Origin of the sequence: Methylobacter sp. BBA5.1, from assembly GCF_000746145.1 — a bacterium.
Taxonomy (GTDB): Bacteria; Pseudomonadota; Gammaproteobacteria; order Methylococcales; family Methylomonadaceae; genus Methylobacter; species Methylobacter marinus.
Genome location: NZ_JQKS01000019.1, coordinates 1 through 57,671, shown reverse-complemented (window position 1 = coordinate 57,671; position 57,671 = coordinate 1). Strand labels below are relative to the sequence as shown.

At 54.0% G+C, this 57,671-nt stretch carries 50 protein-coding genes and 1 pseudogene (1 of these 51 running past the window's edge); 17 read left to right on the top strand and 34 right to left on the bottom strand.

The window, feature by feature from the left end:
• Together EK22_RS12830 and EK22_RS12825 are read right to left on the bottom strand one after the other, a co-directional pair.
• Nucleotides 1-227: the 5' end (the start) of a response regulator gene (locus tag EK22_RS12830; RefSeq protein WP_020158352.1), read on the bottom strand. It extends 460 nt beyond the left edge of the window; 227 of the gene's 687 nt are visible here — the first part of the coding sequence; the start codon lies at nucleotides 225-227; the stop codon falls past the left edge of the window.
• Nucleotides 224-1,666, bottom strand: a complete 1,443-nt coding sequence (locus tag EK22_RS12825) for an ATP-binding protein (RefSeq protein ID WP_020158353.1) — start codon at nucleotides 1,664-1,666, stop codon at nucleotides 224-226. The genes EK22_RS12830 and EK22_RS12825 overlap by 4 nt, the downstream gene beginning before the upstream one ends.
• A gap of 80 nt (nucleotides 1,667-1,746) precedes the next feature.
• On the opposite strand from EK22_RS12825, the gene EK22_RS12820 reads away from it, so the two are divergent.
• Both EK22_RS12820 and EK22_RS12815 read left to right on the top strand, forming a co-directional pair.
• The gene (locus EK22_RS12820; RefSeq protein WP_152565098.1) at nucleotides 1,747-2,331 is read left to right on the top strand and encodes a DUF4405 domain-containing protein; all 585 of its coding nucleotides are present in this window, start codon (nucleotides 1,747-1,749) and stop codon (nucleotides 2,329-2,331) included.
• Between the two features lie 41 nt (nucleotides 2,332-2,372).
• A complete protein-coding gene (locus tag EK22_RS12815; protein WP_036251641.1) occupies nucleotides 2,373-3,548 on the top strand; it encodes a M20 aminoacylase family protein in 1,176 nt (391 codons plus the stop codon).
• 34 nt (nucleotides 3,549-3,582) lie between these two features.
• On the opposite strand, the gene EK22_RS12810 is transcribed toward EK22_RS12815, so the two are convergent.
• The 8 genes from EK22_RS12810 to ribA all read right to left on the bottom strand — a co-directional run bounded on the left by EK22_RS12810 (nucleotide 3,583) and on the right by ribA (nucleotide 9,751).
• Nucleotides 3,583-3,807 (bottom strand): hypothetical protein, encoded by a 225-nt coding sequence (locus EK22_RS12810; RefSeq protein WP_036251515.1) that lies wholly within the window; start codon nucleotides 3,805-3,807, stop codon nucleotides 3,583-3,585.
• Nucleotides 3,808-3,846: 39 nt separating this feature from the next.
• A complete protein-coding gene (locus EK22_RS12805; protein ID WP_051961888.1) occupies nucleotides 3,847-4,800 on the bottom strand; it encodes a CsgG/HfaB family protein in 954 nt (317 codons plus the stop codon).
• Entirely contained in the window at nucleotides 4,797-5,252 is a 456-nt protein-coding gene (locus EK22_RS12800) for a curli assembly protein CsgF (protein ID WP_051961887.1), read from the bottom strand. The genes EK22_RS12805 and EK22_RS12800 overlap by 4 nt, the downstream gene beginning before the upstream one ends.
• A gap of 2 nt (nucleotides 5,253-5,254) precedes the next feature.
• Nucleotides 5,255-5,620, bottom strand: coding sequence for a CsgE family curli-type amyloid fiber assembly protein (locus EK22_RS23215; protein ID WP_020158359.1), 366 nt, complete (start codon nucleotides 5,618-5,620; stop codon nucleotides 5,255-5,257).
• Nucleotides 5,617-5,904: a hypothetical protein gene (locus EK22_RS23210; protein ID WP_161786435.1), complete on the bottom strand. Its 288-nt coding sequence runs from the start codon at nucleotides 5,902-5,904 to the stop codon at nucleotides 5,617-5,619. Before EK22_RS23210 ends, EK22_RS23215 begins: the two co-directional genes overlap by 4 nt.
• Nucleotides 5,905-6,300: 396 nt before the next feature.
• On the bottom strand, nucleotides 6,301-7,521 hold the full coding sequence (locus tag EK22_RS12785) for a beta strand repeat-containing protein (protein WP_020665888.1): 1,221 nt from the start codon (nucleotides 7,519-7,521) through the stop codon (nucleotides 6,301-6,303).
• A 64-nt stretch (nucleotides 7,522-7,585) separates the two neighbouring features.
• Nucleotides 7,586-8,239: a hypothetical protein gene (locus EK22_RS12780; RefSeq protein ID WP_036251509.1), complete on the bottom strand. Its 654-nt coding sequence runs from the start codon at nucleotides 8,237-8,239 to the stop codon at nucleotides 7,586-7,588.
• 894 nt (nucleotides 8,240-9,133) lie between these two features.
• Nucleotides 9,134-9,751 carry a GTP cyclohydrolase II gene (gene ribA / locus EK22_RS12775; RefSeq protein WP_020158362.1) on the bottom strand — a complete coding sequence of 206 codons (618 nt, stop codon included), beginning with the start codon at nucleotides 9,749-9,751 and terminating at the stop codon, nucleotides 9,134-9,136.
• Nucleotides 9,752-10,027: 276 nt separating this feature from the next.
• Here ribA and EK22_RS12770 point away from each other — a divergent pair, with 276 nt between their 5' ends.
• Together EK22_RS12770 and hspQ are read left to right on the top strand one after the other, a co-directional pair.
• On the top strand, nucleotides 10,028-10,558 hold the full coding sequence (locus tag EK22_RS12770) for a gamma-glutamylcyclotransferase family protein (protein ID WP_020158363.1): 531 nt from the start codon (nucleotides 10,028-10,030) through the stop codon (nucleotides 10,556-10,558).
• A complete protein-coding gene (hspQ, locus tag EK22_RS12765) occupies nucleotides 10,558-10,869 on the top strand; it encodes a heat shock protein HspQ (RefSeq protein WP_020158364.1) in 312 nt (103 codons plus the stop codon). Before EK22_RS12770 ends, hspQ begins: the two co-directional genes overlap by 1 nt.
• Before the next feature lie 22 nt (nucleotides 10,870-10,891).
• Here the strand turns inward: hspQ and EK22_RS12760 are convergent, their stop codons facing one another.
• The 10 genes from EK22_RS12760 to EK22_RS12710 form a co-directional block, all read right to left on the bottom strand.
• The gene (locus EK22_RS12760) at nucleotides 10,892-11,509 is read right to left on the bottom strand and encodes a class I SAM-dependent methyltransferase (RefSeq protein ID WP_036251627.1); all 618 of its coding nucleotides are present in this window, start codon (nucleotides 11,507-11,509) and stop codon (nucleotides 10,892-10,894) included.
• Between the two features lie 43 nt (nucleotides 11,510-11,552).
• Nucleotides 11,553-13,130 (bottom strand): complex I subunit 4 family protein, encoded by a 1,578-nt coding sequence (locus EK22_RS12755; RefSeq protein ID WP_036251507.1) that lies wholly within the window; start codon nucleotides 13,128-13,130, stop codon nucleotides 11,553-11,555.
• Nucleotides 13,123-14,712, bottom strand: coding sequence for a complex I subunit 4 family protein (locus EK22_RS12750; RefSeq protein ID WP_020158367.1), 1,590 nt, complete (start codon nucleotides 14,710-14,712; stop codon nucleotides 13,123-13,125). Before EK22_RS12750 ends, EK22_RS12755 begins: the two co-directional genes overlap by 8 nt.
• Nucleotides 14,713-14,719: 7 nt before the next feature.
• The gene (locus EK22_RS12745) at nucleotides 14,720-16,282 is read right to left on the bottom strand and encodes an NADH-quinone oxidoreductase subunit 5 family protein (protein WP_036251505.1); all 1,563 of its coding nucleotides are present in this window, start codon (nucleotides 16,280-16,282) and stop codon (nucleotides 14,720-14,722) included.
• 4 nt (nucleotides 16,283-16,286) lie between these two features.
• Complete coding sequence (locus tag EK22_RS12740) at nucleotides 16,287-19,556, bottom strand: DUF2309 domain-containing protein (protein ID WP_036251503.1); 3,270 nt, start codon at nucleotides 19,554-19,556, stop codon at nucleotides 16,287-16,289.
• 23 nt (nucleotides 19,557-19,579) lie between these two features.
• A complete protein-coding gene (locus EK22_RS12735) occupies nucleotides 19,580-21,046 on the bottom strand; it encodes a complex I subunit 4 family protein (protein ID WP_036251500.1) in 1,467 nt (488 codons plus the stop codon).
• Nucleotides 21,047-21,269: 223 nt separating this feature from the next.
• The gene (locus EK22_RS23205; RefSeq protein WP_051961885.1) at nucleotides 21,270-21,671 is read right to left on the bottom strand and encodes a hypothetical protein; all 402 of its coding nucleotides are present in this window, start codon (nucleotides 21,669-21,671) and stop codon (nucleotides 21,270-21,272) included.
• Nucleotides 21,672-22,054: 383 nt separating this feature from the next.
• A complete protein-coding gene (locus tag EK22_RS12725) occupies nucleotides 22,055-23,743 on the bottom strand; it encodes a SulP family inorganic anion transporter (RefSeq protein ID WP_036251498.1) in 1,689 nt (562 codons plus the stop codon).
• Nucleotides 23,744-23,845: 102 nt separating this feature from the next.
• Nucleotides 23,846-24,724, bottom strand: coding sequence for a universal stress protein (locus tag EK22_RS12720; RefSeq protein WP_020158373.1), 879 nt, complete (start codon nucleotides 24,722-24,724; stop codon nucleotides 23,846-23,848).
• 390 nt (nucleotides 24,725-25,114) lie between these two features.
• Complete coding sequence (locus EK22_RS12710) at nucleotides 25,115-25,795, bottom strand: carbonic anhydrase (RefSeq protein ID WP_036251493.1); 681 nt, start codon at nucleotides 25,793-25,795, stop codon at nucleotides 25,115-25,117.
• 162 nt (nucleotides 25,796-25,957) lie between these two features.
• Between EK22_RS12710 and EK22_RS12705 the strand changes: the two genes are divergently transcribed.
• From EK22_RS12705 to EK22_RS12695, 3 genes are read left to right on the top strand one after another with little or no spacing between them, the layout of a single operon-like run.
• Complete coding sequence (locus EK22_RS12705; RefSeq protein WP_036251491.1) at nucleotides 25,958-26,629, top strand: response regulator; 672 nt, start codon at nucleotides 25,958-25,960, stop codon at nucleotides 26,627-26,629.
• Nucleotides 26,622-28,010, top strand: a complete 1,389-nt coding sequence (locus EK22_RS12700) for a sensor histidine kinase N-terminal domain-containing protein (protein ID WP_036251488.1) — start codon at nucleotides 26,622-26,624, stop codon at nucleotides 28,008-28,010. The genes EK22_RS12705 and EK22_RS12700 overlap by 8 nt, the downstream gene beginning before the upstream one ends.
• 45 nt (nucleotides 28,011-28,055) lie before the next feature.
• On the top strand, nucleotides 28,056-28,457 hold the full coding sequence (locus EK22_RS12695; RefSeq protein WP_036251485.1) for a hypothetical protein: 402 nt from the start codon (nucleotides 28,056-28,058) through the stop codon (nucleotides 28,455-28,457).
• A gap of 12 nt (nucleotides 28,458-28,469) precedes the next feature.
• Here the strand turns inward: EK22_RS12695 and EK22_RS12690 are convergent, their stop codons facing one another.
• The 3 genes from EK22_RS12690 to EK22_RS12680 all read right to left on the bottom strand — a co-directional run bounded on the left by EK22_RS12690 (nucleotide 28,470) and on the right by EK22_RS12680 (nucleotide 32,969).
• Nucleotides 28,470-29,756: a lipopolysaccharide biosynthesis protein gene (locus EK22_RS12690; RefSeq protein ID WP_036251483.1), complete on the bottom strand. Its 1,287-nt coding sequence runs from the start codon at nucleotides 29,754-29,756 to the stop codon at nucleotides 28,470-28,472.
• A 101-nt stretch (nucleotides 29,757-29,857) separates the two neighbouring features.
• Nucleotides 29,858-31,363, bottom strand: a complete 1,506-nt coding sequence (locus tag EK22_RS12685) for a hypothetical protein (RefSeq protein WP_051961884.1) — start codon at nucleotides 31,361-31,363, stop codon at nucleotides 29,858-29,860.
• A gap of 145 nt (nucleotides 31,364-31,508) precedes the next feature.
• Nucleotides 31,509-32,969 (bottom strand): OprO/OprP family phosphate-selective porin, encoded by a 1,461-nt coding sequence (locus EK22_RS12680; RefSeq protein WP_020158381.1) that lies wholly within the window; start codon nucleotides 32,967-32,969, stop codon nucleotides 31,509-31,511.
• A 653-nt stretch (nucleotides 32,970-33,622) separates the two neighbouring features.
• On the opposite strand from EK22_RS12680, the gene EK22_RS12675 reads away from it, so the two are divergent.
• From EK22_RS12675 to zwf, 3 genes are all read left to right on the top strand, one after another.
• Nucleotides 33,623-36,091: a TonB-dependent receptor family protein gene (locus EK22_RS12675; RefSeq protein ID WP_235209348.1), complete on the top strand. Its 2,469-nt coding sequence runs from the start codon at nucleotides 33,623-33,625 to the stop codon at nucleotides 36,089-36,091.
• A 106-nt stretch (nucleotides 36,092-36,197) separates the two neighbouring features.
• A complete protein-coding gene (gene gnd, locus EK22_RS12670) occupies nucleotides 36,198-37,643 on the top strand; it encodes a decarboxylating NADP(+)-dependent phosphogluconate dehydrogenase (RefSeq protein ID WP_020158383.1) in 1,446 nt (481 codons plus the stop codon).
• 23 nt (nucleotides 37,644-37,666) lie between these two features.
• Nucleotides 37,667-39,151 carry a glucose-6-phosphate dehydrogenase gene (gene zwf, locus EK22_RS12665; protein WP_036251480.1) on the top strand — a complete coding sequence of 495 codons (1,485 nt, stop codon included), beginning with the start codon at nucleotides 37,667-37,669 and terminating at the stop codon, nucleotides 39,149-39,151.
• 272 nt (nucleotides 39,152-39,423) lie between these two features.
• Here zwf and EK22_RS12660 read toward each other — a convergent pair whose 3' ends face one another.
• The 5 genes from EK22_RS12660 to EK22_RS12640 form a co-directional block, all read right to left on the bottom strand.
• The gene (locus EK22_RS12660; protein ID WP_036251477.1) at nucleotides 39,424-39,867 is read right to left on the bottom strand and encodes a DUF4383 domain-containing protein; all 444 of its coding nucleotides are present in this window, start codon (nucleotides 39,865-39,867) and stop codon (nucleotides 39,424-39,426) included.
• A 305-nt stretch (nucleotides 39,868-40,172) separates the two neighbouring features.
• The gene (locus EK22_RS12655; RefSeq protein WP_051961883.1) at nucleotides 40,173-41,231 is read right to left on the bottom strand and encodes an AI-2E family transporter; all 1,059 of its coding nucleotides are present in this window, start codon (nucleotides 41,229-41,231) and stop codon (nucleotides 40,173-40,175) included.
• Nucleotides 41,232-41,366: 135 nt separating this feature from the next.
• A complete protein-coding gene (gene mtnC, locus EK22_RS12650) occupies nucleotides 41,367-42,077 on the bottom strand; it encodes an acireductone synthase (protein WP_036251474.1) in 711 nt (236 codons plus the stop codon).
• Nucleotides 42,074-42,637: a 1,2-dihydroxy-3-keto-5-methylthiopentene dioxygenase gene (locus tag EK22_RS12645; protein WP_036251472.1), complete on the bottom strand. Its 564-nt coding sequence runs from the start codon at nucleotides 42,635-42,637 to the stop codon at nucleotides 42,074-42,076. The genes mtnC and EK22_RS12645 overlap by 4 nt, the downstream gene beginning before the upstream one ends.
• Nucleotides 42,634-43,254 (bottom strand): methylthioribulose 1-phosphate dehydratase, encoded by a 621-nt coding sequence (locus tag EK22_RS12640; RefSeq protein WP_036251470.1) that lies wholly within the window; start codon nucleotides 43,252-43,254, stop codon nucleotides 42,634-42,636. Before EK22_RS12640 ends, EK22_RS12645 begins: the two co-directional genes overlap by 4 nt.
• 412 nt (nucleotides 43,255-43,666) lie before the next feature.
• Between EK22_RS12640 and EK22_RS12635 the strand changes: the two genes are divergently transcribed.
• From EK22_RS12635 to EK22_RS12615, 5 genes are all read left to right on the top strand, one after another.
• Complete coding sequence (locus EK22_RS12635) at nucleotides 43,667-44,896, top strand: NADP-dependent isocitrate dehydrogenase (RefSeq protein ID WP_036251468.1); 1,230 nt, start codon at nucleotides 43,667-43,669, stop codon at nucleotides 44,894-44,896.
• A 144-nt stretch (nucleotides 44,897-45,040) separates the two neighbouring features.
• The gene (locus tag EK22_RS12630) at nucleotides 45,041-46,177 is read left to right on the top strand and encodes an efflux RND transporter periplasmic adaptor subunit (RefSeq protein ID WP_036251467.1); all 1,137 of its coding nucleotides are present in this window, start codon (nucleotides 45,041-45,043) and stop codon (nucleotides 46,175-46,177) included.
• A complete protein-coding gene (locus EK22_RS12625; protein WP_036251464.1) occupies nucleotides 46,174-46,836 on the top strand; it encodes an ABC transporter ATP-binding protein in 663 nt (220 codons plus the stop codon). The genes EK22_RS12630 and EK22_RS12625 overlap by 4 nt, the downstream gene beginning before the upstream one ends.
• Before the next feature lie 562 nt (nucleotides 46,837-47,398).
• On the top strand, nucleotides 47,399-47,734 hold the full coding sequence (locus EK22_RS25290; protein ID WP_235209341.1) for a hypothetical protein: 336 nt from the start codon (nucleotides 47,399-47,401) through the stop codon (nucleotides 47,732-47,734).
• A complete protein-coding gene (locus EK22_RS12615; protein WP_235209337.1) occupies nucleotides 47,677-49,656 on the top strand; it encodes a multiheme c-type cytochrome in 1,980 nt (659 codons plus the stop codon). The genes EK22_RS25290 and EK22_RS12615 overlap by 58 nt, the downstream gene beginning before the upstream one ends.
• 529 nt (nucleotides 49,657-50,185) lie before the next feature.
• Here EK22_RS12615 and EK22_RS12610 read toward each other — a convergent pair.
• Genes EK22_RS12610 through EK22_RS23200 form a run of 4 tightly spaced genes read right to left on the bottom strand, consistent with a single transcriptional unit; the run spans nucleotide 50,186 to nucleotide 55,089 of the window.
• Nucleotides 50,186-52,438, bottom strand: a complete 2,253-nt coding sequence (locus EK22_RS12610) for a PilV family protein (RefSeq protein ID WP_036251460.1) — start codon at nucleotides 52,436-52,438, stop codon at nucleotides 50,186-50,188.
• 25 nt (nucleotides 52,439-52,463) lie between these two features.
• Complete coding sequence (locus tag EK22_RS12605) at nucleotides 52,464-53,792, bottom strand: hypothetical protein (protein ID WP_036251457.1); 1,329 nt, start codon at nucleotides 53,790-53,792, stop codon at nucleotides 52,464-52,466.
• 21 nt (nucleotides 53,793-53,813) lie between these two features.
• Nucleotides 53,814-54,593: a PilW family protein gene (locus tag EK22_RS12600; protein WP_036251455.1), complete on the bottom strand. Its 780-nt coding sequence runs from the start codon at nucleotides 54,591-54,593 to the stop codon at nucleotides 53,814-53,816.
• Nucleotides 54,594-54,612: 19 nt separating this feature from the next.
• Nucleotides 54,613-55,089, bottom strand: coding sequence for a GspH/FimT family pseudopilin (locus EK22_RS23200; protein ID WP_051961880.1), 477 nt, complete (start codon nucleotides 55,087-55,089; stop codon nucleotides 54,613-54,615).
• Nucleotides 55,090-55,263: 174 nt separating this feature from the next.
• Between EK22_RS23200 and EK22_RS12590 the strand changes: the two genes are divergently transcribed.
• Both EK22_RS12590 and EK22_RS12585 read left to right on the top strand, forming a co-directional pair.
• Nucleotides 55,264-55,659, top strand: a complete 396-nt coding sequence (locus EK22_RS12590; RefSeq protein WP_036251452.1) for a type IV pilin protein — start codon at nucleotides 55,264-55,266, stop codon at nucleotides 55,657-55,659.
• A gap of 37 nt (nucleotides 55,660-55,696) precedes the next feature.
• On the top strand, nucleotides 55,697-56,182 hold the full coding sequence (locus EK22_RS12585; protein WP_036251448.1) for a YchJ family protein: 486 nt from the start codon (nucleotides 55,697-55,699) through the stop codon (nucleotides 56,180-56,182).
• A 213-nt stretch (nucleotides 56,183-56,395) separates the two neighbouring features.
• Here the strand turns inward: EK22_RS12585 and EK22_RS12580 are convergent, their stop codons facing one another.
• Nucleotides 56,396-57,343 (bottom strand): NAD(P)-dependent oxidoreductase, encoded by a 948-nt coding sequence (locus tag EK22_RS12580; protein ID WP_255360589.1) that lies wholly within the window; start codon nucleotides 57,341-57,343, stop codon nucleotides 56,396-56,398.
• 148 nt (nucleotides 57,344-57,491) lie between these two features.
• Nucleotides 57,492-57,671 (bottom strand): annotated as a pseudogene (locus tag EK22_RS25285) (IS1182 family transposase); the annotation flags it as partial.

Genomic DNA, 57,671 nt, shown 5'->3' with positions numbered 1-57,671 from the left:
ATGATCGGGATGCTGCTGAATTGGCGGATCTCCCGGCACAAATCCAGACCATCGCGGCCCGGCAACATCAAGTCCAGCAGAACCAGGTCGGCCGTATTGTCCTTCAGCCAGGGCACGACAGCCAGCCCATCGGCCAGACAAACGGTTTCAAAGCCGGCATTTTGCAGGTAGTCGGCCTCCAGCCGGGCCAGTTTTTCTTCATCTTCTACAATCAGGATACGGTTCATGACTTAATCGGAAGTTCAATGTGAATGGCAAGGCCCCCCAGCCGAGAGGGCTGCGCCTGTAACGCGCCGTTATGCGCCTGCACGATATTACTGCAAATCGCCAGCCCCAGCCCCGCACCGCCATGATGGCGGCTGCGTGAGCTTTCCACACGGTAAAAACGGTCGAGCAGGCGCGGCAGTTCCTGCGACGGCACACCCGGCGCACTGTCGGCAAAAACCATGATCAGCATATTCGCCTGCTGGCTAACCGTAATATCGAGCCGGCCGCCGCGATCGGTGTAGTTGATACTGTTGTTCAGCAGGTTCCGGTAAAGCTGCGACAGGCGGTCGGGGTCGGCGTGGATGCTGATGGCCGCCGTCAGCTTATTGATCAGATGCACGCGCAGTTGTTTGCTGTCGAATTCAGGCGCCAGCGCGGCAAGATCCTGTTTGAGCACCTCGACCGGATCGACCTCGGTTTTGCGATAGCTTAACGCGCCCTGGTCGGACAGCGATAACTGATACAGGTCGTCGGTCAACCGATGCAGCCGCATGACGTCGTTCATCAGTGAATCGACCGCGTCCCGCGTCAGCGGCCGTATGCCGTCCTGCAGCGCTTCCAGCTCGCCGCGCAGAACGGCCAATGGCGTGCGCAATTCGTGCGAGATATCGGCCACCCAGCGCCGCCGCGTCTGTTCCGATTGTTCCAGCGCCGCGGCCATCTCGTTGAAGTCCCGCGCCAATTGGCCCAACTCATCGCCTGACTCGACCGGCAGGCGCATGTCGTAGCTGCCTACCGCCAGCGCTTTGGCGGCGGCGGTAATGCGCTTGAGCGGCCGAACCAGCGTGTACGCCAATAGCAGGGCCAGTCCTGCCGACAGCAGCACCATGAAAATGGCGATCCAGACGAATGCCTGGGACTGGCGCTCCATAAACTGGAGTTCAAGCGGCTGATTGACCGGCTTGCCGGGCAGCACGCCCAGGAAGCCGACAGTTTGGCCCTGATAACGGATGGCATGCAATGTCAGTTGCGATAGCGCCTCCCTGCGTCCGAAGATGATCGACTTGTCGGCTCGCAACAGCATCACGCTCAATTCCAGCGGCTTGAAACGCCAGCTCTTATGCGATTCGGGCAGCGCCGGCGGCCAGACGTCGGGCGGCTCGTTCAACGCCTGCTTGAACCAGGGCGCGGGCCGGTAATACCGGTGTTCGTAAGCCTGCCCCAGCAGTTCCATCCATTTGCGCTTGTTACCGGTCAGTTCACGCCAGCCCGGGTCGTCCGCATAGTATTCACTCAGACCCTCGATCAGCGCACTGATACGCTCCTGCTGGCGTTTTTCGATGAAATCGGAAAATCCGCGATCCAGGGACCAGCGCATGAATACATACATGCCCGAGACGACAAGACTGGTCGTCAGCAGAAACGTTAAAAAGAGTTTGAAGCGGATGGATTTATGCACAAAGATACCCGATAAGCTATTCAAGGTATTATTGTCGGCGAATGTGCAAGAATTATGAACTGTGCAACATGGAGATTTCAATGAAAGCCACTTTAAATTTTGTCATCGATATCATCGCCTTTATCGGGTTTCTTTTTCTGACCATGACCGGCGTGTTGATGCGCTATATCCTGCCGCCGGGCAGCGGCCGTTTTTCCAGCATCTGGGGCCTGAGCCGGCATGAATGGGGCGCGATACACTTTTGGATATCGGTTGCCTTTTTTAGTGTACTGATCGTCCACCTGCTGTTGCACTGGCGCTGGATTATTCATGCGATTACAGGCCGCCCGAGCGAACAATCCGGGCTGAGAGCCGGTCTCGGTATCGTTGGCCTGCTGGCGCTGATCGCACTGTCTTTCGCACCGGTCATAAGTCCTGTTGAACAGGCTGAAGGCGCCCTGACCAGAGGCAAGGGCATCCAGATCAGGGGTTCCATGACGCTGGCGGAACTGGAACAGGAAACCGGTGTGCCGGCCGCGCATGTTATTGAGACATTGAATCTGCCGGACTCAACCAGTGAAAACCAGCGCATCGGCGTGCTGAAGAGGACTTACGGGTTTGAAATGGGCGATATCCGGCGTATTATCCGCGAGTACAGGCGCGAGTCGCCTGCGCAGCAGCAATGAACGTTATTAAATTCCTGGATAACTCTGATTTAACCACTGCTATGACCATACCCACCGATATACAGCAACTGCACGCTGAAATGCGCCAATGGCGCCGGCATCTGCACCAGTTTCCCGAAACCGCGTTCGAGGAAACCGAAACGGCCCGGTTCATTGCCGACAAACTGTCCGATTTCGGCCTGGATGTGCATCAGGGGCTGGGCAGAACCGGCATCGTCGCCACCTTATCGGCCGGCAGCGGTGCCGGTAAAATCGCCCTGCGCGCCGACATGGATGCGCTGTTCATACAGGAACAGAACAATTTTGACCATAAATCACGGCATGAAGGAAAAATGCATGCCTGCGGCCATGACGGGCACAGCGCCATGTTATTGGGCGCGGCCAGCTACCTGGCCAATCATCGCAATTTTGACGGCACTGTGTATTTTATTTTTCAACCCGCTGAGGAAGGGCGCGCGGGCGCCAGGCAAATGATTCTCGATGGCCTGTTCAAAAAATTTCCGGCCGATCGCGTCTTCGGCATGCATAATTTCCCCGATATTCCGCTCGGTCATTTTGCCGTCAGACCGGGGCCGATGATGGCGTCGTTCGACTGTTTCGAGATTGTGCTGACGGGCCAGGCCACGCATGCCGCGATGCCGCATCTGGGCAATGACGCCATCGTCGCGGCCGCCCAGTTGATCAGTGCCTTGCAGACGATCGTCAGCAGAACCGTCAATCCGGCCGATCCGGCCGTCGTCAGCATTACCCAGGTTCACGCCGGCCAGACCTGGAATGCACTGCCGGAATCCGTGGTGTTGCGAGGTACCTTCCGATGTTTCAGCAATACGGTGCAACAAACCATCGCCGACAAAATCAGCCAGCTGTCCCATGCTGTCTGCCAGGGTTTCGATGTCACGGCGGAAATTAAATTCAATCCGGAAAATCCGGGCTATCCGGTCACCTTCAACACGGAAGAAGAAACGCGGATGGCGCTAAACGCCGCCATCGTGGTAGTCGGCGACGATAGCATCAACCGGCAACCGACGCCCTGTATGGGCTCTGAAGACTTTGCCTTTATGCTGCAGGAAAAACCGGGCTGTTATCTGTGGCTTGGCAACGGTTCATCCGAGAATAGTTGTTTACTGCATAACCCCCACTATGATTTTAACGATGCGATCCTGCCGATAGGCGCGGCGTATTGGGTCAGGCTGGTGGAAACGGTATTGCCCCAATAGTGTCCGATTTACGGCTTGGCCAACATGTTGATTCTTAAAACTCCGACTTATTGACAATACCAATCAGCATAAAAAAGTCACTCTGCGTAAACAGCATGTGGTATTCCTTTAACATAAAAAGATGAATCGCTAACAGCAGAAATCCTGCCCCATTGCCTAACCAGTCCGAAACCGTAAACCGTTCATGTTCCGCCTCAACTTCCATGCTGGACAACCGCGTTATTGCTGTCACCTCGTTAAACTTCAAACCGTTATTCAACGAGCATGCCTTGCATTGCCACCATCCAGTTAACTGATTTTAGTTTTCTTGTGAAATGGACTCAGGCAGTTCGATGTTTTTAGGCGTCATGCTGATGACACGGCCTTGCTTATCAAATTCCGCGAGCATTTCCGTGTCGCGCTGCTTCAAGTAGTCCTCGATTAGCGGCTTGACCAGATGCGGGTCCTTGAAACGCCATAACTTGTTGACCAGCCCTTCCATTACCAGCGCATAAACGCAAGCCTCTATGGTTTCCATGACCGCCATTTGCGGCGGCTCGTTGCTGGTTACGCCCGCCTCGACCTCCAGCAGCCGCTTGAAAGCCACATAGCGAAACAAGCCGGAATCCAGTTGCATGGAGAACACGGTTTTTCTGGCGTCGACATGGCTCAGTACCGAACCGTTTTTTACAGAAACGGCTCTCAGCATGCTGGTCACCGTATCGCGCCTGAATTCTGTAGAACCGCCCAGGCCGAAATAATGCGCGCCGACGCCGCCAGTCAATAAGTTGGTCTCATAGGCGACAATACCGCCCTCCAGCAGGATAGGCGCGTACAGCAGCGGCGGCAGGCTCGGGCCGCGCGATTCGGCCTTATTGTTGCCATTGGTATACATTTCCCGGGTTTGATGGATAATTTTGCGCTCATTCATCAGGTCAGTCAGGCCTTCTCTTTCCAGCACGGTAAACCACTTGCCATTACCGGCTTCCATCAAGGCGCGTATCAACATGGAAGTAGCGCCCTGCGTCACCGCCGTGGAATACTGCACGAGGTTTTCGCTGCTTTTGTACTGGCCGGTCTGGTCGCGAAATTTATACACCGCGACGACGACCGGCTCCTCCGGCGGCGGCAACGAGCGCAGCATATCCGAAAGGCCCGAGCGATAATCGGTAGTCGCCTTGCCGGAGCTGACCGGCTGAAAAACACTGGAGCATGAAGATAGCGCTGTCGCGGCCAGTAAGCCGCACAACAGTCGGTGAAAAACAGGAATCATGGCATGGTAGTAATATAGGGAACAGTCAATACGGTATCGGAAATACCATCAGAAATGCTGATGCTGACGCTGCCGTTGACCAATTGGTCATCAACGATTACCGCAAAATCGCTTTGGCCATCGCCATCCAGGTCAAAATTAAGGTCGGAACCCAGTTGGATATTGCCGTTCTCATCAAACAGATTTTCCGTCGTGGCGCGTGAAACCTGATTGAGAATGGCGCGCTGCAAATTTTCTTTAAAACGCTCGATCTCGGATTTTTGTGCCGCCGCTGTCTTGCTGGCGACAGCGGGATCTTTGTGTTTGTTCTGCTCCGCCGCCTGATTCAGTAAAAAAGGGCCGTTCAGGGGGCTGCCGCCAAAATTGGGGTTAACAAAGCGGTGAACCAGTTCGGTGGCTGACAACGGAGTTGCAAACACAGTCAGTAACAAGGGATAAATCCAAATTCGCATAATTAGTAAATCTCCAATCCACGCAACGCATCCTTATGCTGCCGAATATACAATTCCAATGAAGCCCGCGCCGCCCGGGCCTTTTCTTCAATTCCGCTCGTGCGGGTGCCGATACGATCCTGAAACACGATATTGTCATTGATTTCTATCCAGATGATATTGCCGGCGAAAATATCAGGGCGCTCGCGCACGGTAATGGTCCCGGCATAATCGGGTACTTCCCAGCCATTCATCAGTTCCTCGTAAAATAAATGACCGACACGCGACAAGGTTTGATCGACAACCAGGCCGCCGATTTCAAACTGCGGCTCGACAGCTACGGCTGGCGACAGCATTAACAATAAGACACTGAAGACGTAATATTTCACCGCTCACCCTGACGTATCACAACACGATTGTTGCCGCCATTTTGCCGGACCGTCGCCTGATTATTGCTGCCTTTCTGTGATACGGAGCTGTCATTGCAATCACCGGACTGTTCCACTGTCGTATTATTTTGCTCGCCTGCTTGCTGAAGACCGGCATGATTATCCTCGCCGACCTGAATCACAGTCAGTTCGTTATCGATGCCGGTTTGTTCAATCACCTTCTCGTTGCGTTTGCCATGCTGCACGATAGTCTGTTTGTTACTGGGATGGGATGGCCGCATCATGGATATCTCCCGGGTTTTTATTTCGGACGCGCACGTATCGGCATGGACTGGCGGATAAAAAAACCCAGCATTAAATAAACGATAGCTGGCTTTCCAGTGCATTGATCATTGCGCATGATGAGTCTTGTCTAACATTTTCCAGTCCAAAGACAACTTAGGATTTGGTCGTCAATAATTTCCCTGTTTAAACATAGGATGTGCCGACGACAGGAGGCGCATCATTTGCGAGCGATGCGCTTAGCTGTGCCGCCTGGAGCACCTACTTTTGGTCAGCACATCCTATGCAAGATTCCAGTTTCAGGAAGTCATTTTTAGCCAAATCCTTAGCAAAAAAGCGGAAAAGGCTCATAACCTTTTCCGCTGGCTTATGTCATCTGTTGGATGTAGACATATTTATTAAGGATTCTGCAAAATCGTCACTGAGTTAAATGAGCCGTTTTGCGCGGCGCTGGCAAAATCGCCGCCGGCATTTTGCATGATCTCGATCATATTGCCCTCGCCTCCGGCTTGCATGGCGAAAGCGACATCACCGATGGCGGTCTGGTCAATGGTCACCGTGTTCAACGCCAGTGTGCCGTCGCCTGACTGATCAACGGTTGCTGAGTTAAGATTACCGGATTGGGTTACCGTCGCTAAATTATAATCGCCAGACTGATTTACGGCCGCTGTGTTTTGTTCCACAAAGACATTATCACCGATATTATTTTGATCGATTATGGCGGTATTGTTGTTGCCGGACTGATCGATCGATGCGGTATTCTGCAGATCCTGCTCGACGGTTGCCGTATTGTTATCGCCCGATTGATCAATGCTGGCCACTTTATTTTCACCGCTGAGCGAGTCGATCCGTTGATCAACTGTGGCTGTATTATTGTTTCCGGACTGCAGTACGGTTGCCTGATCGGAATGACCTTGCTCGATGGAGACAACATTGCCGTTGCCTGATTGATCAACCGTCGCCACGCTGGAATCGCCTAGCTGGTTAACGGTTGCCAGATTGCTGTCGCCTGATTGAATGACACTGGCAATATTATCATTGCCTGACTGATCGATGCTCGCCGTGTTTTGTTCCACGAAGGCATTCGTGCCGTTATTATTCTGATCGATTGTCGCGGTATTATTATTGCCGGACTGATTGATCGAAGCCACGTTTTGCACGTCTTGTTCGACGATTGCCGTATTGTTATTACCGGACTGGTCAATGGTTGCAACATTGCCTTCACTGAAAACATCTATGGCTTGGTCTATGGAAGCCTGATTGTCGTTTCCAGTTTGCAGCACCGATGCCTCATCGGATTCGCCTTGTTCGACCGATGCCGTATTATAGGCCCCGATTTGGTCGATAGTCGCCAGACTATCGTTGCCCATGCCGACGGCGTTTCCTGCATTACCTTGATTTAATGTCGCGCTGTTTCCTTCATTGGACTGCGTGATGGTGCCGATATTGTTACCGCCGTACTGACTGGCATTGGTGGTATTTAAGTCGCCTGTTTGAGTCACCGTCAGATCATTAAAGGAACCGGTCTGGGAGGTCGTCGCGCTGTTCCCCGCCAGTGACGCACCCGCAACCCCATAAAGAATCACCGTAATTGCCGTAGTCAATAGTGTTTTTTTCATAATTATTCCTTAAGTGTACTGTTAAAAAATTTGCCAAATACGCCATATTTCAGTGCGCTTCCCCTCACAGTCCCTGTGTAACGGTCATGTTGTTGCCGTTACCTCTAATCTCCAGATTAAAACTCATGCCGTCGCCCAACTGTTGGTGGATCACGGTATTTTCATCGCCATCAATCATAATGCCGGCGCTGTTCCACTGGCCTTGCTGTAATTGCACGACCTCGTTCCTGTCTCCGGTAATATCGATCATGGCAAGATTATTGAAACCGCTCTGATAGGCACTGATCAGATTGCTGCTGCCAGAGATCGAAGCCGCAATGCTCTGGGCTTCGCCATCCTGGCTAATGTCAACCCGATTGTCCTGACCGTATAGATTAACCAGGGCATTATTGCCGCTTTGCCACTGCTGAATCGTTATGGCATTGCGTTCACCGAAGTCATTGATTTCAGCATTATGCTGATACCCTGTTTGCAGGATTTCGGCGACCCCATTGACGTCGCTTGAAACCGCATTAAGCTCGGCATTTGCGGCCACCTGCCGAATGCGGGCGACATTGCCGTCGCCGGATTGGCTGATGTCGGCTTGATAGGCATGCCCGACCTGTTCTATCGAAGCCAGATTGCCGACATCGGCATCGCTATAGGCGTGGTTGGGTAAGGTTAAAAAAGCAGCCGCTAATATTGCCGTTCGTCGGTTTTGTATCAGACGCTTAATCATTTAATGCCCTTTTATATCCATAGAATTGTGCAAGAAATACCTGTCCAGATTCATCCGCCATCTTGTTTGGCTCTGCAAAGCACAGTACAAAACTAACGCCCAGATTAGGCGGCAAAAAACGCAATGACAGTATGCGCTGTTGAATTTAGGCTGGAGGCACTACTCTTGCCGGTGCTGAGATTTAACCAAAAACTTATAGGGGAATCTGTGATGGAGTATGAATATTTCAAAACAGAGCACAGCGGATTTTTTGTGGATTAAAGCTGTCAAGTCTCGATTGATCGCTTTGCAATAGTACGAAGGGGTTTTTGGTATCAACTGAGCACAGACGTAAGCTCAAGAAGGGATGATTTCAATTTCATCGACGCTAAAACGGGCTTTATCAGGAAGCCCGTTTTAATAGTCAATGATGCGATTTGTTTTCGGGTCGTTTATCCGAATGTCGATTTTCCATATTCATTGAAATAGAGGTTCGCCTCCATTCCTTGGATTCATCCGAATAAATACAGTAAATGTCATTATTAATATGATTCGGCGTGACACGACCTTAACCGATATTGTTAAAACCGAGCTGGTTTTTGATAGTTTGTCATGCCGTCTACCGAGCCGGGCATGGGCGTTGCTCACCCTGGCCGTCCGGTTTTTGCCTAATCCGGCCTTTCAAAGCCGCCCGTTCAGGATTCGGCATTGAATCATGGCATTGTTTTAAATACGGGTAACAATAAGGGAGCGATGCTTATGCCCTTTGGGTATACATCGCAATTGAAAATCGCCTGGCAAGTCGCGATGTGGGCATCGCTCCCACGGGGACGGGCTTTACCTGAAGGGTTACCGGAGGTTATTTTTAGCCGAATCCTCAGGTGCCTGAATCAATTGTCCGCGCAATATCAATTATTACTTCTGCTCATCCTTTTTCGACATCGATAGCATGTGCGCCATTTTTTTCACTTTGGTTTTTAAATATTCCAAATTGTCATCATGCGCGACGGCTTCAATCGGAATACGGCCGGCAACGTTGATACCAAGCTTCTTAAGTTCAGTAATTTTATTAGGATTATTGGTAATCAATTCGATCGATTTTACTTTCAGGCTCTGCAACATTAATGCCGCGATGCTGTATTCCCGTTCATCGGCCAGATGACCCAGGTGGATATTGGCATCCACGGTATCCATCCCCTGATCCTGCAGGTTATAGGCCTGCAGTTTTTTCAGCAAGCCAATGCCACGGCCTTCCTGACGCAGATAAATCAGAATACCGAAACCGGCTTCATTAATCAGTTGCAGCGCCATATCGAGCTGCTCGCCGCAATCGCAACGCCTTGAGCCTAGGACATCGCCAGTAAAACACTCGGAATGAATGCGCACCGGCACATTTTCTTTATCCGCGACATTGCCTTTAATGAGAGCGACATGCTCTTTGTTATCGATGTTATTACTGTAATAATGCAGAATAAACTCGCCGTGACGGGTCGGGATACGGGTTTGTACTAAGTTGTCTAGTTGTAATTTCACGTATATGACTAATCTGAATAATAGGCTGTATTTTACCCAATTCATCTGCTATTGAGCGAAAAAGTTTTGCCGACTGTCCCGCCCTGTTTTTTATCCGCCGAACTCGGCTCCCTGATGAGCTTCGGCCATGTCACCGGTTTGACGCCCCTATTTTAAAATTAGAACATCATAAATATCTAATACTTAAATTGCCTTGCCGCAAAAAGGCCGGCGCCTTTTTCATTACGCCACAGCTTGTGCTACCCTTAATAGCGTCTACCCGATCAGCTCCGCATCATGTCCAGGACTTATAAAATATTCGCTTACGGCAGTTTAATCAACCAAAACTCATTAACCCGAACCGTGCCCGAGGCACGTAATATCATGCCGGTAAAAACGCGCGGATTGAAACGGGTTTTCAATCTGGCTTCGACTTACCGCTATGATGAACAACACCAGGCCCCCGTCTGTGTATTGAATGCCGAAACCGCCGATCCGGCACACGTCATGAACGGCACCTGCTTCGAAATGGATGAGCAATCACTGGATCGGCTGCTGGCGCGCGAAAGCGGCTATGATTTCTGCCCGATCACGGCCTTCGGCTATTATGACGAGGCCGAGATTATTAACGCTTATTATTTTAAAGCCCGCGATTTTGAGCCTTACCGCTATTTATCATCATCAAAGGCACAGGCCCATTACCTAAACCTGTGTCTTAGCGGCTGCTCTGTTTTTGGCCAGCCTTTTATCGATGATTTTATCAGCAGCACCTCATTCTGGGATATCGATCAGGACGGGCAAAAGGCCATCTGGCAGGAGCATTTCTGATGCGCAGGGCAAAATTTTTTATCGGACAGATTATCCACCATAAACTCTTTAATTATCGTGGCGTGATTTTTGATGTTGATTTTGAATTTCTGGGCAGCCATGTCTGGTATAACAAAATCGCCCGAAGCCGACCGCCTAAAAACCAGCCCTGGTATCATGTGCTGGTGGACAATGCCACGCATCACACCTATGTCGCCGAAAGCAATATGGAACCGAGTAAACTTCTCACGCCTGTCTATCATCCCTGGATTGAGCATTATTTTGAGAAGCTGGAACAGGGGATTTATCAGCTCAAGATCACGAGACACTAATTTAAAACCGGTCTTCCGGCTGTTATTTTTTCGCCTCGATCAATTTAATAATATCGCTACTGCGCTCATCAACACGCACGGAGCCAAAGGCACAGGCCTGCACGTTTTTAACGGTCTGCCGGTTGATATTGGCTCCGACCAGAGCGACCACCAGCGGATTAAGCAAATTCATGGCGCCGGCGATGACGGGTTTTGAACTCAGGACATGTTCCAGCAGCAAAACCTGCCCGCCCGGTTTGCAAACGCGGTACAGCTCTTTCAAACCTTTTACCGGCGAGGGTACCGAACAAAAAACAAAAGAGCCGATAACCGTATCAAAACTGTTATCGGCGAAACACAAGGACTGCACATCCATTAATTCCAGGTCCACGTTGACCTGTTTTCTGTCCCGCTTGCGTTTTGCCTGAGTTAGCATCTTTTCACTGAAATCAATGCCGGTTATGCGCGCGTCCTTGGGATAGTAATCAAAATTCTTGCCCGTGCCGACGCCGATTTCAAGAATATGATGGCCATCCACTTTGTCCCATAACCTTTTGCGCCAACTTTTGAACAACAATCCTTCCACGACCGCCTCCATGCCGTCAAAATACGGGGCAATCCGGTCATAACGTTTCTTGATGGCTGCGCTGTCTGGCTTCATGATGAATTTATTCAAAGTAAATCAGGGATTGTAACCGATCTTGCTATTGAACACGCCTGGAGACAAGTTCCGTTTCATGCTGATCCTGGCTTTGCTGAACATAATCGCCGTTGCTCACGAACGATGAATTGGTCAGACGGTTCAACCAGGCCTCCGCTGTCGGCTTATTGGTGTTCAATATCAGGTTAGGAAAGAATCCGAACAATAATACCAACAGGGCCGGCAGGCATAACAAGCCCAATTCGCGTGTTCGCAGATCCTGCAGTTGACTGATGCTGGCATGCACGACCGGACCGTAAAATGCGCGACGGATGAAGGATAACATATAGCCCGCCCCCAAAATAGCCCCCATTAAAGCGGCAATGCCAAGGCTGGGATGCGCATTCAGCGCGCCGATAATCAACAGCAATTCCGCCGGAAAACCGCTGCCTCCGGGTACGCCAATGCTGGCTATGGCAAACAAAAAGAAGAAAGCGGTCAACCGGGGCACGGCTTTCGCCAGGCCGCCAAGATGAATCGCTTCGGTACTGCCCAGGCGATGCTGGATAAATCCCGCTATCAGCATCAGACAGCCGGCAATCAGGGTAAAATTAAGCAACTGAAAAATCGCTCCCTGAAGACCTTGCATATTCAGCGTGGAGATACCGACGATGACCAGGCCGACATGACTGATACTGGCATAGGCCAGCAAGCGGCGCAGATTGGTTTGCTGCAAGGCAATCATGGCGCCATAAATCAGCGTGATGGCGCCCAGAATCCCCAATACCCAGCTATATTCGACCGAGGCGGCAGGCGTCAACGGCATGGTATAGCGCAACAAACCGAATGCGCCCAGTTTCAGGCCGGTTAACAAGGCCGTCGTATGCGCCGGCGCTTCCATGGCTGTCGTCGGCAGCCAGGTATGAAACGGCACTAACGGAGCCTTCACTGCGAAACCCGCTAGCAGCAACAGAAAAATAATGGTCTGCCAATCAGCCGGGATCGGCGTATCCAGCAGGATAGGCAAGCTGAAAGCCAAGTCCTGAGGAATGCTGCCATGCATTTGAATCGCATGATTAACGGCCAGCATGATAATGGCGAATAATAAAGGCACGCCGCCGAACAGCATGAACAGCGTGTATTTCATTGCCGCGGTGCGGCGCTGGGGACCGATGCCCCACAGCCCGATGAGGAAGAAAAGCGGCGGCAATGTCAGTTCCCAGAACAAAAAGAACAACACCATATCCAGCGCCACGAATACTCCGATCGTGACGCCTTCCAAAGCCAGCAGCAGAGCGAAATGAAATCGCGGCAGGTATTGCACCGAATTCCACGAGGCGATAATCGCCACCAGTGTCAGCAGCGCCGACATCGGCAGAAACAGCACGGAAATCCCATCGATACCGACCAGATACTGAATATTCAGATTCGGCAGCCAGGCATGATGCTCGACTAGCTGAAAAGCGCTTTCATCGGCATTAAACAGATACACGGTGACCAGCGTGGCAATCAGTTCCGCCCCTGCGATCGATAGCGCGATCCTCTTGGCCAGATGGCTATCGCCGGCGGTGCCGGTGACAAGCGCCCCCAGTAAAGGCAGCACAATAAGCAGCGTTATTATCGGAAAACCGGCTTCAATCATGGTGGACACTCTTTATATGGGTATTGCCGCTTTCGGTAGGTTCTATCAGCGCATCGGCCGCCCGCTGCTCGCTATGCATGGGATAAGCCTGGCTCATGATGGCGACCTCATCGTCTATGAAATTCAGTATGGGTGTTGTATCAAAGCCGGTACCGATCAGCAGCGCACTGATCGTGATGGTAATAATCCGCTCCTTGATTACCGGATGATGAATACTGCGATAGGGTTGTACAGCACGCTTGGAACTGCTCATGAACATACGTTGGAACGCCCAGAGCAGAAAAGCCGCGGCCAGCACGTTGCCGGTCAAAATAGCGATTGCCACCAGCCAGCCGCGTTCCTGAATCGCCCCCTCTATCAGCAAATGCGCGGCATCGAAGCCCGGTGTGCCGGGCATGACCATCGTACTCAGCGCGGCAATCAGAAACAGCAGCGCGATCGTGGCATTAGTATCGAACAAGGCGCCCAGACGCGGAATAAAGGCCGTGCGGGTACGCTCATAAATCAAGCCGACGCTGAACAGCATGCCGGCCGTCGCCAGACCGTAAGCCAGCGACAGCAGAATACTGCCTTCCAGGCCCTGGGTATTGAAACAGAACAGGCCGATCACCAGCATGCCGGTGTGACTGATAACGGCAAAAGCCAGCAAGCGCCGGATATTGATTTGCATGAGCGCCAGCAATGCACCGTAAAAAATACTGATCAGGCCCAGCGTCACGATATAATCGGCCCAGGCTTCGGCGACACCGGGAACCAGCGGCAAGATGAAGCGGACCACGGCATAAATGCCCAGCTTCAACCCGACCAGGAAAATGGTGATACTGGCCACCGTGCCCTGTTCGGCCAGTGCCGGCAGCCAGCCGTGAAACGGAAACAGCGGCATGCGAATGGCGAAACCGTAAAACAGCAAAATGAAAATCAGCGTCTCGTCGTGTAAATAGGCGTTGTTCTGCTTGATGGTCAGCCAGTCAAACGTCAGCGGGTGCTCTGAATCGATCAAGCCAAAGCCCAGCAGCAAAAAGCCGGCCAGCGTCATCAGCAATCCGCAGCCCCAGTATTGCATTAAACCGGCGACGATCCAGGGCCTTTTGCGTCCGGTACCGGCATGCATGGTCAGCAAGGCCACGGGCAACAGTTCCAGCAGGCTCCACAGCCAGAACTGCATCACATTCAATGCCGAAAAAGCGCCGATTAATATTGCTTCATAACCGAGCAGGCAGGCGATGAACTTACGGTCAATGACATGCCGGTTAATGATCGAATAGATCAGCGTCAGCAGCGTCAGCACGGCCGTCAGCGGAATAAACAGCACATTCACGCCATCGACGCCGACACTATAACTGAAGCCGAAAAAATGCACCTGCTCGGCCAGCTGAATCCCTGCCCGGCCGGCGTCGAAAACCTTCAGCAAATAGATACTCAGCAATAAATTCACCAGCGTGCCGGCAAAGCCAAAGCGTAACGCGACAGCCGTTGAACGCGAGCATGCGACGGCGATCATCGCCGCGACCGGCACGAAAGTCAGGGCGCTTAATAGCGGAAACGCTGCCGATGCCGACCAGAAAGTTACATTGATATCCATCGGGTCCTCAAAATGCAATCAGCAAGGTTATAAAAATAAACAGCACCAGATAGCGCGGACTGAATAACAGCAGCTCGACCTTGTTGGCCGCGTAGCCCAACTGACGTCCATAGCGGATCGCGTTTTTGCCGATACCCCGCAGTACGAAGCTGTCTTCGAACCAATGCATAATGGCGGCTGCCCATTCGGTGATCTTGCCGGCCAGACCGCTGCCCTGCGCGAAACTGTCGACTTCATTATCGAGCCGGGCGCCGATCTTCTGCTCTTCGAGCTGAGCCAGCGTCGATATCGCGCGGATGGCAGGCGCCGATACGCCCAAGGTGCGGTCAACGATATGATCGTCAAAATAAGTCAGATCGTGCGCCAGGCGGCGTATCGGCTTGACCAGGGTCCAATCGGTGATCTGATCGAGCCAGAACCGCTGCAAGGAAGCAACATAGGCCCAGCGCATGCGTGCAATGGCCGGCGCGACCGGCTTTATCGGATTATCATGGACATGATGCACGAGCGAAGGCGCAACCAATACCTGATAGCCGCGAACCACGGCATGCGCGCAAAGATGCCAGCTGGCCAGCTGCCAAAAACCCAGGCCGCATTCCATGAACATCAAGCCCAGTTGGCCCGAGGTGGCAAACACCAGCGAACTCTTGACATCGGTTTGTGTCAAGCCAACGACAAAGCCGTAGACCGCCGTCAACAGCCCCGCGACCGCGACCAGAGCCATCGCCAGCGGCGCCTGCTCAAAAATCGGCTCCAGCAGAATCAGCAGATAAACGCCGGCATGCACCATCACCGCGCCGTAAAATATGGCACTGGACGGTGTAGGCCCCTCCATTGCCCGCGCCAGCCAGGGCGTAAACGGTATCTGCGCTGATTTGACACAGGCCGCCACGGCGAAACAAAGAGCGATGACAGTGGCCTGGCCCGTCGATAATTGCGCCGATGCCGACGTCAGCCTAGCCCAGTTTACGTCGCCGGCCCAGGCATAGCTCAGGCCAATGCCCAGCAAAAATGCCGCATCGCCGATACGGTTGGTCACGAAAACCCGCGTAGCATTCTGGGCGGCGACGGGGCGCTCATAATAATAGGCGATCAGCAAATAGGAACAGAGGCCGGCAATCTCCCAGCCGATAAACGTGCCGACCGCGTTGCCCGATAGCACCAGCAACAGCATGGCGGCGGAAAACAGGCTCAAGATAAAAAAGAACCGGTGAAAGCCTGCCTCCTTATGCATATAGTTGGTCGAAAAGCGCATAACGATAAACAGCAGGATGGTAAACAGCGCCGCCAGCACGACGCCAAAGCCCGTGGTGAGAAAATTCACCCGGATATCCAGCGTCTCGCTGCCCAGCCATTGACCGACACTGAAGGAACCGGCGTTCTTGCCCATCATGTCGCCGCCCAGCAGCGTCAAAGCCAGCAGGCTGGACAGAATAATGGCCCAGACCGCGATATCGACCGTCGTGGTTTCGCCTGCTTCACCGTCCAGCCAGCCGAACAGATGGCCGACCCCGATGGCTGCCGCGGCGGTAAACGGCAATAAAGGAATCAAAATAACAATTAAATCCACGCGCTTAAACTCCCCACAGTTCAGGCTGTTTGATCAACACGGGTGCCACCGGCTCGGATTTGCCCCGATAACAATCCAGCGAACTCGGACAAACCGGCAGGTCCCGGGATTCGGCTTGCCACGGCACAAATCCCGCGCCGCGCTCGAAAACAAAAATATCGCCGCTGTCCGGATCTTTCGCGCTTAAATGCACCCAGCCGCCGGCGATCAGTTCGCGCAGGCCTTCCTGGCGCGCATAGATTTGTTCCAGAACCGAGGTTTTCGCCTCAACCAGTATCTGCAGACGCATCGGCTCGTGAATTTCAACCATCTGCTTGGGCAGACCGGTGCGCAAATCGCTGGCCGTGCCTTCCATAACGCCGAACAGGCCGGTCACATTATGCGGGACTTTGGTGCCGCAGCCGAAACGTTCGTTATCGATCGTGGAAAAATAGTATTCCAAATTGATGCCGGCGCCGACCGGGCCGGCGGTCAGCAGAATCGACTCGAGGATGCTGCCGTCCGGGTCCTGCGTCGGGTCGTAGGAAATCAGGAACACTCGCCGATCCAGGAACAAGCCCTGGGACAAGGCGCGCCGGCCGACCACGGCCGCGGCATTGGTCGCATGACCGAATTCGGGGCGAACCTGGCTTAAATCATGCGCCCGCAACGTCACGTGCTGAAAAGCCCGGGCCGGCGATGCCGGCTGCCCGGCAGAGACAAACCGCCGGCAGCGTTCATGCGCGGACAATTCCTGCGCCCGGCCGATGCAGGTCTTGAATCGCTCGAATTCCGCATGCAGCGATGCCGGTATCAGGTCCAGATCGTACCAGGTCATCGCATCGCTGCAGGTGTCGTGCTGCATGCCCACGAACCAGCAATCATCAGGAATGACGATATTCTGCCGCGCCAGCAGCGCACGCACTTCCGGCCGGTTAGCCATGGCCGCGAACACGCGCGCATTCGGCCCGCCCTGGCGCCCGCCGCAGGCGCCGCAATCATGCGCGGCCTCGTGCGGATTGTTCTGGCTGGTCGAGCCATGCCCGGCCAGCGCGACAATCGGCGCAAAGCCGCTGGTCAGGCCCAAAATACGCAGCAGCGCCGCAACCCGTTCGGCTTGCTCGCTATCGGTAAAGCCCAGTTTGGGCCGTTCGGCCGTGGCCGGCGTGGACGTATCCTCGGAAGTAAACTGCAATTCGGTGGCAACCGGCGGCACCACAGTCCGGCTCAGCCAGTCGGTAACCGTCTTATGATAGCGAGGCAGCAAGGTTTTACCGAGCAGCCCCGCCAGGGTGAACGGCGCCAGCACATCGATCGCGGCGTGCGACAGTAACAGGTTGCGGCGCAGGCTCTGATACAACAGATAGCCAAAGCCCCGGCTCAGGCTGCGGCCTTTCTGGCGCGCGGACAAGGTTTTTTCGTGGCCCTGCCGGGCGATTTCATCGACTTCATGGGCCGGCGTGACGACGACCGGGCACAGCGGCGTCACATGTGTGGCATCGAGGCCTTTATAATTCATCGGAATGCCGAAAAATCCGGCCACGCCCAGGGTTTCAATAGCCGGGTTCAGCTCTTCGAGATGGCGACGGAAACTTTCCTCGCGCTCATCCATGCAAACGATGATTTGCGCTTCGGGCCGGGTCGTGCGTCTGGCCCAACGCCCCCGGTTATGATTGACGTGCAAGGCCTGAAACAGCATATCGCGATAATGACGTTCATAGGCGCATAGCCAGACTTTGCCGCGTTCTGTTGCATTGAATTGGTCCAGCACGGACAGCATCAGCAGCAAATCCTGCTTTTTCAGGGCTTTTATATGCGCCGCATTGATCCCCAAGTGCTGACAGAGCCGGAACAAGCGCCAGCCGCTGCAATAGATGGTGTGATTGCGCTCCGCCTGCTGCACCGCCAGCGGACTGCAGCACCAGATGCCGATCAGGTCGGCAAGCTGCTGCCAGTCGGGACGCTCATGCCGTTCAGACCCGGCAAGAAACGCCAATGACTCCGCGCGGTCGGCCAGGTATTCCGGCAAATTGCCCTGGTATAACTTACTGCGCACGATGAATTCGGACAGGTTTTTATGGAAATAAGACTTAAGGCTGCTCAATTTGGCCTCGATCAGCCAGGTTTCGCGGCAAATCTGGTTCAACCAGAGCCTGTCCAGCGTCAGCCGGATCGCCAGATAGTCGGCGAGCTTGGGGTGGGCGTCGTTGTCCGTGTGATAGTGCGGATGATGCTGGCGCCAGTTGATCAATCCAGACCAGCCGGGCACTTCCAGCGCCAGGCGGCGCAAATACCCGTCCCATTGGGCCTGCGGTATTTCCAGATGGCTCAGTTGCAGGATGATCGCATCGACGGCATCCTCCGGCAGTTCGGCCATAATCTGTTGCCAGTCCGGCAATTCATGCAAAAACGGATTGGCATCATAAGCGGCCGTTGCGCGCCAGGCACCATAAAGACCCAATTGACTGCGCTCGGGGATAGGCCATGGCGCCAAGCCTTCATCCAGGCCCGAGGCGCAGATGCGGATCAGCTGCGGGCGCACGGAATCGAGGATGTCTATGCCGGTCAAGTGCTTGATGAAGCCGCGCAAGGTCATGCCATCACCCATCTCGGCCAGCAGCTCATCCAGCTTCTGGCGCGCCTGCTGCTGCATTTGCTGATGCAAAGGCGAATCTTTCATGCTGATGCGTGCCCGGGTCAGCCAGTCTTCCGCCTGCTCCATGGATAACTCGAGCAAGTCCTCGGGATGCAGACTGGCCTGCTCCATATCCAGCTTGGCCAGAATGCTTTCCCACAAGGGCCTGATCGCGCTCGCCGGCAATTGATTGCGCACCGGCTCCGGCACATCGGCTTGCACCGACTCCAAGGCCGCCATTTCTTCTATCTGCCAGTTCAATTGGCTGACCGTAATCGACGGCAGATCATATAACAGCGCGATGCGATAAATATCCTTGCGCCTGATGATTTTATCGCCCGTGTGACAAATAATCTGTTCGGCCTGCAAGCCGGGCTCGGCGCCCAGCGCGGCTTCGATATCCCGGTCATTGATACGCCCTGTCCGATAATGCTCCCGGCTGCATGCTTCAGGCAGATAACCATGAGTGCCGGTCAACGCCTCGAAGGCCGCCAGAGCTTCTTCAAAGGGCAGATGCTGGAAACCGTGCAGGGTATTGTGATGCACGAAATCTAGGATAGGCGCCTGTCCGGGCAGCACATGATCCAGGTGCTCCAGAGCCTCGGTCACTTGCGCGCGCAAATCGGCTATGGCGCTGGATTTTAATGGTGATACTTGCATTACTACAGAACTCGTTTTATTTCCTAATGGACGGGATTAATCACGCTGTTCATCTGGAACAGGGTTGCTGTTGACAGTTCAATCAACGGTGCAGGCAGCAATCCGAACACCACGATACCCGCCACCAGTATACCAGCAGCGATTAACTCCGAAGGACGCAGATCCTCTATCTGCTGCATGTGAGGCTTTACCGGCCCGGTAAACAGCATGCCGATAGTGCGGATCGCATAGGCGGCGCTGATCAGCATGCTCAGGCTGAAAAATACCATTAAACTGCCCCAGCGCTCAAAGCCGCCGATCAGTGCGTGCAGTTCGGCGACAAAACCGATCGAGCCCGGCAGGCCCATCGCGGCCAGCAATGTCAAGGAAGTAAAAACGGCGAAACGAGGCATCACCTGAACCAGCGAACTGTAATCCTGGATGTTGCGCGTATGCGTGCGCTCATACAGCAACCCCACCAGCAGGAACAAGGCGCCGGCAATCAGGCCGTGGGCGTTCATTTGCAGGACCGCGCCGGTAAAACCCGCTTCGTTCAAGGCCGCGATACCCAGCAAAATGATCCCCATATGACTGACCGAGGAATAGGCGACCATGGCTTTCAGATCGCTTTGCCGCCAAGCCAGCAGACCGCCGTAGATCATGCCGAACAAGGCCATGAAAACCAACAGCGGCTGCAAGGTTTGAGCCGCTTCCGGCAACATGACGACGGCTCGCAGCAGACCGTAGGCCCCCATTTTCAGCAAGATACCGGACAGCAGAATACTGACCGGGCTGGGCGCTTCGACATGCGCCAGCGGCAGCCAGCCGTGCAGCGGAAAAATCGGCATCTTGACGCCGAAACCGATTAAAAAGCCCAGCAAGGCCCAGACCTGCTGATCTTTCGGCATGTTTTGCGATACGTGCACCATCGCGCTCATCAGGGACACATGTTCAGGCACATACTCATACACCGCAATCAGGCTGATCAGCATGAATACCGAACCGCCCATGGTATACAGCACGAAATTAAGGCTGGCCGCATGGCGTCTTTTACCGCCCCAGCGATCGATCAGAAAAAACAGCGGAATCAGGGTCACTTCCCAGAAGATATAGAAAACCGCCCAGTCCTGAGCCAGAAACACGCCCAGCATGCCGAACTCCAGCAACAGCATGCAGATATGATAGCCCTTGACGCGGCGGTTAATGCTAAGAGACGCCAGCATCGCGATGGACGTCAGCAGGGTCGCCAGCACCAGCATCGGCATGGATAACCCGTCCAGGCCTAATGCATAAGCGCTGCCGAATTTGGGATTGAGTGGAAAATATTCACTGAACTGCACGCCGGCATCATGCCGTTCATACTGGTATGCCAGCCAGCAGCTCAGTATAAAAACCATAGTGGTGAACAGATTGCCGATACCACGGATGACCTGAGTGTTCTGACCCGGCGTTAAAGCCAAAAGAAGCGCGCCCACAGCCGGTGTCCAGAGTAGTATGCTAAGAATCCCCATGTTTACATTTATCCTGTGGAGTATCGGATACTCTGATGTTGCCTGTATTACAAACGGACGATTATGCCTTCAAGCCGTCTGCTTTCTCCTTCTATCCACTTTTATCCGTAAGAATGAGGGAGTTGCCTACTCAGCTTGATGTTAAAAAAGTCCCCGGTTAAGTCTATACCAATAAAACGATATTAATAAGCAAGTAATGTGCCTTGATTGTCATACCCGGCTTTCACATGAACACCCAAAAATACAATCCGGTAACACCGACTGTGCAGGTCGTTACCAATTTTGCTTTCTGAAGGGATGAGCATTCCCGCCAATAACAGCTCATGTCCGCCATGCAACGCTCCCGCTTGGCGCGCAGATATCCGATAAACCGGGGCAACGCGCGCCACAGCCGATACATTCCGAACAACGCCAGGCACAGCAACAGATAGAACACGATAATCTGGCTCTGGTGGCGCGTTGTATGAAATACATGCTCAATGAGTTCTTCAAGCCCAAGCTCGAACCACTCGAAGGCAATATGGCCGAACGCGAGCAATGCATGCAACAGCACATCATAGGTACTGATCACAACAACAATCAGGACGGTCCAAACGATCGTTTTTCGATGAGCTTTAAACATCATGCGTCATCCTCAGGATTTCGTTAAACATCGGAATAAAACCGAACTTTGCCGGTTTATGTCGTACATCCCGAAACGAGCCCTAAAACGCCCTGATCATCGATTACCTGTCTTCTACAATTTTCCCTGCCTGGGCCTGGCAAGAGATGCCAATGGCATTTCCACTAAATAACACGGCCCGATGGGCTCTGTTATCAAGCGCATGCATACCCTTGCCGCTCTCATGTGCAGCGTCATTGTATTTGCGTAACCTTTCAATAACCTTTCAGAGCTTGGGCTGAATTTTGCAGCCGTTCAGTTCTTCTGGTCAGCCGGCGCTGTTCACTCGCCGGACCATTGCGCAATCCTTCTCGCGACCAAGCATTATCTTCTCTTCGCAGCGCCGATTAACTGGCTGCCTTTGAATCGAGCGCGGCTTGAATTTTCCCGGCGCCACCCAAGGGGCCGGCAGTTTCCGGTTCGAGCAAGGCTTTAACTTTCCCTTTCTCCTTCAACGCCTTAACTTCCTTCAAGTCATCGGGTACCGGCTGAATTTTTCCCTTGCCCTCCAGTTCCCTGGCCTCTACCTTGATGTTATTGTCCTGGGCGCTCAACATGAAATCATGAATGGTTTCGAGAATGTCATGATCGATAAACTGCGTTTTTGAACCGTCAATCAGAACCGTGCTGTTTTCTTCGATCTGGTTGAAGTACTGTCTCAGCCGGGCGCGATTGAGGAAGGTAACGTCCTTGTTCAAATTCAGGACATAATGATCGCCGATTTGAGTCATTGAAATGGCGGCATGGTAATTCGCCCGAATCACATAATACAGGCCGACGACAATACCGACCGCAATGCCTTTTAACAGGTCGGTCAGCAAAATCGCGACGATTGTGACCACAAAGGGTATCAACTGGCTCCAGCCTTTATGGAAAAACTCGACAAAAATTTTCGGCTTCGCGAGCTTATAACCGGTTTGCAACAGTATCGCCGCCAGGCAGGACAAGGGGATATTGTTAAGGAAACGCGCGAGAAACATCACGCTGAGCAGCAGGAACGAGCCATGCACGAAGCTCGACACTTTGGTCTGCCCGCCGGCATTGATATTGGCGGCACTGCGCACGATCACCGCGGTAATGGGAATACCGCCGATCAGGCCGCTGAGCATGTTGCCGACGCCCTGGGCTTTCAGCTCGCGATTGGTTGGCGCCACGCGTTTCAACGGATCCATTTTATCAGCCGCTTCGAGGCTTAACAGAGTCTCAAGACTGGCGATGATGGCTATCGTGAAGGCAACCGTATAAACCTCCGGCTTGGCCAGGAAACTGAAATCGGGGAAGGTAAACAACTGCAGAAAATCCGCCGGCTTTTCAGTGACCGGCAACGATACCAGATGTTTGCTGGAAATCGCCCATTCCGGCGCCATGCGCAAGGTCACCAGATTGTAGACAATGCCCCAGGCGACGACCAACAGCGCGCCGGGAATCAGCCGGAATAAAGTCACACGCTTGATAAAACTGCTTTCCCATAGCATCAGGATCAGCAGCGACACGACACTGACGACCGTGGCGCCGGGCGAAATCGCTTTTAATGCCCCGCCTAACGCTTGGACGGTTGCCAGCGCGGTTTCCCGCATATAGCTTTCGTCGCCTTCGAAATTGAAATCATAGCCGACGGCATGGGGGATTTGTTTCATGATCAGGATCAGACCGATCGCGGCCAGCATGCCTTCGATCACTGCCGAGGGAAAATAGGCGCCGATAGCACCGGCCCGGAGGAAGCCGAGCACCAGTTGCAGTACGCCGGCCAGCACCACGGCGACCAGAAACCCCTGAAAACTGCCCAGATGGTCAATGGCATTGAGCACGATCACGGTCAAACCCGCGGCCGGACCGGAAACACTGAGTTGCGAACCGCTCATCCAGGCGACGACCAATCCGCCGACCATGCCCGCAATCAATCCGGAAAACAATGGCGCGCCGGAGGCCAGCGCCACGCCCAGGCAAAGCGGCAAAGCAACCAGAAACACGACCAACCCGGCGGGGATGTCATGATGCAGGTGCTTTATATAGTAACTAAAATGTTTTTGAATCATATGCCCGTCCCAAATCTGGATCTAATAATTGTTGTGTTGAACCTTAATCCGCAATTAGCCAGTCCTAATTCGAATAAACCAGCAATCTCGCTATTCCTTGTTTCAAGGCTTTATCGCCATGAATGTCGTATGCACGGACCTGATCAGCGTCGCCGTCGTACTGCCGATGCGCAAATGGTCAAGCCCGGTCCGCCCTGCCGTCGCCATGACGACCAGGTTGTAATGCTGCTCGATGATATGTTCACGAATCGCATTGTGAGCCGAGTCGGCACCGTGAACGACAAAAAACTTCAGGTTGCCGGCAAGACCGGGCAGGTGTTGTTCGGCAACTTCGTGCAATTTTGCCAGCCGCTCCTGTTTTTGCCGCTCGAATTGTTCAGGCTTGCTGAAGTCGCCGCACAACGCATGGAACAGATGCACTTCGGCACCGGTCGCAAGCGCGATGTCGTGTGCGTACGGTAAGGCGGCAAAGGAATTCAGGGAAAAATCCGTAGGCACCAGGATTTTACGGAAAGGCGTAAAAGCTTCTTCATCCTCGACGATTACAATCGGGCGGTTGCCGAGGCGCAGCACTTTCTCGGTAGTGGACCCCATTAACATGCGCATGAAACCGGCTCTTCCGTGACTGCTCATGACCACCAGATCGAACCGCTCGGATGCATCGGCGATAGCCTGGGCCGTATTGCTATTTTGTTCGGTCACGCTATCCGCCAGGAAATCGGTTCCCACAGCCTCCGAGACAAATCGCCGAAGTTTTTCCTTGATGGCCTGAGCGATGGAGGCGGGATCGCCATCGGCATGAAAACTATCGACATCATAGTGAAACCCCTCCATATCCGAATACAAATCATAGACATGAAGCGGCGAGATCCGGCCTTTATAGATACGCGCCAATTCCTGCGCAACCGGCAAGGCTTTACGGCAAAAACCGGAAAAATCGATGGGAACAAGAATGTTATAAGGGTTTGGTGCTTCGTTCATGCCTTGAACTCCAAAGCTATTGTTAGAATTGATAATGCTAAAAAAATCGGCTTTAGCCGGAAGCATCGAGCGCTATCGCCGGTGGTCGTGTCAAATGCGGAAACGCCCTCGGTAACAGACTGTACCGGCCTGGCTCTCCGCGGATAAAACTTGTGCTCCGTAATCTCCTGCCCATCTATGAAAAAAAGTACTACCAACGCCATATAATTCACAGCATATGGGCCATATTCAATATTCATGGGCCGCCTGTGCAGATCAGGCGGCCGCCGGTAGTACGAGGGGCAATGACTAAGGAGAACGATTTTTTCATGGTGCCTGCGGTGTTGCCGGTCAAAAAGCGGCAGACAGTTGTCGGGGTTGGAACATAAACAACCCAAACCGTCGATCATCTTAGGCTGAACGCAATTTCTTCTCAGGCAAGGGTCTTTCCGTCTCGTGGTAATCGTATTTGAAAATCGGCTCAATCTCGGTATCGGGATACAGCGTAATCAGCGGTTTCAGCAGCCCGTCGTTAAGGCCATAGACCCAACCGTGCAAGGTCGGACGATTGTCTTCATGCCAGGCTTGCTGAATGATCGACGTATGGGCCAGCGTCTGCACCTGCTCCAGAATATTCAATTCAACCAGTCGGTTGACGCGTTGCTCTTCCGTCGGCAGCGCATCTATTTCGGCCTTGTTCAGGCGATAAATATCCTTGATATGCATGAGCCATTTATTGGTGATGACCAGTTGGGAGCTTTGCCGGCCCAGCGCCGCCTTGACACCGCCGCAGTTATAATGTCCGCACACGATGATATGCTTGACTTGCAGCACGGTAACGGCATATTGCAGCACGCTCAGGCAATTGAAGTCGGTCGCGATCATCTGGTTGGCGATGTTGCGATGAATAAACATTTCGCCGGGTTCGGCATTGACGATAATTTCCGCCGGTACCCGGCTGTCCGAACAGCCGATCCAGAGAAACTCAGGCTTTTGCTCTTTCGCCAACTGGGTGAAAAATTCAGGATTACTAACTTTTTTTTGCCTGGCCCAAGTTTTATTGTCACTTAATAATTTTTCAAATGAGTGCATAGTGATCTCTCTTTTTAATTTGTATTGTCAGTAAGTGCCCGACCAATGATTAATGTTATGCTTTTCAGCTGTATAACAAGAGTTACCAATCTTGACATTTCAGTATGAAATGATTGTATGTGCGTAACCTTTCAAGAACCTTTCACATGAAATTAAGAATGTATGAATATTTTATTAATAGAAGACGATGCGGTATTAGCGGATGGCTTGATGCATACGTTAAGCGCTAATGGCTACTCGGTGACTTCCGCCACCAAAGGCAGTTATGCCGAGCAGCTGCTAGACTCGCAAGGCTTCGATTTAATCGTACTGGACCTGTGCCTGCCGGATATTGACGGCCTGCAACTGTTGCGCAGGTTCAGGCAGCATAAAATAGCGCTGCCGATTTTGATCCTGACCGCCCGCGACGGCATCAGCGACAGGATCGAGGGCATCGAACAGGGCGCGGATGACTATATGACCAAGCCGTTCGAACTGCGGGAATTTGAAGCGCGCGTCCGTGCCCTGATTCGGCGCTGCTACGGCGGCTTTAGCAACGATATCGTCATCGGACGGCTGGCACTGGACACTCAGAGCCATCAAGTGCTGGCCGACGGCCAGCCGATACAACTGTCGGCGCGTGAATACGGCGTCCTGGAAATCTTGTTGATACAGGCCGGCAAAGTCGTCAGCAAGGACCGCATCGCTCAGCGCCTGTCGGCTGACGGCGAGGCGCTCGCCGACAATGCCATCGAAGTCTATATCCATCGCGTCAGAAAGCGCATAGAATCGTACGATGCCGTGATCCGTACCGTGCGTGGACTGGGTTACCTGCTGGAGACGGCCGATGGCTAAAGTCAGAAGCCTTAGAACCGAAATTCTGTTTCGCCTGATCATCCCGCTCATTTGTTTTATCGCGATCGAGAGCGTGCTTTCCTACTTTGTCACGCTGCACTATGTCAATGAAACCTATGATCGGTGGCTATTGGATTCGGCCCGCTCACTGACGCAGGAAATCAAGGTCAAGGACGGTAAGGTGCACGTGGAACTGCCGCCCGCCGCGCTGGAGATTTTCAAATGGGACGAGTTAGATCAGACCTTTTTCAAAATCATCTCCTCCGAGCAAGGCATGATCGTCGGAGACAGTTTTGTGCCGGAGTCCTTCGACCCGAGCGTGGATTGGTCGCGCCCGATCTTTTTTGAGGACGAGATTCGCGGCGAACCGGTCCGGGTCGTGTCCATGCTGGTCATCCGCGACGAAACCCCGGACAAGATTTTTGTCCATGTCGCCGAAACGGTGAATAAACGCCGGGACATGATGATCGACATTTTATTGGCCGATCTGGTCCCGCAGATTATTTTGACCCTGTTTGCCGGCACTTATCTGCTAGTGGGCTTAAAGCGCGGCTTGAAGCCGCTGCATGTGCTGGCTGATGAAATCGCCCAGCGCTCGCCGCGCGATTTGAGCCCGATCGCCGAAACGCATGTGTTTCTTGAAGTCCGCACACTGACCGACACCATTAATGACTTGCTGGCACGGCTGGCGGCGGCCATCGCCGCCCAGCAACGGTTCGTTGCCAATGCCGCCCATCAATTGCGCACGCCGCTGGCCGGCTTGAAACTGCAGGCGGAACGCGCCTTGCGGGAACAGGACCTGTCGGCCATGAAGCCGGCTCTGCTGCAAATGCAGAGCTCCGCCGACCGCGCGTCCCATACGATCACGCAATTGCTGGTGCTGGCGAAATCGGGCCCCGTCGACGGCATGAGCGAACTCAAACCGGTCAACCTGGAAACACTGGTCAAGGAGACCTGCATGGATTGGGCGCCTAAAGCCCTGCAGCGAAAAATGGATCTCGGTTTCGAGGGTCCGAAGCAGGCTGTTTACGTGCGCGGCGACGAGGTCCTGCTGCGGGAACTGCTGGCCAATCTGCTCGATAACGCCATCTTATATGGCAACGAGCACGGTAGTATTATTGTTAAGCTGAGACGGAATCCCACGCCCAGCCTGATTGTCGAAGACGACGGGGCCGGCATCCCCGACCAGGAACGGGAGAAAATTTTCGAGCGCTTTTATCGCATCCCGGGCAGCTCCGGCAACGGTTGCGGCCTGGGGCTGGCGATTGTCAAGGAAATTGCCGATCTGCACAAGGCGCGCCTTGAACTGAGCCGGATCAGCGCCGCGGGCGGCACGCGCGTTATTATCGTATTTCCGAATTTAACACCGACGGCCATTTAACCTCATCAAGCCCAAGCGCTGGCATGAACAGAACAGGAGTTAGCGATGATTTCATCCCATAACCTAAAAATCATCTTCGCCTCAGTCGCGCTCGGCACTGTTCTTCTGATACCCGATGTCGTGTTCGGATTTGTGTATGAAGTGCTGCATGGCTTGTATGAAGTGCTTGAAGAAGTGTTCGATGTGCTGATCGAGCACCTTTTTGATACCGGCACCCATGAAACGCAAATCATCGTGTTTTATCTGCTGCTGGCACTGATCGGTTATGGGCTTTACAGGCTGTGGCGCCTCTCGCTGCGCTGGTTTGATACAATCAAGGGCGCATGGACCCGGCAAAAATCGAATGCGCGGCTTTATTGGCAGGAAGCCTCCTGGCTCAGAAAAACCGGGATCGTGGCGGTTAGCCTGGCCCTCATCAGTTTCCTGGTCTACTGGCACACGATGTAACCTGACCAGGAGTTATCCGCCCAGCCGGCGAAAATGAACATTTGCCACAACCCGTAGACTGACGAACAGCAGCATGACCGCTGTCATATAAGCCGTCGCCACACCGAGCGAGCCGAATTCGGCGCCCAGCACAAAACTCAACGTCACCATGATGCTCATGGCCACCAGGGTCAGGCTTAATACGATGCGGTGCAAGCCCATGAATTGCAGATAATAAGGCACATCGGCAAACAAGGCGCTGAAACAGGCGCCGGAAGCAATAATCAGCATGGGGTGGTAGCCATCGCCGAAATGCGCGCCGAACAGGCCCAGTATGAATCGACCCGCGAAGATCAGAATAACCAGCAAGGCCAGGATCAGACCGCCGACCGCCAGAGCCCTCTGCTCCATAAGCGTCCTTATCGCCCGTTTATCGCCCCGGCCTATCATTACGACCATCATGGGCAGATAATAACGATTGGTTGAGGTCCCTATCAGCGAAATAAAACCGCCAGTCTGGGCGGCGACGGCATAGACGCCCACTTCCAGCCCCGAAGGAAAAAGGATTTCCAGAATGATGACGCCGCCGCTGGTCATGACGGTCAGCATCAGGCTGCTCAGAACCAGCGGCAGCGACCCGCTGAGCCATTTTTTACCGTGCATGACCGGCACCGTTTTGTTAAGGCCTGCCGGCATCAACAGTTTGGCGATTGTCCACATAATGATCAGCGTCATCGTCCATGCGCCGCCGAAACAGAGCACGGCGGTCAAAGCCGATGCTTTCACGGGACTGGCGGACAAACCAAGCAACAGCGCCAGATAAACCGCCGGCAGAAACAGTCTGTAAATCGTGACGCTGAGCAATTGAGCGCCATGCGCGGCAATGACTTCAACCAGAAACAGCGTCACGGCAATGACCGGCAAAAAACCGGCGAAAATCACAATGGCGATATGCGCATCGGCCTGACGCAACGCCAGAACGGCTTCAAGACTGATACTCAAAATCGCCACCAGCAGCAGACTGAAAGCGCTGATACCGCGCAGGGCAAACAGCCAGAAGCCGCGGAATCGTTGCCAGTCCTCGCGGTCACGCAGCAGCGCGACAGTTCGCAAGGCGTATTTTTCAAGACCCAGGGTCGCCAGCGTCGACAACATCGTTACCACCGACACGGCCACGCTGTAATCGTCGAAGTCACCGATACTCAGCCTTCGCGCCAGCAAGATATTGGCCGAATACATCAGGCCGTAATTAGCCAGCGCCAGCGCAAACAAACCGAGTGAGCGAAAACTGTTCGACTGCAGATCCAGGTGGTAATCCATTAACGTTATTTTTCAAGTAAGGCCATGCCTGGCACACCAATCGACAGGCGGCCAGGAAACCGTTCGCCCCGATGGCCGAACGGCGACCGGCGCTGATCCGTTTAAGCCTCGGGCTCTTTTTTGATGATTTTAAAGCACGCAACCGTGCCGTTCATTTCATTGGCGGTCAGCAAATAATGGTCCGCGCCCACCATAAAATGCGCGATACCTTCCGGCGACTTGACGTCTTCCCCGGGAATCTTGCCTAATGCCTCCACTTTCGGGCGTTCGGGATCGGCCAGGGAAATCAGCATGACCGCGCCCGCTCTTTCCATGCCGACGGCAACCCAGGGCACCCCTTCAAGATCAAAGGAAACCAGCATTTCCGGCTCGGCGCCTTTGCGGCCGCTTTGGCTGTCGAGATAGAGATGATGCGCAAAAGTCACCTCATCAAGCTGATTGCCCGTATCGCCGACAAACTTGCCCGTCCTGGCATTGAATACGCTGATGGTCCGGCCGCCGCTCAAGGTCTGGCCCTCGGTTTCCGTATCGCCTTCATCGGCGGTCACAAAATAGCGTCCGTCCGCGGTCAAGGCGATGCCATCGGGCTCCCGCAAGGCGACAATGGACTGATCGAAGCTCACCCAGCCGTCATTGGTCAAATCCGCCATGTGCTCCGTGGATCCCATGCCGTAATAGCCCATGACCTTCTCGCTGATCAAGTTGACGACGGCGACTTCGTTGGTTTCCTGCAAGGTCACGTAAGCCCGGCTTGCATCCGGCGAAATGGCGATGTATTCGGGCTCCAGCAAAGTAGACGAGTGCCGGCTTACCGGAATCATTATTTTGCGCTCGCCTTTGGTTTCATTGCCAAAAACCTCGGACTCTTCAAAACGCCCCAGATGGACTTTTTTGTCCTCGATCAGGCCATTGCCGTCGAAATCCATTTGCTTGCTGATGTTTCCATCGCCGTTCCAGTCGATCCCGACTTCCAGATAATGCCCCTTCTCTTCAATGACAAAGCCCTTGCGCGCGGTTACGTCGGCCAACCTCAGGTTATTATTGGCTTCGATCAGACCGTCCCGGTCCAGGTGCACGATCGAAATGCCGCCCTTGGCCTTGAAAAATTGCCGCTTTTGCTGATCAAACCAGAAATCCTCGCCCTCATTGGCGACCATGGCCAGACGGCCGTCCGGCGAAAAAACCACCGCATCCGACCCAAAACCGGCCTCAACCTGATCGATCAGCGCGCCGGTCGACGCCGAACGGATTTCCAGCCGGCCGCGCTTGACGCCCGTGTCGACGACCGCCGCGAACAGGTCGAGCGACGGATGAAAGGCCACGGACGTCAGTTCCTCGCCCTGGCCCAGTCCTAATGAAAAACGGGCCAACCGACGCAGCCTCTCGGGCTGACTGACATCGAGCACATCGACCTCGCCAGTGCCGAAATTGCTCAGCACCGCCCGCAGTGTAAGCGTTTGCACACTGACGATTTCCGTGCCTTTTTCATAGCCCGAGTAATAAAGGGAAACGGGCTTTAAATCCCACTTGACCGGCTCGACCGGTGTCGACACGCAAGCCGGTAATAAAAGAGTTGAAACCAGGGTGATAATGCAAAAAATTTTCAACGACAACCTCATGAGACAAGCAGAGTTAAACGGCGGGTATTCTAACCGTCCGTCCGGCTTATTCCCAACAGATGAAATTTTTATAGAGAAAAGCCGCATCTAAATCGATGCGGCTTTGTAAATGGCCTGGCATTGCCGGCGGACTCTAAAAATACAATTGTCCGCGCAGCATGAAGGTGTCCAGGTTGTCAGGCTGGCCGCCGCCGACCGTAGTCAAAGGCGAATTCTCAACCTCCAATGCTCTGTTGTAGTCCGCCATAAAACGGATATTGTTGTTGACATACCAGTTCAACGCGACCGTAATGTTGGACATCTGCCCGCCCTTCGAATAATCCGTTAAATCGACTTCCGCGTAACGAGCCGCGAGCTCCCAGGCGCCCAATCCGCCATTGGCCAGACTGAATGGTTTTTTCGGGTCCACATGATAGAACTTGCCTTTCTTGTACTTGCGCGATTCGCCGGTCAAGGTCCATGAAGCCTCGCCATACCAGCCATCAAATTCCAGATTGTCGGAACCGTCTTTCCGATCCAGCCACATATGGGTATATTCGCCGCCCACCGTGAAAGGACCATACAGCGCGTTTGCTTCCAGTCCCACCATCTTGATGTTATTGACGTCCTCGATATGCCCCGTATCGATCAGATTAAGATTGGACATGTGAGAAGTCTCATAGGAAAACCGCAAATCCTTGTCATTGACATCGTCTTTATGATCCGGAACCCGGTAGTTGCCGGCAACGCCCAAATGAATCACCTTGGTTTTTTCATTGATCGGCGCATAGGTCCAGCGAGAGCTGATCCCCCAACCTTCATCCGCCATATTTTTTTCTTTGTTCGGCGTGACGGTATCGCCGTAGATACCGACTTGTCCGGTCCAGTCTTTGTTCAGGCTTGCGACATTAAGACCGATGGCACGATCCACGGTAGGCGCGTTCAACACATCCATCAACGACCGCTCCATAAACATCAGGTCGTTTGAACTTTCCTGCAACTCGCGGCTGAAGGCCTGCTTTTGTTGCCCGACAGTGATCGCCAAAGGAATTTCCAGCGCTTTTAGCCCATGATATTGCAGGAACATGTCCTTGACCCCGACCGAGTTATCGGCGAAGTCCACTTGGCTTTTAAATTCCCAATCCTTGAAGAAAACACCGGTGAATTCCATACGCGCACGGCGGATTTCCGTGCCGTCATTGGCTTCAACATGATTGCCTTTGCTATCCAGATAATCGTCACCGCTGCTGTATGAGGCATCGGCATGAATACGGCCGCCCAGCTTGAACTGAAAATTTTTATCCGCCGTTTCAAACTGTACGCCTTTCTTATCCAGCTTGACCTTGACTTGCTCGGCTTCCTTCATATGCTCGTCCAGCGCCTTCAGTTCGTTGGTCTTCAGCGCCAGGTCATTGCGAATCGCCTCCAGCTCGGCCTTTTGGCTGGCGGTCTCTTCCACTTTTTCGAAAGTTCCCAGCTTGATCCGGTTGGGGCCGGGTTGAGCGTAGATTTGTTGCGTCGTGCTGTCGACATACAGATCAATAGCAAAAGCAGAGGATGACAGGCTCGCCCCCAGAACGCCCGCCACTGCCAGAGTAACTTCGGAGAATTTCATTTCTTGCTCACAATTATTATTAGAAAATGTCCAGCAAGAATAGGGGATTAAGGTGACGATTTAGTGACAGTTTTATTACAGTTTTATTACAGCGCCATCCTCCAGTCGGCTGACTTGAGAAGGCGGCCGCTCGGGGTGTTGAGCATCGATACGGTAGTTACCGAAGAAGACAGGCCGGGCCAGTCAAATAGGTTTACGCCGGGCCGGAATTTACCGCCCGGCTTTTTTTCATTTTAAGCATCTATCCGGGCGCTACGCGACACTCTCAATAGCCGCGCCTTAACCTTAAATGCCATCGACCAAAAGCAGGCGCTCCAGCGCGACGCAGTGAAGCGCATCGCTCGCGAACCATGCGCCTGCTTACGCCGGCACATCCTATGCCTAAACAGGAAAATTATTGACGACCAACTCCTTATTGTATTGTCCGGTATTTTTTCACGCTAATCCTTAGCCCGGCCAAACTGAAGTGTGTTACCCCTCCCCCGCACAAGAGAACGTGATATTAATGCCTTTGCAAATAAGATTGATTATCATTAAGAATTATAGTATTTTTGTTCCCAACGTTTTGTTGTTAAGCCACAGGTGTTGCCGTGCACATACACCGGAATGCTTCAAACCGGCACTGTACAAGAATTAAAACTTTAGGGGGTTATATGTTGAAACCAAAACAACTCATAGGGCCATTATCATTGGCCTGTCTTTCGGTGAGCATGACAGCGCAGGCTGATACCGAGGCTGTCGATAAAGAGGCGCCGCCGGCCGTCCTGGGCACGGTAACGATCATCGGTGATCCGGAGCAGGTCAAGGACCTGCCGGCTTCGGCGCAATACATCGATACCTCGGAAATCCGCGATCAAAGCTACAGCGACATCAACCGCATCTTGCGCCGGGCGCCCGGCGTCAACATCCGGGAGGAAGACGGTTTCGGCTTATTCCCCAATATCAGTTTTCGCGGCGTCGACACCACGCGCAGCGCCAAGATCACGGTCATGGAAGATGGCGTATTGACCGCGCCGGCCGCTTATTCGGCGCCGCCCGCCTACTATAACCCGGCTGGCGGGCGCATGAGCGGCGTGGAAGTCCTGAAAGGCTCCAGCCAGATCGAATACGGCCCTCATATCACCGGCGGCGTGCTCAACTACTTGTCAACCCCGATTCCGGACAGCGGCAAGGCTTACCTGAAAGCGATCTACGGCAGCTACGGTGAATTCAGATCACACGGCTTCGTCGGCGATACCCTGGAAACGGAACACGGCCGTTTCGGTTACCTGGTCGAAGGCTTTTATCGCGGCTCGGACGGCTTCAAATCCATTGATGAAACCGCCGATTTCCACAACGGCGACCAAACCGGCTTCCAGCAGGTTGAACCGATGGTGCGCTTGTCCTGGGAGCCGAACACGGATATTTACCAGAAGCTGGAAGTCAAATTCGGCTACTCCAGCATGGACGCGGACGAATCCTATCTGGGCTTGAGCGAGGTTGATTTCAGGAATGATCCGTTCCGGCGCTATTCCGCGTCGCGTTTCGACAACATGGACTCCGACCGCTCCGGCGGTTTTGCCCGTTATTTCATTTCGCCGACCGATAACCTCGATATCGTGACCACCGCGTATTACAGCGAGTTTAATCGTAACTGGAGTAAATTGAACGATATTCGCAATGTGCCCGACGCGCTTGGCGGATCTGGCGTAAACATGACGTTGTCCGCCGCATTGGCGGGGGCCAATGGCGGCAATGGCCTTGCGTGCCTGAAAGGCGATCTCGGTTGCCGCCTGCGCGTGCGTGACAATAATCGCAGTTACTACATGGGGGGCGTTGAAACTGTCGCGGATTACCGCTTTGATCTGGGCGCCACGCACCATGAACTCAACGGCGGCTTCCGCTACCACGAAGATAAGGAAACCCGGTTCCAGCACGATACGACTTACATGCAAGCCGCGGGCGGCACGATTTCAAGCAGCGTCGTCGGCGCGCCGGGCAGCCAGGATAATCGTTCCGGCCTCACCAATGCCTATGCGTTCTTCCTGAAAGACCGGATCGAATTCGGCAATTGGGGCTTTACGCCGGGTATCCGCTATGAGCATCTGAATCATGTCTATGTCAACAATCTCAATCCAAGCCTGAACGGCAGAAGCTCGCTGGACATGTATGCCGGCGGGGCCAGCCTGGATTACCGCTTCAACGAGGACTTCATGATGTTCGGCAGCGCGCACCGTGGATTTTCGCCGCCCAGCCCGCAAAACGCCGTGGTTGACAAGCTGGGAGAAGAAACCAGCAATGCCTTCGAATTGGGCGGGCGCTATACGCACGGCGCTTTTTCAGCCGAAGTCACCGGCTTCTATACGCAGTTCGATAACTTGCTGGTGGTCGACAACATCGGCGGCGCCGGTACCGGAGAAAGCGAAAACTTCGGCCAGGTCGACAGCCGCGGCGTCGAGCTGGGGTTAAACTTCGATGCCGGCGAGGCTTTCGGATGGGGTTTTAGCAATCCTTACTACCTGGCGTTCACCTACACCGACACCGAACAGATGAACGACGCCACCTCGACCGATGCGGAATCGATTTTCAGCTTCGGCAAAAAAGGCAATCGCATCCCCTATATTCCCGAGTATGCGGTCAGCTTCGGCAGCGGCCTGCATTTCGACCGCTGGGGCATCGATGTCGCCGCCAGCTACGTCGATGAAACCTATACCAGCGCCAACAACACCGACGTTCAGCTCAACGGTGCCGGTGAGCCTGACTCCCGGTTCGGCAAGACCGACAGCTATATCGTCGCCGACGTCTCGGCCTATTATCAGGTCGCCAAAGGCGTGAAAATTCTGGGAGGCGTGCAAAATATCGGCGACGAGGAATATCTGGTCTCCAGACAGCCGCACGGCCCTCGCCCCGGCATGCCTTTGTTTGCTTACGGCGGTTTCGAGCTGGGTTTCGATATTTTATCGCCTCGTGCCCCCTTGGTCTTACGGGCCGAGGGTTTTCCGCGCCGGCCTTGCTTTCCCCAAACCGCCCGCCGCGTGTCAAAGCGGTTTTGCTCATTTTTTCCGGAACAACCGCCGCAGTCGACACCGCATTACCGATCACAGCGCGTCTCAAGGACCAGGCGCCTTACCGAACGGTTATAATGGCATGACATGCCGTGAACCCTTGCCGGCATCTCAAGTCACAGAAAAGAGTAAGAGCGCTAAGCTCATAAATTGCTCCTCAAGTCCTGATGCTTACGGAGGCTATATGAAAGCAAATATCGGTTTAATCGGCCTGGCGGTCATGGGACAAAACCTGGTCCTCAACATGAACGATCACGGTTTCAAAGTCGCGGTCTATAACCGCACGACCAGCAAAGTGGATGAGTTTTTGACCGGTCCGGCCAGCAATACCGCGGTTATCGGCACGCATTCACTGCAGGAACTGGTCAACAGCCTCGAGACGCCCCGTATCATCATGTTGATGGTCAAGGCCGGCAGCGTGGTCGATCAGTATATCAACGACCTGCTGCCGCTGCTGTCACACGGCGACATCCTCATCGACGGCGGCAATTCGCTGTTTACGGACACGCACCGGCGCACGCAGGCCCTGAAAGAAAAAGGCATTCTTTACATCGGCACGGGCGTCTCCGGCGGCGAGGAAGGCGCCCGGCACGGTCCGTCCATCATGCCCGGCGGCAACAAGGCCGCCTGGCCCACCGTCAAACCGATCCTGCAAGCCATCAGCGCGCAGGTGGAAGGCAAGCCCTGCTGCGATTGGGTCGGCGATAACGGCGCCGGCCATTATGTCAAAATGGTGCATAACGGCATCGAGTACGGCGATATGCAGCTGATCGGCGAAGCCTACCAGCTGCTGTCCGAGGGGCTGGGCCTGACAGCCGACGAACTGCACACGCTGTTTGCCATATGGAATCAGGGCGAGCTCAGCTCTTATCTGATCGAGATCACCGCCGATATTTTCGCTTTCAAGGATGAGAACGGCCAGCCGCTGCTGGACAGCATTCTCGATGCGGCCGGCCAGAAAGGTACCGGCAAATGGACCGGCATCAACGCCCTGGAGCTCGGCATTCCGCTGACGCTGATCGTCGAATCGGTGTTCGCGCGCTCGCTATCGGCGCAAAAGGAGGAACGCCTCAAGGCCGCGCAACTGCTGCCCAAGCACACGCATACCTTCGGCGGCGACCGGCATACCATGATCAACACCATCCGCAATGCGCTATACGCCTCCAAGATCATTTCCTACGCCCAGGGTTTTCGCCTGATGCGCGAAGCCTCCAGTGAATACAACATGGCGCTGAACTATGGCGAGATAGCCCTGATGTGGCGCGGCGGCTGCATCATCCGCAGCCGGTTTTTGAATGACATCAAGCAAGCCTACGATGCCGACCCTGACCTGCAAAGCCTGCTGCTGGCCGATTTCTTCGTCGATGCCATCCAACAGGCCGATCAGGGCTGGCGCAAAGCGGTCATGCTGGGCATAGAGCTGGGCATTCCGACGCCGGCATTTTCGGCCGCGCTGGCGTATTACGACGGCTATCGCACGGAAAGACTGCCGGCCAACCTGCTGCAGGCACAGCGCGATTATTTCGGCGCCCATACCTATGAGCGCGTGGATAAGCCGCGCGGGCAATTCTTTCATACCGACTGGACCGGACGCGGCGGCAAAACCTCGGCATCCACCTATACTGTCTAATCATTGTCCCTGGAACTTTCATCATGAGCGCCGACCCCTGCACCTACGTTATTTTCGGAGCCACCGGCAACCTGTCGCGGACCAAACTGATGCCGGCCCTCTATCATCTCGATGCCGAACAGCGCCTGCCCGAAGGCACGCGCATCCTGGCCATCGGGCGCAGGGACTGGGATCAGGCCCAGTGGCAAGCCGAAGCCCGGGGCATGATAGAGGCCAAGGCGCGCGAAGGCATCGACGAAGCCGTGTTCCAGCGCTTCAGCGCGCGCCTGCATTTTCATCAGGGCGATATCCGGCAGGAAGCCTGCTATGAAGGGCTGGCCTCGACGCTCGCATCCAGCCAGTTCCCGAATAATGTAGCGTTTTATCTGGCCGTCAGCCCGTCCGACTTCGGCTTCGTCATGGAACTGCTGAGCCGCAACCGCCTGTTCGACGAAGAAGACGGCTGGCGGCGCGCGATCATCGAAAAGCCGTTCGGCTACGACCTGGACAGCGCCCGGTCGCTGCAAAGACGCATCAGCCACTATCTGAGCGAGGAACAGATTTACCGCATCGACCACTATCTGGGCAAAGGCACCGTGCAAAACGTGCTGGTGTTCCGGTTCGCCAATCTCCTGCTGGAGCCGCTGTGGAACCGTAACTTCATCGATCATATCCAGATCACGCATTCCGAAGACATCGGCATCGGCAACCGCGGCGACTATTACAATACCGCCGGCGCCATGCGCGACATGCTGCAAAGTCACCTGCTGCAGTTGCTGACGCTGGTCGCGATGGAACCGCCCGCCTCCATGGAAGCCGAATCCCTGCGAGACGAAAAAGTCAAAGTGCTGAAATCGATCCGGCCGATACCGAAAGAAGCCGTGCACGCGCATGCGTTCCGCGCCCAGTACGCCAAAGGCAGCATCAACGGCGAAAAAGTCCCCGGCTACCTGCAGGAAGCCCATATCCCGCCCGACAGCGTTACCGAAACCTACGCCGCGATGAAACTGTATGTCGACAACTGGCGCTGGCGCGGCGTGCCGTTTTATCTGCGCACCGGCAAGCGCATGGCCAGGGCGCAATCGGTCATCTCGATCTGCTTTCGCCACCCGCCGCTGCAGTTTTTTCGCGGCACCGAAGTGAGCTGCATGAATCCGAACTGGATATTGCTGGGGATACAGCCCGAGGAATGCATCCGCATCGAGATGACGATCAAGGAACCGGGACTGGAAATGCGCACGCGCATGAGCACGCTCGATGCCAGCCTCCGGCAGCAGCACGAAACATCCCATGACGCTTATGAAGACCTGTTGCTGGATGTACTGACCGGCGACCGGTCGTTGTTTTTGCGCTTTGATGAAGTCGAATACGCCTGGCGCATCATCGACCCGATCCTGCAGACCTGGGCCGTTGAGCGTGATTATATCGCCACCTATCCGGCCGGTTCCTGGGGACCGCCGGAGAGCCGCCGCCTGTTCGACAAGGAAGGTCAGTTCTGGCGCAGTTCGCTGACGCCTGAATGCAACTAGGCCGCTTCGAAGATCAACTCCGAAGCGGCCTAGTCCTATTAATATTGCAGGGCACGCACCGCGTACGAGACTGTGAAAGTATTCAATTTAAAGGATTTAACCACGAAGGACACGAAGAGCACGAAGTTTTAAGCTTTTGATTAACTTAATTTTTACTTCGTGTCCTTCGTGATCTTCGTGGTGAATTAGGCTTTTTTATGACGTTTTTCACTAATTCATTCACAGCCTCGTACCCTTTTAAAACATCAGCCGGGATCAACTCCGAGATACACTCAGTGCTGAAGCGTTGGATGATACACATGAGCCGGCGGACCATAACCGAAATAACCGGCAACCAGCGCGGACAGGGCATGCAGCCATACGTCATGGCCGAAAATCGGCGCCAGCCCGAACAGGGTGCTGGTAGCCGGGATCAGCCCCAGAACGGTCAGCACGCCATAGAAGATTGTCACGCCGCGCGCGAATACCAGCGCTTTGCGATTGTCTTTGGCACTGATGATGCCCCAGGCGCCAATCGCCAGATGCACGAGATTGTGCATTACGTTAACGGCAAACAGACCCAGCAGCCAGCCGTACCCGGTCTCGACAGCCAGGCCCGGCGCATTCATAGGCGGTGCCTGCACCAGCCCCGGTATAAAGCCCAGTATGCCAACAATAAAGAATACTGCACCGTAATAAAGTGCAAATTTGTCAAGCCTCAGATCTCGTGTATGCATTTTTCACCTCCCATCAGTTGGGTTAAAAAATAAACAAGCATCAGAGTCACTTCTCGCTTTTTGTGTAGAAAACTCGCTGCCGTCGCTTGTGACGCCAGTAGTGAATTAACTTAACAAATTAGACATCGCGGCAAAATAATCATTCAGTAAAATTTGACAAATCCTTAAAAAAATCAGTCAGATAGGAAGAGCTCGCGCTGCACTGAAAGCCGAGGCCTTTAAGAATTTGATACGCCGCAACTGATTTTTCGGCCCAAGACATTTGAATACCTTTGCCGGGCGCCCCTTGGATAGTCAAACGGCCCTCACTCCCGCAATCGCCCATCCCGAGACAACAGCACCGCGACCCAGCGCGTGTCTTCGAAATGATAGAGCACAATCATGAGGATCACCATCATGGGCACGCCGAGAAACAGGCCGGGGACGCCCCAGAGATACCCCCAGAGCAACATGGAAAGCACGATCACCAAAGGGCTGATGTTGAGCCGATGCCCCATCAGGTTCGGGTCCAAAATATTGCCGATGACGATCTGGGTAGCGCCGATACCGAAGAATATCACCAGAAAAGGCGTCAGAGGCTCGAACTGTACCAGTGCCAGCAGACTGGGCAGTATGGTGGCGACAATGGAACCGATGTTGGGGATAAAATTGAGCACGAAAATCAATACCGCCCATAACTCGGCGAAATCCAGGCCGGTCCACGAGAGTATCACGAAGGAAATGGCCGCGGTCAGAAAGCTGGTGAAAGTCTTGACGCCGATATAGGTGCGGATATCGGCATCGATAGCCTGAAAAACCGCGAGTACATCATCATGCCCCTGGTTTCCCATCAGGGCACGCTCGATTTTTTTCATGAAATAAGGCTGCTCGATGAACAAAAGCAGCAGATAAATGCTGATCAGACCGAGATTGCCGATGAGGTTCGCCATGCTTTTGACCAGCATGGCGAGCATGCCGCCCAGTTCCAGGTTGGCGAAATACTCCGTCAGGGCCTGACTGTGTTCGATGGAGAAATTTTCCAGCAGCGCCCTGAACTGCCGCACCAGGTTTTCCTGATACTGGGGCGCCACCTCAACGACTTGGTAAACATTGCCGGTGATCAGGTTGACCAGCCCCTGCGTCAATAGCAGGATCGTGGTACCGGACAAGATGAAAGCCAGCCATTTCGGCAAGCGTTTGCCGAATACCGAAAAGGAACTGTAGCTGATGGCGATAACATTCACCAGATACCAGATAAACAAGGCCACCACCAGCGGAATCAGCAGATTGCGCCCAGCGTAGAGAAAAACCAAAACGACGACAATGAGCAACAGCCAATAGACTGAATTGACGAGCCTGACGTTAACTTGTGGTTGCTTCATCATGCCGCCTTCGCTTGGTGTTCATTGTAGGTCGGGTTAGCGGTAGCGTAACCCGACATTTACTGAATTGACGAGCCTGGCGCTAACTTGTGGTTGCTTCATCGTGCCGCCTTCGCTTGGTGTTCAATGTAGGTCGGGTTAGCGGTAGCGTAACCCGACATTTACAGTCGACTGATTAAAATCAATCTGATCGAAACTGCCGACCTGCCGGTGTTCCGCCCCTGCGTCCGGCGTGCTGTCGCGCGTCAGCCAGATAGTGTTGAAACCGGCCGCGCGCGCGGCATCGAGCTCTTCCTTGATATCGGACAAGAACAATATACTAGCGGCCGGCAGGCCCAGTTGCCCAGCTATTTTCTCGTACGCGGCCCGCTCGCGCTTGCCGCCGATATGGGTGTCGAAATAGCCGGAAAACAGCGGCGTCAGATCGCCGAAGTCGCTGTGCCCGAACAGCAGCTTCTGCGCATAAACCGAACCCGACGAATAAACATACAGGGCGATGCCGTCGGCGTGCCATTGCTTCAGGTGCTCGACCGCATCGCGGTACACATGGCCGGTAAAGTCGCCCTGCCGGTAGCCAGCCTCCCAGATCAGGCCCTGCAGAGATTTCAGAGGGGTGATTTTTTTATCTTCGTCGATCCAGCGGATCAATTGCTCGATCACCTGCCCGGTATCGAGATCGGCGCCGGCTTCGGCACGCACATCGTCCAACAGCGCCTTGACCTCGGCCTCATCGGCATGGCCGCGCACAAACCCGGCCAGATGCGCGCGCGCATACGGGAACAGTACGTCCTTGACGAAGGACAGCGATGAGGTCGTGCCCTCGATATCGGTGACGATAGCCTTGATCATGACCGCACCACCGCCAGGTATTGGTCATAAGTCGGAAAGGTTTTGGCGATATCGCTGCCGGTAAAGTCGGCCACCCAGCCTTCCGGCGTCGTGAACAGGCGGATGCATTTGAAATTCGGGTTTTCGCCCATGTCGAACCAGTGCGTGGTGTTGGCCGGAACGCTGATCAGATCGCCCTGCTCGCACAGTACGGCATAGACTTTACCGGCCACATGCAGATAAAAAAGCCCGCTGCCCTCGATAAAGAAGCGCACTTCAAAATCGCTGTGCGTGTGCTCGGCCAGGAATTTCTGCCGGAACGCGGCTTTCTCGGGATGATCCGGTTTTAAACTGATCACGTCGGCGGACTGGAAACCGTATTGCCGCTTCAGGCGCTCGATGGAATCCTCATAAGCCGCGATCACATCATCGGCGCTGGCATCGGCGGCCAGTTCGCGGTTGGCGGTCCAGCGCTCGAATTGCACGCCTATCGCGTCCAGCTGGTCTTTAATATCCGCGAAATCGGTGTAGAGCCAACCTTGTTCAGGGGCGTTATCGGCATAGATAGTCAATGCGCTCATGGTTTTTTAACTCCGTGCAGTCGTAGTTCACAATCAAATAAAAATTCCAGCGCCTCCAGATGGCGCAGCGCCTCGGCGACGCTGCCGCCCCAGGTATAGAAGCCGTGCCCGGCGATGACATAGGCATGCATATTACCGTGGGTATCGAGATATTGCTCCACCTTGCCGGCCAGGCGGGCGATATCCTGGTCATTGGCGAATACCGGAACCACAATCCGGGTCTCATGCGTGTCGATGCCGCTGAAGGCTTTCAGCAGCTCGTAATCCTCCAACACGATTTCCTGGCCGAAAATGCGCGACGCCAGCGTCGCGTTGACCGAATGCGGATGCAGCACGGCCCGGGCCTCGGGAAAGCGTTTATATAATGATGTGTGCAACAAGGTTTCGGCCGACGGTTTCTTGCCGTCCAGCGATCGGCCTTCGCTATCGACCCGCATGATATCGTCGATCTGCAACCGGCCCTTGTGCTTGCCCGAAACAGTCACGGCAATCGTGCCGTCGGACAGGCGCGCGGAAAAGTTGCCGCTGGTGGCCGGCACCCAGCCTTTGTTGTCGATAAAGCGCCCGGCGTCAATCAGTTCGTTGGCCCGGGCGAGAAATTCTTCGGTATAAGTCATGTCAGTCAATTAAAAGACAGGATAAGGGAAGCGGAAAGTTCGGATTTTAACACTTTTGCGCGGCAATAATCTTATAGATGCAGCCGATCCAGGCAGGTACGCATCGCGTATCATTTTTAAAATGTTCAGATCAAAGGGGGGCGTCTGTATCATATGGACGCATTGCAGGGGCGGACCTATGTGTCCGCACCTGTTTCGGGTGCACAACGGGTTATCGGAGAACCGCCAGCCAAAGGCGAACCGTTGGGCAAGGGCGAACACACAGGTTCGCCCCTACGTGTCTGTTCATTTTACGGTATCAGGGCATCAATCCGTAGCAATTGCCAACCCAGCCTGCCATGCTTATAGATACAAATTCCCAGGGATCGATTATATTGATCAGATCATTACTTCCCAGCGCGAGGACAGTCCGATGAAAAAAATAACCGTAGACCATCCGATAGTAGAACTGGACGGCGATGAAATGACGCGCATCATCTGGCATTTCATCAAGGAGCAGCTGATTCTGCCCTATCTGGACGTGCCGATCGAATATTACGACCTCGGCATCGAAAACCGCGACCAGACCGACGACCAGGTCACCATCGAGGCCGCGCAGGCGATCAAGCGGCACGGCGTCGGCGTCAAATGCGCGACGATCACGCCCGACGAGGCGCGTGTCAGGGAGTTCAACCTCAAGAAGATGTACAAGTCGCCGAACGGCACGATCCGCAACATCCTGGACGGCACCGTTTTCCGCGAGCCGATCATCTGCAAAAACGTGCCGCGCCTGGTGCCGAACTGGACGCAGCCCATCTGCATCGGCCGTCACGCCTTCGGCGACCAGTACCGCGCCACCGATTTCGCCACCCACGGCCCCGGCCGGCTCACGATCACGTTCACGCCCGACGACGGCAGCGCCGGACAGTCCCACGAGGTCTACCACTTCGAGGGCGACGGCGTGGCGCTGGCCATGTTCAACACCGACGAGTCGATCGCGGGCTTCGCGCGCAGCTGCTTCAACGTCGCGCTCGACCGCGGCTGGCCGCTGTACCTGTCGACCAAGAACACGATCCTGAAAAAATACGACGGCCGTTTCAAGGACATTTTTGAGGCCATCTATCAGGCCGAATACCGGGAGCGCTTCGCCGAACAGGGCATTACCTACGAGCACAAACTGATCGACGACATGGTCGCCTCGGCGCTGAAATGGAGCTGCGCCTTTGTCTGGGCCTGCAAGAATTACGATGGCGACGTGCAGTCCGATACCGTGGCTCAGGGCTTCGGCTCATTGGGCCTGATGACCTCGACGCTGGTCACGCCGGATGGCAAAACCCTGGAAGCCGAAGCCGCGCACGGCACCGTCACACGCCACTACCGCCTGCACCAGCAAGGCCGGCCGACCTCGACCAATCCCATCGCGTCGATTTTCGCCTGGACGCGCGGCCTGGCATTCCGGGGCAAACTCGACGGCAACCAGCCACTGATCGATTTCTGCCAGACGCTGGAAAACGTCTGCGTCGAGACGGTCGAGTCGGGGCACATGACCAAGGACCTGGCGCTGTGCATCCACGGCGACCGGCTCGATGAATCCCATTACCTGAGCACCGAGGCTTTTCTCGATACATTAAGACGCAATCTGGAGAACAGCCTGGGACAATGAACACGGTTATACTTTATCCGGGGCATGCTCTATGAGTCTCAACGCAAAATAATAAGAAATTGGTGGGAGCGACGCCTTCATCGCGATAGCGGTCTTTGAAATCGCGACGAAGGCGTCGCTCCTACGGTTGATATCACCAAATTAATGAACAAAAAAACCCTTATCTTCATCCTGCTTGCCATCGCCATCGGCATCGCCTATTTCGTCCTGCGGGCCCCCGAGCCCGTCACCGTTAAAACAGCGCTCGTCGAGCGAGGCGAAGTCAGTGCCACGGTCGCCAACACCCGGGTCGGCACGGTCAAGGCCTGCCGGCGCGCCTACCTGGCGCCCGCGACCGGCGGCCAGGTCGCCGAGCTGCATGTCAGGGAAGGCGACCGCGTCAAGCAGGATCAACTGCTGCTGGAGGTCTGGAACCAGGACCTGAAAGAACAGGTTAAACTGCAGAAAGCCCAGATCAAGGCAAACCAGGCGACCGCCGAGCAGACCTGCCTGCTGGCCGCCAGCGCCCAGCGCGAAGCCGATCGCCTGGCGCGCTTGCTGCAAAAAAACCAGTTTGTGTCGGAGGAACAGGTCGACATCAAAGCCACCGACGCCAAAGCCAGACGCGCCGCCTGCACCGCCGCCCACGAAGCCATCGCCGTCAGTCGCGCCAATCTTGATTTCACGCGCGCATCCATAGACCGCACGCTACTGCGGGCGCCGTTCGACGGCGTCGTCGCCGAAATCAATGCCGAACTGGGCGAATTCGTCACGCCCTCGCCGCCCGGCATTCCGACCCTGCCGGCCATCGACCTGCTCGACGTCAGCTGTCTTTTTGTCTCGGCGCCCATCGATGAGGTCGATGCGCCGCAGATCAAGACCGGCATGAGCGCCTGCGTCTCGCTCGACGCCTTCAGCGAAAAGCGCTGTTCGGGCACGGTCAGCCGCATCGCGCCGTATGTGCAGGAAAAGGAAAAACAGGCGCGCACGGTAGAGGTCGAGGTGAAACTGACCGACCCGCAGGACATCAGAGACTTGCTGCCCGGCTATAGCGCCGACATCGAGGTGCTGCTGGCCGACAAGCATCAGGCACTCAGGGTGCCGGCCGAAGCGGTGCTGGAAACCAATCGTGTCCTGCTGTTGCGGGACGACGGCCTGCTCGAGGAGCGGACCTTCGAACCCGGCCTGTCCAACTGGAATTATGTCGAAGTGCTGTCCGGTCTCGCTATCGGAGACAAAGTTGTGCTGTCGGTAGGCCAGGAGGGCGTCGTTTCCGGCGCTTATGCGCGCGAACAGCCATGATCGAGCTGGAAAACATCCACCGCTATTTCCAGGTCGGCGAACAGACCGTCCACGCCCTCGACGGTATCAACCTGAGCATCGACAAGGGCGAATATGTCTCGGTCATGGGGCCGTCGGGTTCCGGCAAATCAACGCTGTTGAATGTCATCGCGCTGCTTGACCAGCCGTCGTCGGGTCACTACCGGCTGAACGGCCGCGACGTGACCCAGCTCAGCGACGACGAGCTGGCCAAGGTCCGGCGCGAGAACATAGGCTTCGTGTTCCAGTTCTTCCATCTGATCCCGCGCCTGACCGCCGCCGAGAACGTCGAGATGCCGATGATCCTGGCCGGCGTCGCGCCCAGGGAGCGTAGGCGACGCGTGTCCGAGGCGCTGGCCGACGTCAATCTTCAGGATCGCGCCAGTCACCGGCCGGACCAGCTTTCGGGCGGCCAGCTCCAGCGCATCGCCATCGCCCGCGCCATGATCATGCAACCTGAAATCCTGCTAGCGGACGAACCCACCGGCAACCTCGACAGCAAATCCGGCGGCGAAATTATCGATCTGCTGGAAAACCTGAACCGGCAGGGCGTGACGCTGATGATCATCACCCACGACCAGCACATAGGCGACCGGGCGCGCCGCAAGATCCGCATTGTCGACGGCCAGATCAGGCCATGATTCAAGCTGTAGGCTGGGTTGGAGCTTTAGCGGAAACCCGGCATAAGGAGCTGACACCGTAAAATGAACAGACACGTAGGGGCGAACCTGTGTGTTCGCCCTTGCCCAACGACTCGCCTTTGGCCAGCGGTTCTCCGATAATTTATTGTGCACCCGAAACAGGGCGGATACGTAGGTCCGCCCCTACAATGCATCCATACGATACAGACGCCCCCGTTGATCTGAACATTTTAAAAATGGCACGCATGCGTACCTACCTGGCTGGGTTGGAGCTTTAGCGAAAACCCGGCATGGGCGGCTCCGAATGCTGGGTTTATCAACCCAGCCTACTTGATTAACTGTGGCATATGCCGCACCCACTGCGGCATATGCCACAGTTATATTAACAACGACTAATAAAAGCGCTATAAATCAGTAAAGTATAAATTGGCACACTTATTGCTTTGCTAGTGGCTGTGTTTGGAAGCAGCAAGCAGCATCCGGCCTGACCAGGCCAATGCTACTTGCCAACGACAACAACAACCTGGCTTCGGTCGACTTTCCATCCGTTACGAGAATATTTATGCCGCGTTATTATTATTTTTTCGCTTATTTACTATGGCTGGTCATGGCGCTGAGTATCCATGACGCTCAAGCCGCCAGAAAAGACACCACACCCGCCCCCTTTTTCTTTACCGACCAGACCGATGTCGCCCTTGACACGGTCGTGACATCGAACACGATCACGGTCAGCGGCATCAACGCCTCGACCGCCATCAGCGTCAGCGGCGGCCTGTACTCGCGCAACGGCGGCGCCTTCACGTCCGCCAGCGGCAGCGTCACGTCAATAACGGCGATACCGTGCGCGTACAGCAGACGTCTTCTCCCTCCTACAGCACGACCACGAACACCGTGCTGACCATCGGCGGCGTTAAAGATACGTTCAGCGTCACGACGCTTGCGGCCAGCGCCGATACGACGCCCGACGCCTTCGGCTTCACCGCGCAAACCGATGTCGCGCTCAATACCGCCGTGACCTCGAATGCGGTCACGATCACCGGCATTGATGCGCCGGCGCCGGTCAGCGTCAGCGGCGGCAGTTATTCCATCAACGGCGGCACCTTTACCAGCGCGGCCGGCAGCATCAATAACGGCGACAGCGTCCGTGTCCAGCAGACCTCATCGTCGCAGTACAGCACGCAAACGACCGTGATGTTGACGATAGGCGGCGTGCAGGGCGCATTTCAGGTCACGACGCTGACCGATGCCGGCGGCTTCCTGTTGGAACCGGCCTCGGGCGGCGATCCCACCTTTACCTCCACGCATTTTTCAGGCTCGGGCAACTGCGTGATGTGCCACAACAACCTGACCGACGCACAGGCTAAGGATGTTTCGATTGAAACAGACTGGTCATCGACCATGATGGCCAACTCGGCACGCGACCCGCTCTGGCGCGCCAAGGTGCGCAGCGAGCTGAACCGCAACCCGCAACTGGCCGACGTAATCAGCGACAAGTGCACGCGCTGCCACGCGCCCATGGCCAACTTCGAAGCCAAAACCAGCGGCGAACCGATGCAGATCCTCGACGGCGGCTTCCTCGATGCTAGCCACAATCGCCATGACAGTGCCCTGAACGGCGTCAGCTGCACGCTATGCCATCAGATCCAGGATTCGCCGAATCTGGGCACCCTGAGCGGCTTCACCGGCAAGTACGAAATCGGCAGCAACAAGCTGATTTACGGGCCGTATACCGATCTGTTCCCCAACCCGATGGTCATGAACACCGGCTACACGCCGACCTACAGGGCCCATGTCAAGGAATCCAAGCTGTGCGCCACCTGCCACAACCTGAAGACGCCTTATGTGGACTCGTTCGGCAACGTGCTCAGCACCACGCCCGAGAGCGAATTCCCCGAGCAGATGCCGTACAGCGAGTGGGAGCACAGCAGCTATGCGACCAGCAATCCGCAAAGCTGCCAGCAGTGCCACATGAGCCGCGCCGACGGCGTCGCGATCTCGAACCGGCCGATGTGGCTGCAGACCCGCGACAACTTCGCCGTGCATGATCTGGTCGGCGCCAACCGGCTGATGCTGAACATCTTCAACGACAACAAAACCCAGCTGGGCGTATTGTCGAACAACTTCCCGGAAACCATCGCCAAGACCGAAGCCATGCTGCAAAGCGCGGCGACCGTGACGCCTGTCAGCCAGTCGCTGGTCGACGACACGCTGGACTTCACCCTGCGCGTGAACAGCAACACCGGTCACAAACTGCCCAGCGCCTATCCATCGCGGCGCGTGATTCTGCACGTCACGGTCAGGGATGCATCGAACAATGTGGTGTTCGAATCGGGCAAGGTAAACGCCGACGGCAGCGTGACCGGCGTCGATGCCGATACCGATCCGGCCGCGTTTGAACCGCACCACGACCTGATCACCTCGCCGGATCAGGTGCAGGTCTACGAAGCGATCATGGGCGATGACATGAACCAGGTCACCTACACGCTGCTGCGCGGCATGACCTATCTGAAGGACAACCGCATCCTGCCGCAGGGTTTCGACAAGGCGACCGCTCCGTCGGACATCCGCGTCGCCGGCAATGCGCTGACTGATGATGACTTTGTCGGCGGCAGCGACGAGATCCGCAACCAGATAGCCGGCCTGAACGGTATCAACTACCAGGTAACGGCTGAGCTGATCCATCAACCGCTGGCTTACGGCTTCGTGCAGGACCTATTCAATGATTCCGGTGCGGAAATCCAGGACTTCCGGACCATGTTCCAGGCTTCCAACGCCAAATCCACCACCATAACCACACAGGCATTCAGCGTCTCACGCTAGACAATCCCCAGACGCAAGGACGCGTCTCCCTCCCCCTCTTGCCGGAACAGGTTAAGGATAATGTGTTCCGGTTTTTCCAAAAACCTCAAAAATTTTCTGTATAAGTTCTGAAAAGGCAGTCAGTACATAGCGTACTGACTGATAATTTGCACATTCTTCAATACACTGTAGTGTCGAATTCACTTGTGCCCTTCAGGGTATTCGACCAGAAGCACTTTCTATGCCTTATGGAATAGTTGGCTAATTCGGTGAATCCTTCCAAAACATTTGACGTTGATTAACTGCTCTACTTAACTCAAACATCGCATAAACGGATGGAACGGGATTGCAAATCCCGTTCCGCTTGAGCCCCCGTCCTGCTTGAGCAGGAAATGAGCAACCGTAAAAAAACCGCCACTGCCAAAAAAGGCATGTGGCGGTTATTACGTTGCATGATTTTCGCAGCTGTCGGAGAGTTAGTACCGGGTTGCGGACAATATGTAACCCGACATACGCAGATATTTCCGAACAGTGCTGTCAACCGCAAAGATTAACAGCTGGTTTGCGATTTTGTGATTGTAATGTCTTTACTCACAGGCCCTCCTACATTACCCAAGTCGATGAGCAAACTTCCTCCGTCCATTATAGTTGTACCGTCGGATATTTCGTATCGCATGGTATCCTCTCCTGATGAGCAGGGAGGGCTGATGGCGATGGTCAGATGGTTACTGCCGCCGGGTACCGTACAGCTATAGCTATCGGCAGTGTCCGCACTATGGCTTCCTGTCAGTGTACAAGCCCCCATGTTGGTATCAACCGCAACCGTAACCGTAGTTAAATTATCAACCAGACTGCCGATATTGATTGATCCGCTAACAGTATAGGTCGCCCCGCCTTCCGCACTGAAAGGATCAGGGACAGTGATTGTTGTGCCTGATGCTCCCGACAAGGTTACCGTCTGCGTGGTCGGCGTCACAGTCGTCCCTATTACGCTTGATTTGGCTGCCAGCGTGACTGTCGTGGGATCTGTTGCGGTAACAGTGCAGCTATAAGAATAAGTACCATCACCATTAGCCATGTTAGTACACGGAATTCCTGACAGATCAAGCGAAACCGAAACCGAATTTGCTGAAGTGCCATTAATAAGGCCGGTAATAGTATAAGTCGGATTGTCCGATAGCGGAAACGACAAGGTACAACCACTTGCTATGGCAGGATCGAAGCTGCAGCTTGCTGTTCTTCCGTCATAACTGCCGCTGACAGTGACCGATGCTTCGGCCGTAGTTAGCCAGCAAGTGTACGAGGTTGTTGTAGCCGTACAATTTCCGCCGCTGACAGTGACTTCCGGCGCTGTGCTGGCATTCGCGCTATTTGCATTCTCTATCGTGCCGATAATCAATTGACTTGTATCAGGATTACCCTGACAGTAACCGGTGTTAATAACGGGATCAAAGACATTGTTTCCCGTTATATCGCGCTGTATATTTTTGGAAGCCAGACTAAATCCGCCAATAGCGGCAGCTTGATCGGTACATTCCTCGGATATTTTTCGTTTATTGTTGTTTTGACCGTTGATGATCAAAAAGTCGTGACAACTATAGGGCTTGTTTATACCCTCATTAAGGCCGTTATTTCGTGTATAGTAATTCCTTGCCGTATCAAGTGTTGCAGGCTCTCCCGTCAGCTCTTCCGCAAAGCAGACATTTTTGTCATTAGCCGCAACGCCTAATAAGCCCACTTTGCCGCGCCAGCCGCCGGGGCCAACCTTGGCTGCACTAAAGGTGGGGTTAGGGCATTCCGTAACAGGAACATTGCCACTCACTGCAGTACCGGCAGGGCCAAATTTACAATTGCCCCCGACATAACAGACATAAGGCGCGCTTTTAGCCCCGACTATCGGGTCAAAAATACAATAGGTGCCGCTTTCCGTCGCATTAAAAGTAAACAAGTTGACATCTAGCAATGGACCATTATTGCCGTCAGTTGCCGCCGAATGCACAATGCCTCTGATCGGAATAATAACGCCGCCATTGAAACGGATTTTCGGAATGCAATAACTGGTATCGACTGTAGATTTCTCAAACAGCTCAATCGCTTCGTCACCGACCACGCCGTCCCTATTAACCCGGCGCGTGAACAAATCATGTTCAAAAGGCGTCAAAGTACCGCAACTGTACACCCGAACGCCTTTCGTGCCGCTAGCGGTAACCAGATAAGTCTTGCCATCCTGGGAATAGATGCTGCCGTCGGTCTGCCCTGGTGGAAGATCGATGATCTCCGGCTTGATTTCTTCTGAAGAGTTGGCATTCGTGCTGGGATCGTTCATATCAATGCCGCTGTTTTGCCCGATAGCGTCAAGCCCTGATGCCCCTATATCTTCAAATGCCAGTATGCTTTGCACGACCACCTGCCCTGAAGCCCAGCTACAGGTAGCGCTGATGCGTTTCCGGACAGGTCCGGTCTGATCGGCAAGTACAGCTGAAGCCGGATTAGGCAAATTTGCCACGACCCAGCCTCTGCTGAAGATTTCGTTGGTGCCTGTAATGCTTTCGTTTGCGGCTGAAGACGCAATCGCATCATAGCCTGACGCACCTGCCTTTATGATCGTATCCCTAAGCTCTTCTACCTTGGTGTCACAGAGTGCTTTCGCTTCCGCATGGGTTTTATTCAAGCCGCTGCTGTTCATCAGGTCGCCTTGCAGGGAAGCGATCGCCAACAAACCTACTGCAACGACAACGGTGGTAATCAATACTTCTATCAGGCCGATACCGGTGCTGTTTTTTATCGGGTTAATTAATTTCATTGCTATATCCTGTTTAATTTATTGATTACCAATCTTGCCACGAACCTGAAATAATCGCGCCGGTACCCGGAATAAACGGTGGCGCCTGGTCATCCCCCGCTATAGGCACATACACCAGTGTTAAAGTACCGCCTCCGCCGCTGGTTGAGTTGCTCTCGCCGATCACGGAACCTTTTACAATCGGGGTACCGGTTATCTGTAGAGCCCCAGTTACATAAATCACACCATAAACAGTCGCGCCCCCGTTTAATGTTAAATCACCATTTACAACCAAAATGGCAGGAGTGGCTGGGCTTCCTACTACAGCGCCGGCATTAAGGGTGAGATTCCCCTCTACCCAGATAAGCCCACCCATGCCATTGGGGCTTGCCCCCCCCGTTAATTTTTGATCGATACTTGCCGCACGCTCCATAAACTGGGCCTTAGTCATAGCGAAGAACATATCAAAGAATTGATCCGCGGTTTTGCTGGCTAAGGTAGCGTCGTCGGTAATAACGTCAATGCCTGCGCCGGCATTTCTGGTGGATACCAATTGCGTGTTTGCTGTTTCATCTTCACTATTTAATTCGGCCTCGGTGTAATCACTTGTTTCAGTGTTCGACGGCCTTAAATAAGTGGCAAAAGCATTACCGCTGATATCATTGGTGCCGCCCGTCCAGATACTGCTGTTGGTGTAGCGGTTGATGATAGTTGCATTACCGAATACGCCTACCGAAGCCCTGCTGACGAACGGCTGTTTCGGGCCTTCGCCGCCGTCAAACACATCAAAAGTGGTCAGGCACTGGGTGATCGTTCGAACGGCGGCACAATCATCGCTCCAGCCTTTGGCGGTCACCAAGGCGCGGGTCATGTTTTTGCCCGGATTGTCTATCCCAAAGCAGTCGCCATCGCCATCGTGATCTATATCTCTGGAAAGATCGTCCTGGCAATCGCAGGCATTGTCATCGCTGTTATCAAAATAGAATTGCGCAAGAGTGGTTTGTCCGCCAGCAGCTGGTGTTAAAGAGAGATTGAATGGAGTCTGGTTGATATTGTTAGTGTTCTCTAGCGTAACGCAATTTGCGGGAGTGGGTTCTACACCAGTCTCTATGTAATCGACTTTATTGATTGCATCAGCTTCATCATCATGATCTAGGCCGCCGGCCATAAAATAGGCCTCCGCATGATTCATGGCCGCACTCGCAGCGGCTGTCGCCTGGCTGGTACGGTAGTTGTCGGCGGTGATTTGCGTTTCTACGAGCACCGTTTTAGAAGTCAATAAAATGACCAGGGTAATGCAGATTAACAACACGAGAGCCGTTAATAAGCTTGCAGCCCCCCATTGGTTCTTGAATCTGTGCGTTATCGTTTTCATTAAAGATCCCTTGATTTTTAATTATTGCCTGAATATGCGATCATTTCTGACTTTAACCGTACTGCTCAGGGTTTTGGTAACAGCCGTATCGGCGTCTAAGGTGCCTGTTAAGTGAATATTCACTACGCGTTTTACAGTAATATAATCGCCCGCATTCACTGCAGTGCAGGTTACGCCGTCATTAGGCGCTGCTCCGGTAGTAATATTCAAACAGCGCGAAGTACCGTCCAATGCCGGCAAAGCCGGATGAACATTCGCGACTGCCGCCTGCGCTGCCATTGCGGTGAAACTGAATTGAAGATCAGTAATATTAAGTTGATCGTTCACTATAAACCCTTGCCATTCATCATCGTCATTATTGCAATCGGTAGTATTGAGCCCTTTCAGGCGAATTTCCAAAGTATTATTTCTGAATCTGAACCCGTAGAATTCTTTTTCACCAACATTGCCGTTTTTATCAGCATCGTAGCTATAAAGAATGCAATTACCGCCGATTATGTTTAAGTTGGTTGCATCTGCTGTAAAAGGATTGGGATTATTGACAGGGTTATTTCCATTGTTGACATACGCTACATGCCAATTATTGATTTTGGCATCATTCCAATAGCCCGCTCGCTTGATATCGTTTGTCATGATCGTCAAGGCCGATTCCAGATCATGATTTAGACGCGCCGACCTGATGATATCGGTACCGCCTCTAATCGTGTTGATATAGATGGTAATGGTTGCCGCTACAATGATTAACCCCAGCAGTAAGGCAATCATGATTTCGATGAGTGTATAGCCGGATTGTTTTTTCATGTTGATTCTCTGCATTGATTTAGCAACTCGGATAGCTGGATAGTCCTGTCGCATCAGCAGGATCAGTAGGCGTGCAGATTCTTACCCGACCTACATCACTAATACGAACTCTTGCCTTGTATTTTGTTGATCGAAGTGTCGCTCCCGTGCCATTAGATGTACCTCGTCTAAAAGAAAAAGTAATGCTCTTGCTATCACCTAGCAATGAAATGCCTTGGAATTGGCTGCCTTGAACGGTTTTCAGTGTATTGCCTGCACTAGTGATGCTATAAGACCAACCTGTAGTTAGAGCCAAGGTCACATCAGCACTGCGTTTTATGGCTTCCGTCCTAGCAAACTTCAGATCATCCGCTAGCGACTCCACAGCTTGCTTTAACCGGTTCCTTTCAATCATGTCTCGATAAGAAGGCACGGCCAGCCCGGCAATAATGCCGATGATGGCAATGACTATCAGTAGCTCAAGCAGCGTAAAGCCCGAGCGCCTTAATTTATTCATGTCTGCTCCCCTTTTTTGTTACTAATAATTATAGATAAGTATCGGTTTCTGACAGGCGCGCGAAATACCGCTTATCGGCTGGATTGGGACGCTAATCGGTTTGTCCCCATTACGCGATTAAATATAGCCGCTTATGCTATGCTTACCTGAAAAAACAACTCGAAAGGTGAATCAATGAATACGTTTAAACGACCTGCCGGATTTACGCTGATTGAATTGATGATTGTTGTGGCTATGATCGGCATTCTGGCATCAATTGCTTATCCGTCTTATACAGAGTATGTGGCGCGCGCCAAACGCGCGGATGGGAAGGCTGGAATTCTGCAAGTACAGTTGGCCCAGGAAAAGTGGCGTGCTAATAATACAAGTTATAGCTCAGCAGCAACTGTATGCATAACTCCTTCGCCAGATGGTCATTACACCATTAGCTGTTCTAACGTTACCGGAACTACTTACACAGTTACCGCCACACCCAATTTTACCGATGCTAAATGCACGACGCTTGTTATCGATGAACAAGGAAACAAAACCGCGACCGGTAGCGATTCCGCAAATTGCTGGGGTAAATAATTCGTACCGCTAAGCCAACCAACCCGATCGACTTGAAATGACTGTTCAACAACATTGCCTTTGCGGCTCCGGTCTTGATTATGCCGAGTGCTGCGGCCAATATCACAGCGGCGAAAAAGCCGCGCCTACGGCCGAAGCCCTGATGCGTTCCCGCTTTACCGCTTATGCCTTGCAAGATGAAGCTTATCTGCTGGCCACCTGGGATGCCGGCACGCGGCCCGCGACGATCGATTTTTCCAGGGAAAAAGCCGAATGGCAAAAACTGGAAATCGTCGGCACCAAAAAAGGCGGCATCAAGGACAGTAAGGGCGTGGTGGAGTTTAAAGCGTATTTCCTGCAGGACGGCGAGGAGCACGTAATGAATGAGACCAGCCGCTTTACCCGCATTGACGGCCGCTGGTTTTACCTGAACGGCGTGGTCAAGTCGATAGGCAAGGCCGGGGCCCAGACCAACCAAGGCAAAAATGCCCCGTGCCCCTGCGGCAGCGGCAAAAAGTTCAAACGCTGCTGCGGGGCTGGCTGATCCGGCCAATTTCGTAGGGTACGCACCGCGTACCTTTTAAGGGGTGGTTCGCCGAAAAAAATTTCAGAATGGTACGCGATGCGTACCAGACTGTGAAAGTATTCAGCCTTCTTCTCTTCAATGTCTATATGCTGTTATATACAAATATCAAATACACAACATATTGTGGTGAAAATTTCAAAAAACGAATACTTTCACAGTCTCGTACTCTACTCAAACCTTGTTCTTCAACCGATACAGCGCCGAGATATCCTCATCGCCGAAACCTGCCGCCATTAACTGCTGGTAATCGGCCAGCGTCTTATCGACCAATGTCGTCGATGCGCCGATTTGCCCGGCCATGGCCTGGCAGATTTTCAGATCCTTGTGATGCAGAGCCAGCTTGAAGCCCGGCGCGAAGGCGCCGCGCGTCATGGTCGGTCCGCGGTGTTCGAGAAACCAGTTGCCGGCCGCGCCGCCTGAGATGACTTCGATCACCTTTTCCATCGGCAGGCCGTGCGCCTGACCGAAGGCCAGCGCCTCGGTCACGGCCTGATTGATGCCGGCGGCCATGATCTGGTTGACGGCCTTCGTGTTCTGGCCCGCGCCGGTCGGCCCCATGTGCGTGATGCTGCTCGCCATGGCCGTCAGTACCGGCCGGACTTTTTCCAGGGTATCGGCATCGCCGCCTATCATCATGGCCAATGTGCCCTTGTTGGCGCCCTCGACGCCGCCCGATACCGGCGCATCGAGGAAGGCGGCCTGTTTTTCGGCCAGGATCTCGGCGGCTTTTCGGGCCGTTTCGCTGCTGACCGTGGACATGTCGACGACGATCGAGCCGGATTTGACTGTGGCGGCTACGGCATTCACGACATCCAGCACATCCTGATCGGCGGAAACACAGATCAGCACGACATCGACTTCAGCGGCCAGTGCCTGGGGTGTTGCATAAGCGGTTACGCCCAGCCCTTCGGCCAGACTTTGCGCCGTTGACGCCGTGCGGTTATAAACGGCCGTTAAATAGTCCGCACTTGCCAGGTTTCTGGCCATGCCGGCGCCCATCGCGCCGAGTCCGATCATGCCTGCTTTCATGTTGCCACTCCAGATGGATATAAGGTGTAGGGTACGCAGCGCGTACCGCTTTCTAAACATTGCTTGATTAAGCTTGGGAAAGGTACGCAATGCGTACGAGACTGTGAAAGAATTCAGAAACGAGTATGGCTCTACTGGGTGAATACCGCTATTTTCATTAGCGAATTTTCATAAGGTATGAAAATTCCACCTCTTGGCAGCGCGGAATTCGCCAATTAAGCCGGGTTTTTCAGCCATTTTAGGCAAAAACCTGGTTTGTTTCGCTATTCCCTAAGCGCTGGGCGCAGTAATCCCTAAAGGCCGCCACACCGAGTATATTCAGCACTCGGGTAAAGTTGTAACACAAGGCCATTAAGCTGAATTCGCCCCGGCATTTCTCAAGCCCGCGCATCAGAAAATGGTGCATACCGGCTCGATG

Bases quoted from the DNA above. Each gene is read 5' to 3' on its own strand.
- EK22_RS12610 (WP_036251460.1), bottom strand. From the start codon at position 52,438: ATGAAATTAATTAACCCGATAAAAAACAGCACCGGTATCGGCCTGATA.
- EK22_RS12640 (WP_036251470.1), bottom strand. From the start codon at position 43,254: ATGACTTATACCGAAGAATTTCTCGCCCGGGCCAACGAACTGATTGAC.
- EK22_RS12630 (WP_036251467.1), top strand. From the start codon at position 45,041: ATGAACAAAAAAACCCTTATCTTCATCCTGCTTGCCATCGCCATCGGC.
- EK22_RS12805 (WP_051961888.1), bottom strand. From the start codon at position 4,800: ATGATTCCTGTTTTTCACCGACTGTTGTGCGGCTTACTGGCCGCGACA.
- EK22_RS12605 (WP_036251457.1), bottom strand. From the start codon at position 53,792: ATGAAAACGATAACGCACAGATTCAAGAACCAATGGGGGGCTGCAAGC.
- mtnC (WP_036251474.1), bottom strand. From the start codon at position 42,077: ATGATCAAGGCTATCGTCACCGATATCGAGGGCACGACCTCATCGCTG.
- EK22_RS12760 (WP_036251627.1), bottom strand. From the start codon at position 11,509: ATGAAGCCAGACAGCGCAGCCATCAAGAAACGTTATGACCGGATTGCC.
- EK22_RS12770 (WP_020158363.1), top strand. From the start codon at position 10,028: ATGTCCAGGACTTATAAAATATTCGCTTACGGCAGTTTAATCAACCAA.
- EK22_RS12800 (WP_051961887.1), bottom strand. From the start codon at position 5,252: ATGCGAATTTGGATTTATCCCTTGTTACTGACTGTGTTTGCAACTCCG.
- EK22_RS12600 (WP_036251455.1), bottom strand. From the start codon at position 54,593: ATGAAAAAACAATCCGGCTATACACTCATCGAAATCATGATTGCCTTA.
- EK22_RS12735 (WP_036251500.1), bottom strand. From the start codon at position 21,046: ATGGGGATTCTTAGCATACTACTCTGGACACCGGCTGTGGGCGCGCTT.
- EK22_RS12720 (WP_020158373.1), bottom strand. From the start codon at position 24,724: ATGAACGAAGCACCAAACCCTTATAACATTCTTGTTCCCATCGATTTT.
- EK22_RS12645 (WP_036251472.1), bottom strand. From the start codon at position 42,637: ATGAGCGCATTGACTATCTATGCCGATAACGCCCCTGAACAAGGTTGG.
- EK22_RS12635 (WP_036251468.1), top strand. From the start codon at position 43,667: ATGAAAAAAATAACCGTAGACCATCCGATAGTAGAACTGGACGGCGAT.
- EK22_RS12725 (WP_036251498.1), bottom strand. From the start codon at position 23,743: ATGATTCAAAAACATTTTAGTTACTATATAAAGCACCTGCATCATGAC.
- EK22_RS12585 (WP_036251448.1), top strand. From the start codon at position 55,697: ATGACTGTTCAACAACATTGCCTTTGCGGCTCCGGTCTTGATTATGCC.
- EK22_RS12675 (WP_235209348.1), top strand. From the start codon at position 33,623: ATGTTGAAACCAAAACAACTCATAGGGCCATTATCATTGGCCTGTCTT.
- EK22_RS12625 (WP_036251464.1), top strand. From the start codon at position 46,174: ATGATCGAGCTGGAAAACATCCACCGCTATTTCCAGGTCGGCGAACAG.
- EK22_RS12700 (WP_036251488.1), top strand. From the start codon at position 26,622: ATGGCTAAAGTCAGAAGCCTTAGAACCGAAATTCTGTTTCGCCTGATC.
- hspQ (WP_020158364.1), top strand. From the start codon at position 10,558: ATGCGCAGGGCAAAATTTTTTATCGGACAGATTATCCACCATAAACTC.
- EK22_RS23205 (WP_051961885.1), bottom strand. From the start codon at position 21,671: ATGATGTTTAAAGCTCATCGAAAAACGATCGTTTGGACCGTCCTGATT.
- EK22_RS12590 (WP_036251452.1), top strand. From the start codon at position 55,264: ATGAATACGTTTAAACGACCTGCCGGATTTACGCTGATTGAATTGATG.
- EK22_RS12740 (WP_036251503.1), bottom strand. From the start codon at position 19,556: ATGCAAGTATCACCATTAAAATCCAGCGCCATAGCCGATTTGCGCGCG.
- EK22_RS12755 (WP_036251507.1), bottom strand. From the start codon at position 13,130: ATGATTGAAGCCGGTTTTCCGATAATAACGCTGCTTATTGTGCTGCCT.
- EK22_RS12680 (WP_020158381.1), bottom strand. From the start codon at position 32,969: ATGAAATTCTCCGAAGTTACTCTGGCAGTGGCGGGCGTTCTGGGGGCG.
- EK22_RS23210 (WP_161786435.1), bottom strand. From the start codon at position 5,904: ATGATGCGGCCATCCCATCCCAGTAACAAACAGACTATCGTGCAGCAT.
- EK22_RS12750 (WP_020158367.1), bottom strand. From the start codon at position 14,712: ATGGATATCAATGTAACTTTCTGGTCGGCATCGGCAGCGTTTCCGCTA.
- gnd (WP_020158383.1), top strand. From the start codon at position 36,198: ATGAAAGCAAATATCGGTTTAATCGGCCTGGCGGTCATGGGACAAAAC.
- EK22_RS12815 (WP_036251641.1), top strand. From the start codon at position 2,373: ATGACCATACCCACCGATATACAGCAACTGCACGCTGAAATGCGCCAA.
- EK22_RS12780 (WP_036251509.1), bottom strand. From the start codon at position 8,239: ATGATTAAGCGTCTGATACAAAACCGACGAACGGCAATATTAGCGGCT.
- EK22_RS12695 (WP_036251485.1), top strand. From the start codon at position 28,056: ATGATTTCATCCCATAACCTAAAAATCATCTTCGCCTCAGTCGCGCTC.
- EK22_RS12820 (WP_152565098.1), top strand. From the start codon at position 1,747: ATGAAAGCCACTTTAAATTTTGTCATCGATATCATCGCCTTTATCGGG.
- EK22_RS12690 (WP_036251483.1), bottom strand. From the start codon at position 29,756: ATGGATTACCACCTGGATCTGCAGTCGAACAGTTTTCGCTCACTCGGT.
- zwf (WP_036251480.1), top strand. From the start codon at position 37,667: ATGAGCGCCGACCCCTGCACCTACGTTATTTTCGGAGCCACCGGCAAC.
- EK22_RS12785 (WP_020665888.1), bottom strand. From the start codon at position 7,521: ATGAAAAAAACACTATTGACTACGGCAATTACGGTGATTCTTTATGGG.
- EK22_RS12705 (WP_036251491.1), top strand. From the start codon at position 25,958: ATGAATATTTTATTAATAGAAGACGATGCGGTATTAGCGGATGGCTTG.
- EK22_RS12710 (WP_036251493.1), bottom strand. From the start codon at position 25,795: ATGCACTCATTTGAAAAATTATTAAGTGACAATAAAACTTGGGCCAGG.
- EK22_RS25290 (WP_235209341.1), top strand. From the start codon at position 47,399: ATGCCGCGTTATTATTATTTTTTCGCTTATTTACTATGGCTGGTCATG.
- EK22_RS12660 (WP_036251477.1), bottom strand. From the start codon at position 39,867: ATGCATACACGAGATCTGAGGCTTGACAAATTTGCACTTTATTACGGT.
- EK22_RS12655 (WP_051961883.1), bottom strand. From the start codon at position 41,231: ATGATGAAGCAACCACAAGTTAACGTCAGGCTCGTCAATTCAGTCTAT.
- EK22_RS23200 (WP_051961880.1), bottom strand. From the start codon at position 55,089: ATGAATAAATTAAGGCGCTCGGGCTTTACGCTGCTTGAGCTACTGATA.